Here is a 57,671-nt window from a genome sequence, read left to right as displayed (position 1 = left end):
CCGGAGCGTCACGTCCACGAACTGGCCTGGCCACAGCGTCGACTTGCTGTTCTCGAACTTGGCCTTGAGCAAAACGGTACCGGTAGTCGAGTCGACCGCGTTATCCACGAACGCGAGCGTGCCGTCCAGTGTCGATCCCGGCCCTTCGGACGCGAGCGCCTGGACGGCCAGCGGCTTGCCAGCTCCGAAGTACCGCTGAATATCAGGCAGATCGCCCTGCGGCACCGAGAATCGTACCAGGATCGGTTCGATCTGATTTATCACGACCATCGGAGTCGATGCGTTGGCCTTTACCAGGTTTCCCTGACGAACCAGGAGCGCGCCGGTGCGGCCCGAAATCGGTGCGCGGATGGTACAGTTCGACACGTCGACCTGTGCACGCTCGACAGCGGCGCGATCCGCGTCCACGGTCGCGGCGGCCGAAGCAGCAGTTGCAACGATCTGATCGGCCTGGGAACGGGTTACATAATCCTTCTGTACCAGCGCCGAATACCGCACCGAGTCGCGTGCCGCGCTCGCAGCTTGTGCCTGATCGCGGGCGAGCTGGCCCCGGGCCTGATCCAGGGCCGCGACGTAGGGGCGCGCATCGATCTGGAAGAGAACGTCGCCAGCCTTGACTACCTGACCTTCCTTGAACGCGACACGCGTCAGGATTCCGCCTACCTGTGCCTCGACGGCGGCGGTCTGAAGTGGCTCGACCACTCCGTTGGTTGTCAGTGTGTAGGGCACGGCGGTCCGTCGCGCTGTGGCAACGATCACCGGGACCTTTGGCTGCTTCTCCGGCGGGGCTTTCGAGCAGCCCGCTGCGAGCACGATCGATACGAATATTGTTAACGACGACTGCTGTCTATAACTCATGGATGCTGGACGGTCTGCGACGTTGGAGTCGTGTCGGTGCTCGACACGAAAGGGAATGGCGTTTCGCCACGTGTGCCGAGCACTCCGGCATCGTGCGCGAGTTGTGCCAGTGCTGTGTACCACTGCCAGCGCGACTGAACCTGCTGCGCGCGCGCGTTGGCCAGGGCGGACTGTGCCGTGAGAAGGTCGATGATGCTCCCGACTCCCTCACGGTATCGTCCCGCCGCGACCTGCTCGGACTGCTCTGCGCTCGCCAGCAGCGCATCCGCGGTTATCACTCTCTGCCCAGCTGTCTGGAGTCCGTAATATGACGTGAAGACCTGCGTCGTAACTTCCTGCCGCAGGATGTCAGCCTGAGCCGTTGCCGCGTCGGCACGCGCACGTGCAGCGACGATGTTGTACTGCTGCGAGAACCCGCTGAAGATGGGCACCGACACACCGAGACTAATTCCGTACGACCCGCCCCCGTACTTGCTCGGATCGGCGTAGGTCCTGCCGGCTGTACTTCCAAATGTGAGCGCCGGCAACGCCGAGGATTTGGCAACTCTGATCTCCGCCGATGCCGCTGCCGCCTGAGCACGAGCAGCGGCGAGGTCCGGTCGGCGCGCAAGCGCGTCGGCTATCAGACTATCCACCGTCACCGATACCGCGCGTACGGGAACAGCGCCGGACAGTGGCCCGAGATCGTACGACACGTTCGCGGGAATCCCCATCGCAGCCGCGAGATTGCCGCGCGCCGTTTGCAGACTGCCCTGGATGGATTCGAGATTGAGTTGTTCCTGTGCCAGCGCGGTCCGCGCCTGCAGAACGTCGGCGATGGTCGCGAGACCGACGCTGTCTCGCTGTTGCGCCGACGAGAGATTCGCCTGCGCTTCGGCGATCGCCGAACGCTCAGCGCGCAGCAACGCGCTGTTCGCCATGTAGGTGAAATACGCCGTCTCGACCTGCAGCACTACATTCTGGATCGTCGCGTTGTGCGTGAGATCGGCGGCGAAGAGATTCTGTCGTGCTTCGTCGATCGTGCCGCTGCGGCCACCGAAGTCGAGCAACAGATAACTCAGCGTGAGCGCGGGATTGACCTGCGTGCGCTCGATCGACTCCCCACCGTTCACGGGAACGGATTTGGTCCTGGACACAGTCGCGGATCCGTTAATTGCCGGGAGAAACGAACCACGCGTCGATCCGTACTCCGCGGCGGCCGCTCGTGCCTGCGCCCACGACACGCGCGTCACGGGATTGTTACGCAACGCGACGTCGATCACATCGCCGAGGGTCAGCTGGCTGGCGCGCTCGAGAACGTCGGGAGGAAGTGCAGAAACCGTCTGCGGTGGTTCAGAAGGAATGCCGTGGCTGGGGCGCGTCCAGGTCGTACTTGGCGAGGCTGGCGCTCCAGGAACGCCGTTGACACTCGGCGGCCCATATGTGCACGCTGCGAGACAGAGAGTTGCGATGGAAAGAGCGGAGGTACGCAATCGGTTTGAAAGAGGCATCGAATCGGTACGTTTGAACAGCGTCACTCGCTGTGGCCGAAGCACGACAAATTCGGCAAGAAGGCGTACACCGATCGTTCGCAAACGTCGCCGTTGCAGCGCACACGCCAGTGAGCCGGCATTCGTCGATCGCCGATGCTAAGAATTCATCAACATTTGTTATGATCGACTTCCGGGGGGCGAAAGCGCGCGGAAGACAGGCGCGCTAGGCGGAAGGATGCTTGATGGATGCAACGATCGCAGCAGCGATGTCGTCCGTCACCTTGAACAGATCGCGGCCGTCGCGATCGTACACATCGGCCCAGCGCATCACGCCATCCGACGCGTTGCTGAGCCGTGCAGTGACCCGCAGCTTGGAACCTTCACGCTGCACGGTGCCCTCGAGCAGCAGCTTGGGAGGCGTCTTGCTGACCGAAGTCGTACCGGCTCGTATGCCGCGGACGAGCGCAGCGGACGCAGTCGGTGAGATCACCTTGAGATGCGCGGACTTCGTGAGGTTGTCGGCAACGGCATTGGTTATCCCAATTGCCACGCTCGAATCAGCCGCATCCGAGCCAAGGTCCACGAACGGGACGACGGCAATCTCACCCAGCGGCGTCACCATTGCCGCCGTGCGCACGCTCGCACTGCCGTAAGCATGGCTGCGGCTGCTCGCAACGCCTGCACCGACAATGGCGACGAGCGCGAGGCCCGCCGCAATTCCCGCCAGTCCGCGCCGGCGCATTCTGGGGTGCGCGGCCCTGAGAAACTCTCCGCTGACCACGCCCGGCTGCTCAAGCGCATCGACCAGGTCCTGCGCACTCGCTGGCCGATCGGCCGGATCGGTCGCGAGACACTGCATGATGAGATCGTTCAGCTCAGCCGGAACGTCGGAGCGAACCGTGGAGATCGCCGGCGGGAGCGTGCTCATCCGCGCTGCCAGCATCGCTCGCGCCGAGAGACCGGCGAATGGTGGCGAGCCAGTCAACATCTCGTAAGCAGTGACGCCGAGCGCGTAGATGTCAGCCCGTCCGTCTATGTCCGGATCGGCGGCGGCCTGCTCTGGCGCCATGTAGAGGAGCGTCCCGATCGACGCGCCGTCGGTCGTCAGGCCACGCCCTGCGGCGTCCGGGCCGGTGCGGCGCGCCGACGACAGCGCCTTGGCGACGCCAAAGTCCGTGACCATCGCCGAGCCACCCGCGAGAAGGATGTTTCCCGGCTTGATGTCGCGATGCACCACGCCGCGCTCGTGGGCGAATGCAAGCGCGCGAGCCACATCCTTGAGAATCGCAACGGCGTCGCGCACGGGCATGGGCCCCGATGCGATGCGTCTGGCCAGGGATTCGCCGTCGACGTACGGCATGATGAAATACGGCAAGCCGGCCGCAGTGCCCGTGCGAAGAACCCCGACTATGTGCGGGTGCTGGAGCCCCGCAACCGTGAGGATTTCGCGCCTGAACCGTTCGACCGAAACAGACGCGGCGAGATGCGGGTGCAGAACCTTGATGACGACGCGGCGAGCCAGCTCACGGTCCTCGGCGACAAAGACGCATGACATTCCTCCGTCGAGCTCTCGCTCGATGACATACGCGTCGCCAAGCTCGGCGCGCATGATTTCGGGTATGGAGGAGGTCACTGGTTGCTGTCTTTGATCGAGGTGGTTTCCGATTAGACGACGCCGAAACGAAAATGGTTGCGCAGGTTGTCGAACTCTGAGACGAATACCCCGGACCCGCGTTAACGGCTCAGTTGTGACCGATCTCCGCCGATACCTGAACAAATGGCTCGACGATGCCTTGCGCTTCTGTATCCTGTATCCAGCGTGCGCTCAGGGCACGCCACATCCCGGAGAGCCGGCATGCACTCGACGACATCGTGCCGCATCACGCCACTGGACCGGGTGGAACGGCCTGCGCCGGTGGCGGGGTGGGTGCATGACTCGACGCGTGCGCGCTGGTCGGCAGGAGATTCATTCCCTTGCGCTCCAGTTTGCCCCACCCCACGACGTGTCCACGCAGCGCCGCCGCAATCGACTTTACCACGACCCAATACATCGTCTGCCGGAAAACGAAGCGTTGAATCAGCACCAGCCAGGTGAGCGCCTTTTCCTCACCAGGCTCCATGAGGAACGCAACGACGGCCGCAAGCCAGTCAACCACGAGAAATATGACGTACAACTTCAGCACGTCTTCGAGATTGCTCAACGCGTACCGGTCACCGTGCTGGTAACGCGCAATCAGAACCGAGAAGAGACTCCACGCGAACAGGATGTCGGCGAGTGGTGATATCGCGGTGTAGAACAGCTGAAAGATCCAGACGTTCGGCATCGCGATCATCCCGAGGGCGCCGTACTTTGGCCGGAAGGTGATCTTCTTGTGTTTCCAGACCGACTGAAGCGTTCCGAATGACCATCTGAACCGCTGGCGAATCAGCGTGCTGAGAGTGTCCGGCGCTTCCGTGTACGCAATGGCGTCATCGGCGTACGTGACTCGCACCCCTTCCTCGCCCAGCGCCCAGGTCAGATCCTGGTCCTCCGCGAGCGTGTCATCGCTGAATCCGCCGACCGCCTGCACGTAGGACTTGCGCCACGCGCCGACAGCACCGGGAACTATGGTTATTGCATTCAGCACGGCAAATGCGCGCCGCTCAAGATTCTGGCTGGTCACGTACTCCAGCGCCTGCCAACGCGTGACGATGTTGTGGCGATTACCGACCTTCGCATTTCCGGCAACTGCTCCGACCTTCTGATCGCTCATCGGTGCGACGAGCCGCTCGACCGTGGTCGGCGTGAACTGCGTGTCGGCGTCGAGGCATACTATGATCTCGCCGCGAGCGCGCGCGATTCCGAAGTTCAGCGCACTGGCCTTGCCCCCATTTTCCTTGCGCAGCACGGTAACGCGTGGATCGTCGCCGAATTCGCGCTGCGCAACGTTGAACGTCTCGTCCGGCGATCCATCATCGACGATCAGAATGTTGAGCTCGCCGCGATACTCCTGGTTCAACAGGCTCCTCACGGTCGATACTATGACGCGCTCTTCATTGTACGAGGGTACGATGATCGTCACCGACGGTGTGTAATCCGGCGTAGGCTTGCGCGAGTGATATCGCTGGTATGTCGCAAGTATGATGATGACGACCAGTCGTATCGCGCCAACCACCACTGCAATGAAAAACAGCCAGTAGAGTGTCCATTCGAGCCCACTGACGAATGAGAACGTGGCGAGCTCGATCCCGCGTGTCACCGCGCTACGAGGCGGAAGTCCCGGGATCGCCTCCTGCTCGGAGATTCCCGCCAGCTGGGAGAGCGGAACGACCGTATCCCCGTGCGCGCGCAGCGAGTCGATGATCGGACCGAGCGCCTTCACCGTCTGAGCGCGATTGCCGCCGCCGTCGTGCAGCAGTATCACGTTGCCACCCGAGCGCAGTCCGCCAGCAGTCACGACGCCGCCGTAGTAGCGCTGATCCATGACGTTCTTGACGATCTGATTCGCCGATATCGGCTGCCAGTCTTCGGCGTCGATATGCAGACCAACCGTCACGTAGCCGCGCTTGCTCGCAATGTCGACTGGGACCAGTTCGTCTGTAGTCGTGGGCTCGGCATCGCCGAAATACGGCGGCCGGAAGAAGAACGAGCGACGATCCAGAATCGCTTCGAGCAATCGCTGGTTCGCGTCGATCTCGAGCTTGGTGACGAAATCGGACGTCAGCGCGAGATTGGGATGCGTGAATGTGTGATTGCCGAACAGATGCCCTTCGCGCACTATCCGTCGCATCAACGGTATGTGCGCCTCGACGTTGCGCCCGATCACGAAGAACGTTCCGATCACGTGTCTGGACTCGAGCGTGTCGAGAATCTGCGGTGTCCATGTCCCATCGGGACCGTCGTCGAAAGTCAGCGTGACCTCGTGCTCCGACTTGCCGTACTTCCGGACGATGTAGGGCGACGGGTAGTCGACGATCCGCTCGTTGGTGATCACCCCGCGTGAGGTGTCTGGTGTGACGACGCGTCGTCCAGTGCGCGGCGATGCAACGATCTGAAGTATCTCGCCGTCGCCGATGAACTCGGTCTCGTAGCCAGCCGGAATGTCCGACAGCACGCTCGCAGCGTCTGCAACGCGATCTTCAGCGACCGCCTTCCACAGCGCCGGGTCTTCCGCGCCGAGCCGCCAGACAGCATAGCCCGCTCCGCCCAGCGCGCGCTCTGCGCGCACCTGATTGTATGCGCTCGCCCCGTCGAGATACCATACGAGATGGTCGGTGGAATCCGGGTCGGTCCAGGTCATGTAAGGGTTGAGCGCTTCCCGGTCGAAGCCCATGTGAGAGCTGCCCGGATTATCGCGCCCCTTGGCAAGCACTTCCTGAAACGTGTACGACTCGCCCGAATTCGCCGGCCCCGCGTCGTTCCAATCGTAGCCGTAGGCACCAAGTGCGAAGATCGCCTTCTTCGCCGGCACGCTTCGCAACATCTCGCGCGCACGATCGACGTACCACTGCTGGCTCGCGACCGGCCCGGGGTCGCCCTTTCCATAGTGCTCGTCGTAGAGCATCAGAAAGAGATAGTCGTTGACCGCGGAGAACTCCTTCAGGTCGCGCGGGGCGGTGTTGACTCCTACCGTCTGCGTCAGCATCAACTTGTGCGCATGCAGCATCGCGCCAAGCTCGCGCTGGAACAGCACCAGATTGGCGGTGGAGCTCTCCGGCACGTTCTCGAAGTCGATCGTCACACCGGCGAACTTGTAGTGCAGAACTGCGCCGACGATCTGATTCTCCACCTTGCTCCGCGCGACGGGCGTCGCAAGCATCGCCGTAACCCCCGCCGAGCTGAACAACTGCGTCTTGCGATCTATGTTGTTGACGAGGAGCAGCACCTTCGGCGGCGACGGAATCGAGTCGTACATGCCGAAAAAGCTGGTGTCCTTCTGAATCATGCTTAGATCGACGCTGTCGCCAGCAGCCGACAGGTACCCCCACTCCGATACTATCCAGTCGAGATCGTCATAGTTGCGCTGGAACGACGCAAACGAGTTGTCGGCCCACCACACGTAGAAACCGGCGCGTATCTGACGCGCACTCGGCACTCCGGTCAACTCACGCTCGATCGCGGCGGCGGCCTTGCGAATGGAACGGGCAGTCTTCTGCACCTGGAGCGCGGCATACAGCTCGCTGCGTTTGGTCCGGCGGCGTCTGTTTTCGCGCGCACCGACGAACCGCGGCGTGACGGTTGTCTGAGCAGGATGAAACGCGGGCAGCGCAGGCGGCGCGAGAACCATGATACCTGCAAGTGACAGCAACAGCAGCGTGGTCACCACGCCAATCACTGTCGCCAAACGACGCACGCGCGGCCAGCGGCGCCCGGTTCTATCCAGAAATACGGGGCCGGACGGTTCCTCGTCGTCCAGATAGTCGTCGGTCACGCGTGACGCAGGATGTCGAGTGCAACAGTCCGGACACCCTCGATGATGAACTGCACACCAATTACCATGATAAGGAGACCCATCAACCGCGTCATCACGTTCATTCCGGTACGGCCGACGCGTTGAACGATGAATGGCGCCACGGCCAACACCATCCACGACAGAACCATCACCGCAACGATCGCGCCGTACAGACCCACCAGCTCCATACGCGTGTCCGCTTGTGCAGTGAGCGTGATCACAGTGGTAATGGAGCCCGGCCCGGCGAGTGTCGGTATTCCAAGAGGAATGATCCCGACCTCCGCCTTCTGCTCGGCGGCCTCCTGTTCACCGCGGCTGGTTCGATCGCGCGATCGTCGCGCCTTGAGCATGTCGCTGCCGATTCCAAGGAAGATGATTCCGCCGGCAATGCGGAACGCGTACGTAGTTATTCCGAAGAAACGCAGTATGTACGTGCCCGCGAGTCCAAATGCGACCAGCGCGATTATTCCGGTTGCAACGGCGAGCCGGAGCGTGGACGCACGTTGCTTGTCGTCGAGATCGGAAGTCGCTGTAACGTAAAGTGGAACTGCGCTCAATGGATTCACGATCGCGAGAAGCGATGTGAACGCGAGCGTCGTGAACGCGACGGTCGACTGATTGATCAAGGGCGCAGCCGCCTAGACGATACGCGGAATCGCACGCAGCGACGCGACGTGCCGCTGCAGATCTTCGCGAGTCCGCGATCTGATGGTGACATGTCCAAGCTTGCGCCCGCTCCGCTCGCTCTTTCCGTACAGGTGAAGATGCGTATCGGGAATGGCCAGCACGCTTGCCGTATCCGGATGCTCTGCGATCAGATTGAACATCGCGGAATACCCGACAGGAGCGCACTCGCCAAGCGGGAAATTGCACACTGCGCGCACGTGATTCTCGAACTGACTCGTCTCCGCACCCTCGATCGTCCAGTGGCCGGAATTGTGCACCCGCGGGGCCATCTCGTTCGCTACCAGGCCGGACGCCGTATCGAACATCTCGATCGCGAAGACACCGACATATCCGAACGCAGCCAGCAACGCGCGCGCATAGCTCTCCGCCTGATGACGCTTGGCGTCGCTCAGCCTGTCGGCCGGCGCGAACGACGTCCGCAAAATCCCGTCCCGATGATGGTTCTCGGCGACCGGATAGCACAGCGTCTTTCCATCGGCGGATCGCACTGCGATCACAGACAGCTCCCGCTCGAACTGTACCAGCCCTTCATATATCAGCGGAACGGGGCCCAGTGCGTTCCATGCGGACTCGGCGTCACTGCGCGCCGTGATCCTCACCTGTCCCTTTCCATCGTATCCGAAGCGGCGCGTCTTGAGGATGCCCGGCACCCCCACATCGCGGACGGCACTTTCCAGATCGGCGAGCGAGTCGATCAGCCGGTACGGCGCAATCGGAATTCCGAGTCGCGCGAATTCCTGCTTCTCGAGCCCGCGGTCCTGCGACGTCACGAGTGCAGAACGCGGGGGCCATACAGGACACATCTGCTCGATTTCTGCGACGGCGTCCGACGATACATTCTCGAACTCGTACGTGACAACGTCGACATTGCGCGCAAACTCCCGCAGCGCCGCGATATCATCGTACTCGCCGATGATCACGTTGCCGACAGCCGCGGCGGACGCGCTAGGCGTTGGCGAGAAAAAGTCGAAGCGCATCCCCAGCGGGATTCCGGCCAGCGCAAGCATCTGTCCCAACTGGCCAGCACCGAGAATTCCGACCCGCATGGTTGTGCCATCGCGTTGCGACGGTCCGGTCACGGAATGAGCCAGCCGACCAACCAGCGCAGGAGCCGCCGCACCATCCAGTACATCAAGCGGCCCCTCGCGGTTCAGGGGAATCAAGCACCTTCCGCGTCTGTTCCGCCCGGAACCGACTCAGCGCATCGCGAAACTCGGGATGTCTGTTCGCGACGATTGCAGACGCGAGCAACGCAGCGTTTATCGCTCCCGCGCGCCCGATCGCAAGCGCGCCGACTGGAACTCCAGCCGGCATCTGCACTATCGACAAAAGTGAATCCATCCCGTGCAACGCCTTGGACTCGACGGGAACGCCGAGCACCGGCAACAACGTTTTCGACGCGCACATGCCGGGAAGATGCGCCGCGCCGCCAGCGCCAGCGATGATCACTTCTAGTCCTCTCTCTGCCGCAGTCGATGCGTACTCGAACAGCAAGTCCGGCGTTCGATGAGCGCTCACGACACGCGTCTCGAACGGAACGCCGAGCTGCTCCAGGGTGGTCGCGGCGTGGGACATCGTCTCCCAGTCCGACTGCGACCCCATGATGACGCCTATTACCGGAGTTGAAACTGACACTGTGCGACTGGACCGAAGCTCTTGCGATGATGGACGGTCGGTCCCGCGGAGTTGAGAGCCGACAGATGCGCGCTGGTGCTGTAACCAACGTTGTGCTCCCAAAGATACGCTGGATATCGTCGCGCGAGGGAGACCATCAATCTGTCGCGGGTGACCTTGGCGACGATCGATGCGCACGCGATGCTGTAGCAGGTCGCGTCTCCACCCACGATCGCTCGATGCTCCACCTCGAGCGCGCGAATGGGGTTGCCGTCGATCAGCACGTGATTCGGGACGATGCGAAGCTTCCCGATCGCCCGCCGGATCGCGAGCGTGCTCGCGTGGTAGATGTTTAAGCTGTCGATCTCACGAACCGACGCAGCCCCCAATCCGACACAGATCGCACGATCCAGGATCTTCACCGCCAGCTCGCGGCGCGCGGCGGCACCCACGGTCTTGGAGTCGGCGACGCCATTTATGGTGGCGGCGTCGGGGTCCATGACGACGGCACATGCGACAACGGGGCCCGCAAGGGGGCCCCGTCCGACTTCGTCGACTCCAGCCAGAAGGAGCCCACCGGCGGAGCGCAGTTCACGCTCCACAGGGCCCCACCGCATCAGGCGTTGGCGGCCTGTGCCGTCGCTGGCTTGGCCTTGCGCTCCTTGATGCGCGTGGCCTTGCCCGTTAGTGCCCGGAGATAGAACAGCTTGGCGCGGCGGACACGGCCGCGGCGGACGACTGCGATGTCGGCAAGCATGGGCGAATGGAGCGGGAAAATGCGCTCGACGCCAATGCCGTTCGAGATCTTCCGAACCGTGAAGCTGGCCGAGACGCCAGCGCCGCGGCGGGCGATGCAGACGCCCTCGAAAGCCTGAACGCGCTCCTTGTCACCCTCTTTGACCCGGACGTTCACGCGCACCGTATCGCCGGCCCGGAAGGGGGGAACATCGGTACGGAGCCACTCTTTCTGGGTTTCGCTAAAGGCGTGCATGGGATCTTCTCGGCGTTTTCGGGGACAGTCTCAAAACATAGCCGGGAGATGGGGCTGGTGGAAGGGGGCCATCCCTACTGGCGTCGCGACGCCGGCTGTCGAGCTACCCGCCGGCCGATAGACCCTGATCGCCGAGCGCGCCCGCGAATAACCCCTTCAGGTCGATCGTCAGCGCCGGCACCTCGTGGTCAGCCTGCCACGCAAGCGTTTCCGATATGATCTCCGGCCGATCGTCCTCCGGCTTCCAACGCTCCACCACCCGCGCATCACCGTCAACGATCCAATACTCTGGTACGCCACCGCGCTGATACTTGTGCCGCTTCACCGTCCGGTCGGCTCGCGCCGTGCTGGGCGAAAGAATCTCGATCACAAGCAGCAGCCGACCAGCTTCTTCCCAGGACCGGGCCCTTCTTCCATCGACGAGAGGAACCACGAACAGATCGGGCTCAACCACCGTGTCGTCGGAAAAGTGAATGTCCACCGGGGCGAAGTAGACATTCCCGACATGCCGATCGCGAAGATACGCATGCAGGCGTGCGAAGAACTCCGCGGCGATGCCCTGGTGACCCATGGACGGAGACGGCGTCACGAACAGCTCACCGTCAATGATCTCGTACCGATTCCGGTCGTCTGGAATCTCACGCAGATCAGCCGCGGTCCAATGCTTGTGATTGGTGTCGATAACGACTGCCATAGACATACAATAGGCTCCTCGGCGCCGAGTGGGCAAGTAGGCATACGCCAATGTTGCGACGCCGTCCGGGATGTGGCTCCAGCATCTCTCGTCGCCGATCATCATACGCACGCAACGGGATTCTTCGCGACGCACAACCCATCCATCAACAACTGCCACAGGTCGTCGTACGCGACGTCGATGTTCGGATCTCCCCACTCTGCAGCCTGCGCCTACCGCTCCTGCTCCTTCTTCCACCTGGCGATCTTCGCATGATCGCCGGACAACAGAATTTCCGGGACCGCGTGACCTCTGAACTCGGGCGGCCGCGTGTAGCTCGGTGCGGAAATTCCGCGGCCGTCGTAGAACGAATCGCCGTAGGCGCTCTCGAGGTCCGACATGGCCCCGGGCAAGAGGCGCGCGGTCGCGTCGATGATCGCGAGTGCGGCGACTTCCCCGCCGCTCACGACGAAGTCACCGAGTGACAGCTCCTCCGTGGCGAGATGATCGGCGACGCGCTGATCGACGTCCTTGTAGTGACCGCACAGTAGCGTGAGATCGGTGCCGCTTGCAAATCGTACCGCATCCGACTGGTCGAAGCGGCGCCCGCGCGGCGACAGCAGTACAATCGGAGCGCTCGCACCAAGTGCATCGACCGCTTCGAAGAATGGGTCCGGTTTCATCACCATTCCGGGGCCGCCGCCGTAGGGATAATCATCCACCGTGCGGTGACGATCGTGCGTGAAATCGCGCAGGTCGACGACATTGTACTTCACGGAACCAGCCGCAGCAGCGCGTGACGGAATGCTGAGCGCGAGCGGCGTCGTGAAGAAATCGGGGAATATCGTTACGACGTTTATCGTCAGCATGTTGATCGCATTGCGGTCACGCGCGACGTGAGTGTGACGTCACTCGAACAATCCGGACGACATCTCGACGAGCACCACACGCGCATCGAGATCGACTTCACGTACGACCGATGGACGATACGGGACGAGGACGTCCCCGCCCTCGCGCTTAACATCGAGCGTGAGTCCCTGCGGCAATTCGTACAGTCCAGTCACTTCACCGATCTCGGTTCCATCATCGCCGCGTACGTGCATTCCGATGAGATCGTGCATGAATACCTCGTCGCCGCTCGGCGGGGTCAGTTCATCCGCAGGCACGAGCAGATACCGCTGACGCCACATCTCGGCGGCAGTGCGATCCGGTATCGCGTCGAACTTCACGACGAGACCGCCCTTGTACGGTGAGGCGTCCTCCACACGCAGCTCCTCCCGGCTCAGCGGGTTCCTGCGATCGGATGGATGCTGTGCGATATCGCCCGTTATCGTTCCTGCGAAGACGCGACTTCCAGGCGCGAAGAAACGCGCAGGCTCGTCGGTGAGCAGCTCGACGGTCACGTCGCCGCGAATACCCTGCGGCTTCCGGATTCGACCGACGATGGCGAATGCGTTATCTGGCATCAATGAAAAAAAGTAAGGCCGGCCACGGGGCCGGCCTTGCAATTTATGCGCGCTGAAGCATCACGCTTCGGCGGCCGGCTCTTCGTTGATCGGAATGACGTTGGACAGATCGGGCTGCTCTTCGACCGGAGCGGCCTTGGAGGTTACGACGCGTCCGGTGCGCAGCTCGTGACGGCGCTTGAGAATACCAGCGCGACGCAGCAACGACCGAACCGTGTCGCTCGGCTGAGCGCCGACGTTCATCCAGTAGTTGGCGCGATCCTCATTGACGTTCAACCCGCCCTCGGTCTGGCGAGGAGCATACTGACCGATGATCTCGATGAACTTGCCATCGCGCGGGCTCTGCGAGTCTGCGACGACGATACGATACACCGGTGCCTTTTTGCGGCCGATGCGGCGGAGACGGATACGAACCATGTGATACTCCCTTTATGAGGTAGCGGGTCGAACGCCGGACTCATCGCGTCCGCGGAGTTTCCGCGGCGCATCCGGTACAGCCTGATGAAATTAACGCATCCCGAACATGCCCGGCAGTGCCGGCATCCGGCCACCGGGCTTGGTGCCCATTTTCTTCATCATCTTCTGCATGTCACGGAACTGCTCCAGGAGCCGGTTCACTTCCTGGATGGTTCGGCCCGAGCCGCGGGCTACCCGGGCTCTCCTGGATCCGTTCAGCAGACTGGGATCCCGTCGCTCAGCAGGGGTCATCGACAGAATCATCGCCTCGACGTGCTTGAGCCGCTTGGGCTCCGTCTTCATCTGCTTGAGGGCCTTGGTATTGACGCCAGGCAGCATCTTGAGGATTCCTTCCAGCGGGCCGAGCTTCTCGATCTGCTTCATCGCTGTGAGGAAATCGGCCAGGTCCATTCCTTCCTTGCGGACCTTCTTCTCCAGCTTCTTGGCCTCTGCGGCATCGAACGCGCCCTGGGCCTTCTCGACCAGCGTGAGCACGTCGCCCTGCTGCAGAATGCGTCCGGCCATTCGGTCGGGATAGAAATCCTCGAGCGCATCGGACTTCTCGCCGACACCGATGTACTTGATCGGCTTCTTGGTGACGCCGTAGATCGAGAGCGCGGCACCGCCGCGCGCGTCGCCGTCCATCTTGGTGAGGATGACGCCTGTGACGTTGAGCGCCTTGTCGAATCCCTCGGCGATGCGCACTGCATCCTGACCGGTCATGCCATCGGCGACGAGCAGGATTTCGGTCGGCTGGATTTCCTTCTTCAGGCGCTGCAGCTCCTGCATCATCGACTCGTCGATCTGCAGGCGGCCGGCGGTATCGACGATGACGACACGGTCGCGCTCGCGCTTCGCTTCCTCGATTCCGGCCTTCGCGATGCGCACGACGTCCTGCGTCGAGCGATCGGCGTACACGGGAACGTCGAGCTGCTTGCCGAGCGTTTCGAGCTGATCGATAGCCGCGGGGCGATAGACGTCGGCAGCGACGAGACGCGTAGCGCGGCCTTCCTTTTTCAACTTGAGAGCGAGCTTGCCTGCGGTGGTCGTCTTGCCCGATCCCTGGAGGCCGACGAGCATCACCACGGTCGGCGGAATGGACGACAGCTTGAGCCCTTCGCGACGCTCGCCGAGCATCGCGGTGAGCTCTTCGTAGACGACCTTGATGAGCTGCTGCGCCGGCGAGACGCTCTTGAGCTGCGTGATGCCGACAGCCTTGGCCTCGACGCGCTCGAGAAACTCGCGCGTGAGCGTGAACGACACGTCCGCTTCGAGCAGAACGCGGCGCACCTCGCGGAGGCCTTCCTTGATATCGGCTTCGGTGAGAACGCCACGCCCACGCAGCTTGGCGAAGGTGTTTTCGAGTTTATCGGATAGTTCTTCGAACATCCCTGAAAGATAAGGGGGCGGACCGCTCCGACGGGATCAGCGCCAGAGGTGCCCCTGGTGCCAGACGCTTCCAATCGGAATCACGTCTGGCAATCTTGCTGTATATTTCAGGCATCACTGCGTGGGGCGTAAATGACGGCAGCGGCAATAGCAGCATGGCTGGGCGGGGCGCGGGGACCACAGGCGGCGCATTTCACGGACGCCGATCTTCTAGTCGCCGTGGAGCGCGGGTTGCCCGTCAGCGCACTCGAGAGTGTGATTCGAGCAGGACGACTGACCGCGGACGAAGCCGATCGCATCGTCCTGCCCCGCCGGACCCTTGCATACCGCCGCAAGCATCGCCAGCGGCTGTCGCTCGACGAATCCGATCGGCTTGCACGCGTGGCGCGCATCGCCGCGCGCGCCGAGGAGACGTTCGGATCCCCGGAGCGGGCAGCGACGTGGCTGCGTGGGCCGAACAGGGCGCTCGACAGGCGAGCGCCGCTCGATCTCCTGATGACGGGCGAGGGGGCACTGATCGTCGAGAGTGTCCTCGTCCGCATCGACGACGGCGTGTACGAATAGCGAGTGCGCGTCTGGCGCATTGCGCGGCCGGTATGGCCGCCCCTCGCGGGCGAGGGCGCGCGCCGGCGCGGCGGACGATGGAATTCCCCCGGCAATCCCGTCGTGTATGCATCCGAGCGGCTGTCGCTTGCAGTGCTGGAGGTGCTGGTACATGTTGAGCCGGACACAGTGCCACCAGATCTCATGAGTTACGAGATGGAGATCCCCGACAACTTGCGCACAACGACCATTCCGAATGACGTGCTTCCGCCGGAATGGCAGGACAAGCCATCGCACCCCGCGTCGCGTGCGTTGGGCGACGCCTGGCTCGCGCGTGGCGACACTGTCGCCCTGCTGGTGCCGTCCGCAATCGTGCCGGGAGAAACCAATGTGTTGATAAATCCGCGCCACCAAGATGCAGGTGCAATCACAGTGGTACGCATGCTTCCGTTCCGGTTCGACCTCAGATTGGTGCGGGAATGATTGCAGGATTATCGATCCGCGTGATACATAGGACCAAACCCGCCAGAGGGGATTGAGCTGGAACGAGATTCGTACGCGCGCGAGATTACGCGAAGCGTGCGCGTTCGGCTGGGAGAAGATTTCCCCTGCAATCTTCGGCGCGTTGTCCCGGTGCCACCGGCAAAGATGCCATGCGAATGTGGGGTGCGGATGCATCCGCACCTGTCTCTCTGGATGCAAGCGAGACCCGATCGATACGGGACCGTTGCAAACCGCCATGGCATGGTCAAAAATGGATCCCCGCTTCCGCGGGGATGACGGTTGGATGGATCTCCGATTTCGCGCGTATGACGGTCAAGAGGGTTCCCGCTTTCGCGGGTGCAACGAAAGGCGGGGACATATCCGCGTCCCTGGCGCTTAACTATGCCGGTCTAGCGACCTAGATTCTCATACATGCCCAAGCCACAACGCAAGGAAGAGATCCTCCGTTCGGAACTGCCGCCGACGCTTCCGCTGATGGCACTCCGATCCACCATCGTCTATCCACTCGGCACCATCGCGGTGCAGATGGGCGCGCCGGAGAATCTGGCACTGCTCAAGGCGCACGAGGAACCGGGACTGATCGTGGCACTCGTGGTGGCGACCGGCGATCACGATCAGGACGCCGACCTTGCGCGCTTCGTCGGCAGGGTTGGCGTCGCCGCACGCATTCACGAGCGCATCAATCTCCCGGGTGACACGGTGCAGATCACGATGCAGGGGCTGCGCCGGATCGTGATCGGCGACATCGTTCAGACGGAGCCTTATCCCGAAGCGAACATCAAGCCGGCGCGCGAGGTTGCGCCGGATGCTCTCGAAGTCGATGACCTCGTGACGCGCGTTGCATCCGCGTCCGAAACACTTGCCGAGCTGATCGACAGGATCCCGGACGAGGTTCCCGCGATTCTGAAGATGAACATCTCCGATCCTGGGCGCTTCGCCGATCTCGCCGCGACGAACATGAACTTCCGCATTGCGGACAAGGACGAGGTTCTCCAGCGCCTCGACATCGGTCAGCGGCTTCGCTTCATCCTTACGCGGCTCGAGCGCGAGGTCGCGCGCGCGCGCGTCGTCGAGGACGTCAAGCGACAGACGGAAATCAAGATCGAGCAACATCAGCGCGAGTTCTATCTTCGCCAACAGTTGCGCGCGATCCAGGCGGAACTCGGTGAGGCGGATCCCGGCGAAAAGGATTCGGTGCAGCTGCTGCGTCGCGTGGAAGAGGCGAATCTCCCGGAGCGCGCACTGGCGGAAGCGAAACGCGAGACCGAACGGTTGCGCATGCTGTCGCCGGCGTCGAGCGAGTACCAGGTGATTCGCACGTATCTCGACTGGATTCTGTCGCTGCCGTGGCACGCGCGCACCGGCGCAGATCAGATCGAGCTCAAGGCCGTGGAAGAGGCGCTGGACTCGCGACATTACGGATTGAGCGACGCCAAGGAACGCATCATCGAATATCTCGCAGTGCGCAAGCTGCGCGGCGGCGAGCAGCACGGTCCCATTCTCTGCTTCGTCGGGCCGCCGGGCACGGGCAAGACCTCACTCGGCGAAGCGATCGCCACCTCGATCGGGCGACAATTCTATCGCATCTCGGTCGGCGGTGTGCGCGACGAGGCCGAGATTCGCGGACACCGCCGCACGTACGTTGGCGCGATGCCGGGACTCATCATCCAGGCGCTCCGACGCGTCGCTGTGCGCGACCCGGTGATGATGATCGACGAGATCGACAAGATGACGCAGGGCGGGCCCTCTGGTGATCCGACTGCAGCGATGCTCGAAGTGCTCGATCCATCGCAGAACAAGACTTTCGTCGATCACTACCTCAATCTGCCGTTCGACCTTTCGTCGATCCTGTTCATATGCACCGCGAACAATCTCTTCGACATTCCGCCCGCATTGCGCGACAGAATGGAGATAATTCGCATCTCCGGCTACACTGTCGAGGAAAAGGTCGAGATCGCGTGGCGCTATCTGCTGCCGCGTCTGCTGGAGGACCACGGTATCAGCGACAAGGACATCCAGTTCACTGATGAGACACTCGCTTTCATCGCCAATCGTTATTCGCGCGAAGCAGGTTTGCGCAATTTCGAGCGCAATCTTGCCGCGATCATGCGAAAGCGCGCGAGGCGCAAGGCGGAGGGCGAGGAAGGCGCGTGGATAGTCGACATCCCGATGGTGAACGAAGTACTCGGCGTCCCGCGCTACAACGTGGAAGAAGCCGAGATGGAGCCCGAGATCGGAGCGGTGACCGGGCTGGCGTGGACGGCGACCGGGGGCGACCTGATGCAGATCGAAGCGCTGCGCATGCCCGGCACCGGACGACTCATCGTCACGGGTCAGCTCGGCGACGTGATGCGCGAATCGGTGGACGCGGCGTATTCGTACGTCCGCGCGCGCGGCAAGGAGCTGGGTATCCCGGCCGATGATTTCAAGGAGACCGACGTTCACATCCACTTCCCCGCCGGCGCGATTCCGAAGGACGGTCCGAGTGCGGGCGCGGCTGTGACACTCGCGATCGCGAGCGTGCTGAGCCGGCGTCCCGTGCGACGCGATCTCGCGATGACAGGCGAGGTAACGCTGCGCGGCAAGGTGCTCGAGATCGGTGGCGTGAAGGAGAAAGTGCTGGCCGCGTATCGCGCCGGCCTGAGAGAGGTGATGATGCCCGCCTCGAACGAGAAGGATCTGCGCGAAATTCCCGACGAGGTGCGGCAGGCAATGAAATTCACCTTCGCTGCGGACATGGATGACGTTCTGCGCGTTGCGCTGCTACCGCAGCGGGAGCCGCCGCTGGTCGATGCCGCTACAGAGCCGGATGCGCCGACGCAACTCGCGGACTTCGCTCCCCCCCCCGCCATGGCGGACGCCGAAGTGCGTGCGTAACTGCGCCGATCATGCGTTCACTCTCACGCGCGCCGCTACAGTGCGCGCGTGAGAGCATACAGCAGCAGGCCGACCATTCCACCCACGATGGTGCCATTGATTCGCACGAACTGAAGATCCCGCCCGATCTGAAGCTCGATGCGCCGTGATGTTTCCTGCGGGTCCCACGCGCTCACCGTTCCGGAGATGAGCTGCGCGATCTCCGCGCGTGACACGTCGACAGCCGCGAGCACAGCCTGATCGATCCAGTTATTCAGTTTCTCCGACAGCACGGGATCTTCCAGCGCGTTATGGGCAAGCGACGCAATCGCTCCCTCCAACTTGCCACCAGAAAACTCCGCGTCTTCCGTGAGCAGCGCGTAATCCCTGAGTTTGCGCTTGACGTCGGACCAGACGGTGCCGATGAATTCGCGCGTCGCTGCATCCGCGAGCAGCTCCTCCTTCAACGCTTCCGCCCGCGCGATGGTTTCGGGCGACGACTGCAGACGCTCGATGAAATTGCGGACTGCGTGGTCGAACTTGAGCCGCAGCGGATGATCCGGATCGGCGCTTACCTCCGCCAACGTTCGGCCAATTCCACTCACCACGCGATCCGAGATGCGCCTGTCCACGATGGTGGGTATCCACCAGGGCGTCTGCTCCTGGACCTTCTCGCGAATGAGCGTGTCGTTCGCTTCAGTCGCACGTGCAGCGAGGCGAAGCGCTTCATCCAGCAGCTCCTGATGGCGGCCATCCGCCGTGAGCAACCGCAAGGCGCGACCGAGTAACGGTGCAACCTGAACGCTACGCAGACGGTCGCCGGCGGTACGCTCCAGAAAGGACTGCACATCCTCATCGCGCAGGACGTTAGCAGCAGAAGTGAGCGCGTGCGCGGTGGCGCGCGTTACGGTGCGCGCGTTCGCAGGCTCCGACAGCCACTGCGCCGTGCGGTCGCCCAGCCGGAGGGCGGCGAGCTTGCGCGCGACCACTTCCCTGTCCAGAAAATTCTGCTGGACGAAATTTCCGAGCGCGCGCCCGATCCGATCCTTGCGTGCCGGTACGATGGCGGTGTGCGGAATTGGAATACCGAGCGGATGCCGAAACAGGGCCGTCACGGCAAACCAGTCCGCCACGCCACCGACGACGGACGCCTCGGCGGCTGCTCGTACGTAGCCGAGCCAGATCCACCCGTAATGCCGCTCCATTATGAGAGCGATGACGAAAACGATGCCCGAGGCAAGGAGCAGCAGCAGGGCGAAACGCTTCATGCGGACCAGACGGTCGCGTTTGAGCGCTTCATCGGCGATCGGCGGCGCTGCGATGATCAGTCGGGGCTCCGGTTCTCGGATCGTTGGCGAGTCGTGCATCGTCACCGCTGAATGTTAACGTGGCACCCAGTCGATTCGGGGGCCGCGGGGCATCACAATTATTGGATCCTGGATACGATTCTCTCGAAAGCAGATGTTTCCGGTCCGCTGGGCGGCCTGGACTTCCTGTCGGCAGAATGACAGATCGTCGCGATCACGCATGGCCAGCTGCTTGCATTACGCCGCGGGAAAATCGACGATGCTTCCGGTACTACAACGGTACCGGCGACTCGTCGCCGCCCTCGATGCCATGTCGGACGTACTGGTTCAATTCGACGAACCTCAGCTGAGCGCAGACGGCAGGATGTTTACCGCGGAAGTTCGGGGAAATCGACTTCCGACAGGACTGTGGGAAGCTTGGATCGAGTTTCAGCCGCGAATTGGCGGCGACCCCGTGCGTACGCCGCGCGAGACCGAACAACTATCTCGAGGCGACCTTCGTTTCTGGGCCGCTGGCATTACGAGAGATCAGTTGAGAGACGCACTCGCCAGGGCACTGGCCCCTCACGAAGCGCAGCACGCCGACGCAAGCGCGCGGCTTCCGGACGTTGGCGACGATGCTGAGGGTGAGCCGGTCCTCGAGGCAACCCAGACCGTAAGCGACGAGCCGGTGCTGGACCCGTTTGCGGTTTACAGGCATTCCGGCGAGTACACACTGCGGCAGGAACTGCGCGGGCTGGATGCTCAGCAGCTGGCCGACATCATCGGCAAATATCGGATTGCCGACATCGACGTCATCGATCTCGCGCGGACGTATGAAGATGCACTCGCGGAGAGAATTGTTGCAGACGTGCAACACAATGTGGACACAAATCGGACACCCTCGTCCGAGCCGGAGAGTCGCGCGGAGAAGTAAAAGCTCGCACCACGCGATGTCGGCGCGGGATCACAAACGCATGGTTTTCCACATTCGCGGCGCGTGCGAGCTACCGAGCCTTCCCTAAACGCACGTCTCGCACGCTGATCGGAGGCGCGATTCCGGCCGGTGTATCGACCAGTAGCACTACCGGTCGGCCGTCGACCATGCCTGTGGTGACCTTTTCTGCCCGTCCGTGCTTCGCAGGCTCTCTCGCGGTGGCGACTTGTTGCATCAACTCATAGAAGTCCGCGGCGCGTGCTGGCGTCAGCCACACGGTCGCCCACGCGATGGCCGGCCCGCTCGGTGTGTTCCAGGTGACGTAGCGGTCACCGTTCCAACCTGATGCACCGCGCGCGGCTTCATCCACGTCGTTCAGATACTGATAGAGATACAGTCGAGTCTCGAACTCGCCGAGATTGTTGCTGTAGGTCGGAACGACAACTGAAACGGGGGCGAACGAGACCGGAGTTGGTGCCACGCGCTTGTCGAAGAATTCGTTCTGATGCAGGATCTGGGACGTCGATACGGGCAAGTCCCGGAACGGCACCTTGCCAGGCTCGCGTGCGCGGAAGTTCCTCACGAATTCCGCACCACTCAGATATGGAAACACCAGCGCTTCCTGAATCACCATCGGCGCGCTGGCGTAGACCGGCATCGCCGCCTGATTGTCGCGAATGGTCTGCCGCACGCGGTCCCATCCACCGGGCATCGCGACGGCAATGTTGCCCGGTCCCAGCATCGCGTGTATCTGCTCGTACACCGCCTCGCCCTCGAACACTGCCTGTTGCGCGGATTGACGATCGTTGTCGCTCGTGAGCTTCTGGATCGAATCGAGATTCACGTACTGATCCTGCAACGCGTGCACCAACTCATGCGTCACGATCACCTGCGCCGATTCCTTGGGTGATCCCTGGACGATGTAAAGCACCTTCGTCTCCGGATCATAAAATCCCACGATCTGCTCTTCGAGCAGGCGGGTCATCAGCTTGGGGAGATCGAGCGTGTCGGGGATCATGCCGAGCAGCTTGTAGGCAGCGGACTGTCCCGCGATCGCTCGCATGGTTGCGGTATCTGCAAGCTGCTTGAGCACGTAGTCGCGCACCTGCTCCTTGCTGCGCACTTCGATTCTGGGCGGCGTCTTGAACTGGAGACCGACCGCTTTCTCGACGGCGGGAACCGCCTGCGCGACGATGTCGCCATAAGGCCCGCCCGCACTCTCGGGACGGCTGCGGCACGACGCACTCGCAATGACGAGGAGTGACACTGCTACCGTCCGCACCACACGCCGGACATTGTCAGAAATGCGCTGCATCATTGACCGATGAAATGAGTGAAGTACCACTGGATCAGCGCATTGCCATAGAAGAGCGAGACAATGGCGGCAGGCGCGAGAAATACGCCAAACGGCACCAGCGGAAGCGTCGCGACTTCCGTGCCGTCGCCCGTGGCGGCGGTGTTATCCGAACGCGGACGCAAGCGCGTAACCGGAAGCACAACCCCGACAAAGACGACCACGCCCATTGCCGCTCCGATGAAGATCGTGAGCAGTGCGCGTTGCGGACCGAGCGCCGCACCGACGACCGCCATCAGAGTGACGTCGCCGAATCCCATCGCCTCGCGCTTGAGCGCAGCCTCGCCAAGCCAGCCCGCGATCGCGATCGCACCAGCGCCGGCGAGTGCACCCATCATTGCATCATAGGGCGTTGCAAAGGCTGATTGTGAGTGCATGAACACGGCAGCGAACGCGGTGACGAGCAGCCATATCAGGCCGAAGATCGTGAAGCCGTCAGGGATTACATAGTGCTTCGCATCGGTGATCGCGATGCCGGTCATGAGTGTCACGAACACGGCGACGCGCAGTGCGAGCAGCGTCGGACCGAACAGGAGGACGGCGCCGAGCCAGACGAGTGCGACGAGCAGCTCGACCAGTGGGTACTGCGCAGATATCGCCGACTTGCAACCAGCGCAGCGCCCACGCAACGCGATCCACCCGAAGATGGGCACGTTCTCGTAGGCGCGAATCGGACGCTCGCAAGCCGGGCAGCGCGACGGCGGCGTTACTATCGACATTCCGGCTGGCCAGCGCGCAATGCAGACATTGAGAAACGAGCCGATGCACGCGCCGATCAGAAACGCGAAGACCGCGCCGAGCAGCACGTCACTCATACTCTTGTAACGGCATAGAGGAGAATCCCTGTCGCGACTGCAACGTTGAGTGATTCCACGGCGCGAATCGGGATCGCGACGGTGCGACTCGCAGCGTCGACGAGTTCGCTCGACACTCCGCTTCCTTCGTTTCCAACGACGATTGCAACATCACTGTCGCCACCCGGCGCATGGACCGGCTCGCCGGTGACGCTCGTGGCCCAGATCGGGATCGCCCTGTCCCTGAGAAACTCCAATGTACCGCTTACCGTTGCGTGAAAGGCGACGTGCGAGAAGAGCGCCCCCATCGCGGAGCGCACGACTTTCGGATTGAAAAGGTCCACCGTTCCGGGCAATGCAATCGTTGCGGAGACGCCGAAGGCCTGAGCGGTCCGGAGAATCGTCCCGACATTGCCAGGATCCTGGATTCCGTCCAGAACGAGGATCAAATGGGGCCTTTCGATGTTTTCGAACGAGCGTTCGGGCTGTTCGGCGATCACGATGACGCCCTGTGGTGTATCTGTACCCGACGCAGCAGCCAACTCGGCGTCAGTCGTTTCGTCGACGTCGAATCCGTGACTGGCGGCCGCCGAGCGCAGGGCTGCTTCGAGCGCGGCGCCGCGATCGGTTTCGCGGAGGCCAGGGGCAACGAGTGCAGAACGGATGCGCAGCGGAGACGCCAGCAATTCCTCCACGCAACGAACGCCTTCGGCGGTGAACAGGCTCGTGCGCTCACGCGCGCGCCGGCGTTGCAGATCGCGGGCGACGGTGAGCGACTTCACGAGTGCGGGCTTGGGGGTTGTTGGTGTGTATGCATGGAATAGCTTTTGCCAGTGGCAGCGGAAATCTACAGTGAGATCCTGAATGAAACGAATAGTGACTTTGATCGCGGCCGTCACGCTGTGCGGGTGTGCCGTCAGTCAACAGCAGGAAGTCCAGATGGGCCAGCAGTATTCCGCGCAGATAGCGCAGCAACTGCCGCTCATAAATGATCCCGAGATAGTGCGCTACATCAACGTGCTGGGCGATTCTATCGCGCACGTGACGAGTCGCCGCGATCTCGACTGGCATTTCTTTGTCGTCAACAGCTCGGAGGTCAATGCGTTCGCCGTGCCGGGCGGATACGTGTACGTGAACCGTGGCCTGATCGAGCGCGCCAGGACCATGGATGAACTGGCGGGTGTGGTGGGCCACGAGATCGGACACGTGGTGAAGCGTCACACGGTGAAGCAGATGCAACAGGAGCAGGGCGCGAACATCGGCATCACGCTCGCGTGCGTGCTAACCGGTGTCTGCAACAACCAGGCGACGGGAACGGCGATAAACGTCGGCGCGACTGCGCTGTTCGCGAAATTCAGCCGCGGCGACGAGGCAGAGGCGGACGAGGAAGGATTCAGGAACGTGGTCCGGGCCGGAATATCACCGGAAGGACTGGTGACGATGTTCCAGACGTTGATCGATGAACGGCAGAGGAGCCCGGGCACGGTTGACGCATGGTTCGCGACGCATCCACTCGAAGAAGATCGCATCGCAGACGTCCAGAAGCTGATCAATACGCTCACGCCGCAGCAACTGGCGTCGCTCACCAAGGACTCGAAGAACTTTCACACCTTCAAGGACCGCCTGGCCGCGCTGCCAGCCGCGCCGATCTCCAAGTAGCGACGGTCGTGCATGACAGCGCGGGCGCTGTGCGCCCGCGCGAAGTCAGAGCGTATGCACGAAGGCGCGCACGAGCGCCTGAAATTGCGCTGCCACGCGTGCGGTCGTCTCGAGAACTTCGGCGTGAGCCAGCGGAGCCTGCTCGATGCCGGCCGCAGCATTCGTGATGCAGCTCACGCCTGCCACGCGCAGGCCCAGCGTACGCGCCATCGTGACTTCCGGCACAGTGGACATGCCCACCGCATCGGCGCCGAGCGTGCGAAGCATCCGTACTTCCGCCGGCGTTTCGTACGCGGGGCCCGGCAGCATCGCATAGACACCGTCGCGCAGCTCCATCCCGAGATGCGATCCTGCAGCATGCAATTGCGCACGCAGGGCCGGATCATACGCATTCGACATGTCGGGGAATCGAGTCTCACCCGGCTCCGCAGATCCTGTAAGTGGTGACGTGAAGGTGAGGTTGAGATGGTCTTCGATGACCATCAGATCGCCCGCGGCGAAGCTCTTGTTGACGCCGCCGGCCGCGTTCGAGACAAATAGTGTCCGCACACCGAGCGCGTGAGCGATGCGAACCGGGAAGGCCGTGAGCTGTGGCGGATGGCCCTCGTAGGCGTGAAATCGGCCCGCAAACACCGCTACTTTTCTGCCTTCGATGTCGCCGATCACGAGCTTGCCGGCATGTCCTTCCACGCCCACCCCAGGCAATCCGGGTATCTCTCCATACGGTATCGTGACGTGATCGCGAACATCGTCGACGAGACCGCCCAGCCCGGAGCCAAGTATTATCGCAACGGTTGGGGCAAGGTCTCCGATGAGTGGCAGGATGCTCGTTGCCGCCTCGCGGGCCGCCTCGCCGCCGTATGGTCTCACGATTGATATCCCCAGTCGCGCGCGAGATCCGTCCGCACCGACGCAATTAGCTGCGCGCGTTCGGCGAACGGCAGAAATGATGCCTCGCACGCGTTGAGGACGCAGCGGCAGAGATCGGCGATCGTCATGCCAAGCTCGTTCACCGCTCTGGCGTATTCGTCGCTGAGCGTGACGTCGCTTATCAGACGGCTGTCGGTGTTGATCGTGACTCGCACTCCGGAATCGAGATAGCGCTTGATCGGATGCTGCCTGTAGCTCGGAACCGCGTGCGTCTGCTCGTTGCTCGTGGGACACATCTCGAGTGTGATGCCCCGATCCCTGATATAGTCCAGCAACGCAGGGTCTTCACCTGCGCGTACGCCGTGTCCCAGACGCGACACATTGCAGTCGAAGAGCGCACTCTCGATCGAGGCCGGACCGGCAGCCTCACCCGCGTGGCACGTTACCTGGAGAAAGTGCCTGCGTGCATAGGCAAATGCCGCAGCATGATCGGCCGCGGAGAACTCCGCTTCAGCGCCGGCGAGATCGAAACCAACGACGCCGGATCTCATGTGCCGCACAGCAGCCTGCGCGGCTTCGAGCGAGCGAGCGGGATCCCAGTGACGCAGAGAACAGGTGATGAAACGCGCGATGGTTCCGAAATCGCGCTCACCGCGTCGCAGCCCGCGCAGAGTCGCTTCGATTACTTCATCGACCGTGAGGCCGGCGCCAATGTTCAGATGCGGTGCGTTCCGTATCTCGATGTAGCGCAGACCATCCTTGCTTGCATCTTCCACCAGTTCGTATGCAACGCGCTCCAGTGCCGGCGCAGTCTGGAGAATCGAGATCGTGGTATCGAAGCGATGAAGGTAGTCGCCCAGGTCGGTGACATTGTCGGCGCACATGTATCTGCGCAACGCTGCAGCGTCATCTCTGGGAAGTGTGATACCGTGATCACGCGCGAGATCCAGCATCGTCCCGGGCCGAAGCGAGCCGTCCAGGTGGCAGTGGAGCTCGGCTTTGGGCATGCGACGCAGGTCGTCTGCTGTGACTGTGTCCGCGAAATGCTGGTTGCGGTCTACCCCCGTCACTCTGGCGCGACCTCATCCGGCACACCGGACTGCCGACCGCTTACGACCCGAAAGATTGCACCAGCGTACGCGGGCAAGCCGGGATCGGCGGGAAGGCCGCGGCTATCGGCAAGATTGCGCGTATTTCCGAGCAATCCTGCCACCTCCGGATTCCATGCGGTAATGGCGTCGAGCGTGGTCTGGCCTGGGATGGCGGAGACAGGTGTGCCGTCCACGAAGATAAGGAAGGGAGAAGTCAATGTGTCGTTCCGGGTTTCACGAATGACCAGTTGTGTTCGTTGTAATCTGACTCATGAAGCGTGTGCTTGCGTCGCACTTCATCGATGAGCAGTTGACGGATGTCCTGCTGTCTGTCATAGACGACTGGCGCACCCCGAAGCATCGAGTAGCCTCCGCCGCCGGTCTGGCGATAATTGCTCAATGCAAGGGTGAACGAGTCGGTCGCAGCAACTGGATTCCCACGGAAAGTGAGCACCGTGACGCGCTCGCCGATCGGGCGACTGACGTCGATCGCGTAATTCACGCCACTGACGACGTCGAAGTTGTAACCAGCGACGGACGTGTCGACAACCAGGGACCGGGTTGCGTCGGTCCGGTAGTAGCGACTGCTGAACTCGATGTACTGTTTCAACTGTGCACCGCTTATGCGGATGGCGCGGAGTGTGTTGTCGTATGGATACAACTGCGCCAGCTGCGCGACCGTGATGCGTCCCGGGCCGAGCCTCGAGTGAAGGTCGAACGCAGCGGTGGACGCGATGTCGGCGTTGGTGGCGCGGCGCTCCACATCCAGAATGAAGCCCGTGATGCCGGTCGAGACTATCCGGGCGGAATCAGCGCGCCACGCGTCCGGCGTCGAGCCAATCGCGGAGTTCACATACCGCACAGTTGCCCGATGCGCCTGTCGTACCGCGGCGACGACGCGTGCGTCCTCGGGATGATCCTTGCTCTGAATCACAGCGCCAGTTGCGGGAGCGCTCGTCCACGTGCGACCCGCGCTGCACGTCATCGGCAGAGTCACCACCGCGACGCTCGTGGCCCAGTTCCTGGGTTGAATCACGAGCGTGTTTCTGATCATCCGACCGGGATTCTCACGGTGCGAGTGTCCGTAGACCACTGCGGCAATTCCCGGTATTTCAGCGGCAACGCGTGCAGCGACGTTCTCGCTCGCTACACCGGTGCTCACGGTGTCGTAGCTGGACGGCTCGTCGAGTCCGGAATGCAGCACGACGACGATGACGTCCGCGCCCGCCTTGCGCGCTTCCGCAATTGCAGCGCGAATCGCCGGCACAATATCGCCGACGTGCATCTTCGCTCTTGCGAGGTTGCTCGAATCCCACAGATTGGATCCCGGCGTCGTCGCACCCACGATTCCGACTCGCACGCCCGCCCGCTCAACGATGGTGAACGATCTGTACGCGTGCGGCTGCCCCGCGCGACTCACGTTCGCCGCAAGCATCGGAAACCGTGCATGAGCAACCGCGCTGTCGAGATACGGAACTCCGTAGTTGAACTCATGATTCCCGATAGCCGCGGCGTCGTAGCGCATCGAATTCATTGCCGCGACGATTGGATTGTGCCCCGTCGTCGACATCCTTGCAGCGACATATGCGAGCGGCGTGCCCTGGAGCATGTCTCCGGCGTCGACGAGGATGACCCTGCTCCGGTTGGCGCCCCGTACGGAATCGACTATGGTCGCGGCCCGGGCGAGTCCCCTCTGTGGATCTGCCCGGTTCTCGTAGTAGTCCCAGCCGCGAATGTGCCCATGGACATCCGTTGTCGCGGCAATGCGCAGACTAACCTCGGCACCGGCGCGGCAGCCGGTATCAGCCGGCCGGCCGCCCAGCAGGGCGACTGGCGCCAGTAGTGCGCTGGCAGCGCAAAGCAGCAAGCCTCGACAGGCAGGTCCGAACATCAGGATAAGTTATCGGGGACGGCGATGGCCCGAAACCGCAGGTCAGCCGGGGTTGATACACCTTCGTGACAGATCCACGCTCCCATCGATGCCTCCGGGAAGCGAACTTTCGTGACGATCATGATGTCTGGAAACGACGACAACGGCGCAGTTACGGAGCGAATACTGGTTGTCGATGACGAACCGGATATAGTCGCTCTTGTCGCTTACCATCTCGCCCGAGCGGGCTATGGTGTCTCGACAGCCAGCACGGGACCGGAGGCACTGGCGAAGGCCGGCGCCGAGTCGCCTGCGCTCATGGTGCTCGACCTCATGCTTCCCGGGATGTCGGGATTCGAGGTCATCGAGAAACTGCGCGCGGATCCGGCCACTGCGAACATCGCGGTTCTGATGCTTACCGCGCGACGCGACGAACCCGATCGGGTGCGCGGCCTGGTCCTCGGTGCCGACGATTATCTCACCAAGCCATTCTCACCGCAGGAACTCACGCTCCGCGTTGGCGCGATCCTCAGGCGGCTTCGTGCACCAGCCACGGTACAGAACGACGTCGTCAGGGTGGGAGCCGTGCGGATCGACCGCGCTGCTCACGAGGTGCGAGTCGATGGCGATCTGATCGATCTCACTCCCACCGAATACAAGCTCCTGCTGACACTGGCGGAGCGTCGTGGCCGCGTGCTTGCGCGCACGTTGCTGCTGGAAACAGTGTGGGAGGCTGCTCCAGACATACAGACACGCACCGTCGACATGCACGTACAGCGACTTCGCACCAAGCTCGGCGCCTCCGGTGACATGATCGAAACCGTACGCGGTTTTGGCTATCGAATCAATGCGGCGCCGCCGAGGAGCTTGTGAGACTCGCCAATCGCATACTGCTTTCGTCACTCGCAATAATCATCGCGCTGACGTTGACGGTCGCGTTCATCATGGATGGGCAGCTGCACCGGCGTCTCACTGCGGAGCGTACCGATGAGCTCGCGCGCGAGGCTCAGTTCGTGGCGTCGCAATGGACACCCGGCGTCAACGCACCCGATCTGGCTCACGATGCTGGAAGAACGCTGGGCCATCGAGTCACGTTGATCCGTCGCGATGGAGTCGTGCTCGGAGATTCGCAGTTCGACTCGGCGGGTGTCGCGGGGTTGCAGAACCACTCTGGAAGACCGGAGGTGATCGCCGCCTTCGCGGGCCGGGTCGGCACATCGCGCCGGCTCAGTCCGTCGGAAGGAGACGACGAGGTGTACGTCGCGGTACCTGCGCAGCTCGGTGCAGCACGCGTCTCACAGAGCACTGCGTCGTTCGACACCATATTCAACACTGCGCTGGGCGATGTAGCATTTGCCGGTGCGGCTGCTGCGGCCATCGCGCTGTTGCTCGCAATCGTTTTCGCCCGAACGGTGTCGCGTCCCGTAGTGGAACTGCGCGATGTCGCACGCGCAATCGCCGACGGCGACCTGTCGCGCCGGCCATCGCTGTCGGCTCCGGGCGAGGTTGGCGATCTGGCGCGCGCACTGTACAGCCTGTCGGAGCAGCTGGGTGCGCGTCTCAAGGCGTTGCAGGATGACGAGGCTCTGGTGTCGGCGGTCGTGGAGTCGCTCAGTGAAGGAGTACTCGCGGTCAGCGCTCGCCGTTCCGTGTTACGCATCAATACGGCCGCGCGCGGAATGCTCGGCATTCATGAGCAGGTACCATTCTCTGCGGATCACATACCACGTGAGCGAGAGCTGCATGCAGCACTCGAGAGCGCACTGAACGGCGTACCGTCCGACGCTGAACCCATGGAGGTCTCGGGACGGATGGTGGCCGTGGCGGCACGCCCGCTACCGGATGGTGGCGCGGTACTCGCCCTTACGGACCTTACCAGGACGCGGCGACTGGAAGCGATGCGGCGGGATTTCGTCGCAAATGTATCGCACGAGCTGCGCACGCCTCTCACCGTAATCGGCGGATTCGCCGAAACGCTCAGCGAGCCCGGTGTGGAAGAGGGTGATCGCATCAGATTCGCATCGTTGATACAATCCAACACTGCGCGCATGCAACGCATCGTCGACGAGCTGCTGGATCTGTCGCGCATCGAGTCGGGCGGTTGGGTACCGCGGCCGGTGAACGTGGACGTCGCTGCCGTCGCTGCGGAAGCGATCGCCTCCAGCGCCGAAGTTGCCGCGGCCAATGACGTCATAACGGAAGCACAGGTATCGAACGATGCACGCTGGGTGTATGCAGATCGCACGGCCCTGCGTCAGGTAATCTCCAACCTGGTGGAGAATGCCGTCCGCCATACATCACATGGAACAGTCACGGTATTCGCTCATCGCGACGGAGGCGGATACACTGTAGTCGGCGTGAGAGACTCCGGAGTCGGGATTGCGCCCGCGCATCTGCCGCGCATCTTCGAGCGGTTCTACCGCGCCGACCAGGCCCGTTCGCGCGACAAGGGCGGGACCGGGCTCGGTCTGGCGATCGTGAAGCATCTCGTGGAGGCGCACGGAGGAACGGTGCAAGCCGAGAGTGTGCTCGGACGGGGGACAACGGTGAGCGCCTCCTTTCCGGCAGCCGTGTCGACGCCGCGCGAGACATGATGGATCAGCCGTGACATAGCCGTTACGGAACCGCGGTGAATTCCGTGATGTGCGAGAGTGACTATTAGACGTTGTTCAAACCCTCTCACGGAGTACCCTGTGATTCGACCTGTTCGTATTGCGGCACTGACTGCGGTGATGTCAGGCGCATGCATCTCGATAGCGTGCGCGCAAGCAACCAACCTCACTGGCGCCGGATCGAGCTTCGCGTACCCGATCTACTCCAAGTGGGCCGCCATGTACGCGGCGAAGACTGGAGTGAAGATCAACTACCAGTCGATCGGCTCGAGCGGTGGCATCCGTCAGCTGTCCGACGAGATCGTCGATTTCGGCGCAACCGACGGGCCGATGACCGACGAGCAGCTCGCGAAGGCGAAAGGTGGCGCGATCCTGCACTTCCCGACGGTTCTGGGTGGTGTCGCGGTAACCTACAATCTTCCGGGCGTGACGCAGCCGCTCAAGCTCACCGGACCGGTGCTGGCCGATATCTTCATGGGCGGCATCACCAAGTGGAACGACTCCCGCGTCGCGGCGCTCAACCCCGGTGTGAAGCTTCCATCGACTGACGTGATCGTGGTACACCGCGCCGATGGCAGCGGCACGACGTTCATCTTCAGCGACTATCTCGCAACGGTCAGCACGCCATGGGCGGGCAAGGTGGGTCGAGGACAGAGCCTCAACTGGCCCGTGGGACTGGGCGGCAAGGGCAGCGAAGGCGTTACGGGCCAGATCAAACAGCTTCCCGGCGCAGTCGGTTACGTCGAGCTGTCGTACGCGAAGCAGAACAAGCTTCCCGTTGCGCTGATCAGAAATGCGGCTGGTGAGTGGGTTGCCCCGACGCTGCAATCGGTTACCGCAGCCGCTGCTGGAGCGGCGGCAAAGATTCCCGCGAATACCGATTACCGCATCTCGATCGTGAATGCGCCGGGCAAGGGTGCGTATCCGATCTCTTCGTTCACATGGATACTCGTTTACCAGCATCCCAAGGATGCCGCAAAGGGAAAGGCACTCGCCAAATTCCTGCGTTGGGCATACACGGACGGCGAGGCGGTTGCAGGATCGCTCGACTATGCACCACTACCGGCAACGATGATCCGTCGGCTTGACGCGCGTCTCACCGCGCTCGGAGCGGGCAAGTAAACATGCGGATATCCGCCTCGCTACTCGCAGTCGCCGTGTTGCTCCCGCCGACGCTCATGGCCCAGGACACGACCCGGACCGATACCACCAAAACCGTTACGAAGGTAACAATTCCGATCGACTTCTCCGGCGTCGTATTCGGAAACTACCAGTATCAGGCCGCTGCCGGCGCGAACAAGAACCAGAACAAGTTCGACGTCGAGCGCGCCTATCTCACGTTCAAGATGCCGGCCGGTGATCGCGCGAGCATCCGCGTAACCGGCGATCTGTACCAGCAGACCGCCTCCGGCAGCGATTCATACTACAAGGGCTGGGTACTGCGCGCCAAGTACGCGTACCTGCAGTACGATTTTCTCAAGCCGAAGAAGAGCGGAGACTGGGGATTCATCAGCAGGATCGGTCTCCTGCACACGATGTTCATCGACCACGAGGAAAACTTCTGGCCGCGCTGGTTGTCGCTGACTCCGGTCGAGCGCGCTGGCTACTTCTCGTCCGCAGACGCGGGAATCGCCGGAATCGTTACGCTACCGAACAAGTTGGGCGAAGCATATCTCGCCGTGACCAACGGATCCGGATACGCGTCGCGCGAGACTGACAGGTTCAAGGACTATCAGGCGCGCCTCACGATCACACCTCTCGGCAACAGCGACATGTCGTATCTCCGCACACTCGCGATCGACGGATGGGTGTATCGCGGCGATCTCGCCAGCAAGTTCGTGAATGGCGGGAGTGGTCAGCTCGGTCCGATCGGTACCGGACTGGAACGCAACCGCTACGGCGCCTTCGTCGGAATTCGCGATCCGCGTCTGGTGCTCGGTGTCGACTACGCGCAACGGCAGGACGGAATGGATACGGGTGCGAACACGGTTGCCTCGCCCGCCGGGATCGCCGATAGCACCGGACGTCTCGTCGCGGGCTACGTCGTCGCCAAGCCATTCAGGATGCTCGACTCGAAGTCGACGATCCCGCTCGGCATCGTGCTGAGATACGACCAGGTGACTCCAAACACCTCGACCAGTCCGAAAATCAACACGTTCATCGGCGGACTGAGCTGGGATCTGACATCCAAGACTTCGATATCACTCGACTACCAGGAAGCGACACCAGCCAATGGCGCGCCGGTCGCGCCTACAAAGACTTACTACATGCACTGGGTTGCGAATTTCTGACGACTAACGTCATGACGCGCCGTTCCTTACGCTCCTTACGCTCCTTGTGATGAATTGACAGACCGAACCATACCGGCGGCGCACCATCGCGCTGCCGGTATTTTTTTACCGTGCGCCAGCGGCGGAGTTGTTCGAGCTACCCGCGAGCCGGGAGCAGCGCATCGATCAGCTGGTCGCCGAAGGGCACGGCGGCGCTGTCCAATGTCGTTCTCGCCCAAGCGGTGGTATGATTCGTGACTCCAACCATCCACACGCATGCGCCCAACCAGCTCAACCAGCAGAGTGCTCGGCATCTGCCTCGCGGTCCTGTCAGCCGCCGGCGTGCTCAACGCGCAGGAACCGCGGGTGCGCGCGCGAGCGCTTGGCGTCGCGCCCGGCATCTTCACGCCGGGAAAGCAGAACGCAATTACCGACGTCGCTGGTGTGCTTGTCGGGCAGTCGACCGTGATCGCTGGCGATTCGGTACACACAGGCGTGACCGCGATTCTTCCGCACAGCGGCAACATGTTTTTCGATCGCGTCCCGGCAGCCGTGTTCGTGGGGAACGCATTCGGCAAGCTGGTCGGCGCAACGCAGCTCAAGGAGCTGGGTGAGCTGGAGACGCCAATCCTGCTGACGTGCACGCTGTGTGTGTGGCGCGCGGCAGATGCACTCACGGCGGAACTGTTGAGCATGCCCGGAATGGAGAAGGTAAGATCGATCAATCCTGTCGTCGGCGAGACGAACGACGGAACGTTGAACGCCATCCGATCGCGCCCGATCTCCCCGGCAGACGTTCACCATGCGCTTGCATCCGCGAGCAGCGGACCTGTCGCTGAAGGGAGCGTGGGCGCGGGTGCGGGGACTATCGTATTCCAGTGGAAGGGTGGTATCGGCACGTCGTCACGCGTACTTCCGGCGCCGCTCGGCGGCTGGACCGTGGGCGTGCTGGTTCAGACCAACTTCGGCGGAGTGCTCCAGGTAATGGGAGCGCCGGTTGGCCGGGAGCTCGGGAAATACGCGTACAGGAACGACGTCGAGCACCAGCGCGGCGATGGTTCCGTGATGATCGTTGTCGCAACCGACGCACCGCTTTCGGACCGCAACCTCGAGCGCCTCGCGGCGCGCGCAATGATGGGAATCGCGCGCACGGGGTCGAGCGCCTCGAACGGATCCGGCGACTACGTGATCGCCTTCTCCACCGCCGAAGGAGTGCGTCGCCGGATCACCGCGTCGAGCGGAAGCTTACAGGATCCGAAGCCCGTGTTGCGAAGCACCCAGGACGTATCGAACGACGACATGTCGCCACTGTTCGAAGCGGTGATAGAATCGACGGAAGAAGCGGTTTACAACTCGCTGTTCATGGCGACATCGGTGACAAGCGAAGGCCGAACCGTCGACGCGATACCGCTGGATCGCGTGCGCGCGATACTGGCGAAATACAACGTCGGAAAGAGATAGCACGCTGCGCCGCGGTTAACTTTGCGTATGGTCTTTGGCTTTGGCACCAAGCGGCGGCGGGAGCGCCTTCGCAAGCAGCCGTTCCCGCAAGCATGGCGCGCCATCGTAGAGCGAAATCTTCCTGTATTCCGCCGGCTTCCTGCCGCGGATCAGACCGAGCTGCTCGGCCACGTGCAGGTATTTCTCGCCGAGAAGCACTTCGAAGCGAGCGGCGGACTCGAGATGACGGACGAGATCCGCGTGACGATCGCGGCGCAGGCGTGCATGCTGCTGCTGCATCGTGAGACCGACTACTATCCCGAGCTCACCTCCATAATCGTGTATCCATCGGGATACACCGCGTACGAGCAACGCCCAATCGGTGGCTGGATCTGGGAGGAAGGCGGGCAGGAACGACTGGGGCACACCGCGCGGGAGCTGCGCGCGATGGTGCTGGCATGGGACGCCGCGAAACAGGGCGCGGCCGATCCAGGCGATGGGAGGAACCTCGTCCTCCATGAATTCGCGCATCAGCTGGATTTCGAGAATCTCGTCGCCGATGGAACTCCGGAACTGCAGACGAAAGGGGCGTACGTCGCGTGGGCGCGCGTGATGAGCGCTGAACTCCGGGCGTTGCGCGATGCCGACGACGCCGGCCTTCCGACCGTTCTGGACACGTACGGGGCAGCGAATCCGGCCGAATTCTTCGCTGTCGCCACGGAAGCGTTCTTCGAGCTGCCGCTGGCATTGCAGGAGCGGCACCCCGAGCTGTTCCGGGCGCTTCGCGAATTCTATCGTCAGGATCCGACGACGTACTCCACGGAGACGCAGCCCGGCTGAGCTCGTGCGACCGCACGCGGGGAGGGAGAACCGCGCCGCGGAGGCTGTCAGAGGGGCCGCAATTCCGGCGCACGGCGGGCCAGCCTCGCCGACCGGGGGGATGGCGCAGAAACCCGCGTCTGGCGCATCCTTGTGTTTTGCGTCATGTTGGAGGATTCCCCCCGAGCGAAAGACGGGCCCGTGTCAGCGTTGATAGAAAGAGTTCGGTCCTCCATCAGCGACCGGTACGTTGTCGAGCGAGAAGTTGGCCAGGGAGGCATGGCCACCGTGTATCTCGCCCGCGACGTCGAGCACGACCGTCCGGTAGCGGTAAAAGTGCTCAGTACCGACGTGTCGATCGTCCTCGGCGCCGAACGCTTCAGACGCGAGATCGAGGTTACGACCGCGCTTGTGCACCCCCACATTCTTCCGATACTCGACTCTGGCCAGGCCGGCAATTCACTCTACTATGTGATGCCGTATGTGGAGGGAGAGTCACTGCGCGCGCGGCTGGATCGCGAGCGCAGTCTTTCCATCGACGATGCGATCCGCATCACGTGCGAGATTGGCGACGCACTCGAGTACGCGCATCAACATGGGATCGTGCATCGCGACATCAAGCCGGAGAACATTCTGCTCGACGGCGATCGCGCGGTGCTCGCCGATTTCGGAATCGCACACGCGATGGCGCAGGTCGGCGAACAACGTCTCACGCAGACGGGCATCTCGCTTGGCACGCCGACATACATGAGTCCGGAGCAGGCATCCGCGGAGCGAGCGCTGGATGGCCGGAGCGACCTGTACAGTCTTGCGTGCGTTGCGTACGAGATGATCGGTGGCCAGCCGCCGTTCACCGGACCTACCGCGCAGGCCGTAATCGCGCGACACATGCTGGACTCCGTGCCGTCGCTGACGATCATACGAAGCACCGTACCGCCGCAGATAGAACGGATCCTGATGAAGGCGCTGTCGAAGGTCCCGGCGGACCGGTACCCGACGGCGGGAGAGTTCATCTCGGCATTGCGGCATCCCGAGACGCAGACATTTCGGGCCGTGCAACCGGCGCAGTTCGAGTCGCGAGCGATGCCGCTCTGGAAACGCGTCGCGATCGGGATTGCCGCGGTTGCAGTTGTGGCCGCCGGCGGCTACGGCGTGTGGCGAAGTACGCACAGGACAGCCGGCGTTGGCGCCGCGGGCGGACCGGACCCACGACGAATCGCCGTTCTTTACTTCGGTGATGAGAGCGACGGGCACAAGCTGGGCTACCTCGCGAGTGGTCTGACGGAAGGGCTGATCGACCGGCTCTCGGCGATTCCCGAGTTGCAGGTGACGTCGAAGAACGGTTCCGCGCTGTTCGCGAACAAGGATGTCCCGCGAGACAGCATCGCGCGCGCATTGGGTGTCGGCACGCTCGTCGACGGCAGCGTCGAGCAACACGGCGACAGAATCAGTGTGAGTGTGAGACTCAAGGACGCGACCGGTACTGACTTTCAGCGCGCGACGTTCGAAGCTGCCGCGTCGAATCCGCTGGCGCTGCGTGATACGCTCGCGGAACGTGTTACGAGCTTCCTGCGCCAGCGCCTCGGCCAGGAGATCAATCTGAGAGAGGAGCGTGCTGGCACCAGCAATCCGCAGGCGTGGTCGCTGCTGCAGCAGGCCAAGCTCGAGATGCGGAGCGGCGACAGTTCGGCAACCTTGAACGACACGGCTGGCATACTGCGCGACTATGCACGAGCGGACTCGACGCTGATGCGAGCGGCAGCCATCGATCCGGACTGGGCACAGCTTCCGACACTGCGCGGACGAATCGATTATCGCGCGTCGCGTTTCTTCGGCAGCGATCAGCTCCGTGCAAATCAATGGATCGACAAGGGTCTCGCGCAGGTGGCGCAGGCGATCCAGATCGCACCCAAGGATCCAGACGCGCTCGAGCTGCGCGGGACACTTCACTACTGGCGTTGGCTTCTCGCGATCGAGCCGGATCCGGTGAAGGCGAAGGCGCTCCTCGATGATTCGCGCAAGGATCTCGAGAGCGCGACCGAACTCTCGCCCAATCGGCCCACTGCGTGGTCGGTGCTCAGTCATCTCTACTATCAATACAATGATGTAGTGAACGCGAAACTTGCCGCACGCCGTGCGTACGAAGAGGATGCGTACCTCAGTGACGCCGACCGCATCGTGTGGAGGCTCTTCATTTCATCGTTCGACCTGGAACAATTCCCGGACGCGATTCACTGGTGCGAAGTGGGAACCGCCCGGTTTCCCACAAATGCGCTGCTCGCCCAGTGCAACCTCCTCATGATGGGGACCACCGCCGTCAAGCCCGACATTCCGCGCGCCTGGCGCCTCGCCGACTCTCTCGTCAGGGTGTCGAAGGCCCCCGACCGGCCGCTCGCCAGACTCAATGGGCAGGCCCTCGTGGCGGCGGCGCTCGCTCGTGCTGGACTCGCCGACAGCGCGGAGCACGTCCTTGCGAAGCTGGAAGATCCTTCCGACATTGATCCCACCAAGGACGTTACGGAGACCGAAGCATTTGTCTGGACTCTGCTCGGTAAGAAGGACAAGGCAATAAGCGCTCTCGCTCTGTACCTTAGCGCCAACCCGGCGCGTGCCATCGACTTCGACGGCGAGCGCAACTGGCAATGGCGCAGTATCCACGACGATCCGCGCTTTCAAGCGGTCGTCGTTAAGCCGAAAAAGTAAAACTTCTATCTTCGGGAAGTCCGGAAAACCGGACGATCCCGACCGGAGTATCCAATGCGTCGCAGCTCCCCGCTTTCCGCGCTCCTTGGCGTCTTCATCCCAGGAGTGTTATTGCTCGCCGCCTGTTCAACCGATCGCCAAACCGCGCCCGCGAGTACCGCCGCATCGGCAAGTGCAAGCCGCGGCGTACAGTCCGCTGGCCCGACATGTCAGGTCGCAACACACTCGCAGATAGTCGATCTCTTCGGGCCCGGGGATATCGGCAAGGCAACGGTCGGCTTCGTACGGATCGAGAACGATCTTCGGCAGCACCGCAATAGCGATGCGATCAACGACATGTATGCGGAGTGGAAATTCACGCTCGACAAGTACTACGCCGGTGATCTCCGCGGCGGCACGTCGACACTGACACAGACAAAGACCCTCGCATTCGGGAGCGCGCTCTATTGCCTCGTCGGTCTCGACGGGTCTGCCCTGACACTCGGCTCGACCCTGCTCGACGCTGACAACGTCGTCGCCGTCGTGATGCCCTCATCGAGCGATCAGACGATCGTCACGGGCTCGAAACACGCAGGATTGCTGATCCCTGGCGGGACGCTGTCGCAACCAGTGACGATTTCCATCTCGATTCTCCCCGCGACATACACTTTCCCCGCGGGTCCGCTCAATACCAAACTGGATCAGTACGGTCCATTCTTCGATTTCAAGGTCATCCCACAGCAAACGTTCACCACGCCGGTTGTTGCCGCGGCATGTCTCCAGACGCCAGCTGGCGATCAACCGCCATCGAGCGTCGATCTCGCGCACAACGTTGGGACGGGGATCCAGATTCTTCCGCAGGTACCGGTGCCATTTCTGGTTTGTGGCGCAACTGCGCTCGCCCCGCAGCCAAGCGTGTTCGATCTCGCCCGCAATGGAGAGTACGGGCGCGCGGCGAAGCGGCTCGGCTCGGACGCGCTCGGCTTGTTTTCTCCGACGCCGGCCTACGCACTCGTATCGAGTGGTGTGGGTGGAAAGACCACCTCATTCAGCCCGTTCGGCGGCGTCGACACCGCTGTAGTTGTGAAGATGCCCGCAAACTTCCCGGCTCAACCGCAAACCGCACCCGCAGGCTCGTCAGTCGCCTCGGCGCCGTCCGCATTGGTGCAAACGGTGAACGGGCACACACCGCTCGGCGGTGCTTCCGTAACGTTCGACGTTGCTTCCGGTGGCGGAAGCCTCGGACCCGCATCGAGCTCGACACGGACCACTTCCCTCGCGCTCACCACCGACGCCAACGGACTCGCAACCGTCCAGAACTGGACGCTCGGTGTCGGACCCGCGAACTCCGTCACCGCGAACGCGAGCTTCACGCTGCCAACGAGCATCTCGGGATTCCCGACTTCGGGTCTTGGCGCCGGCGCCGCGGTGGTCGTATCGGGTAACCCGCTCACGTTCACCGCAACGAGCACCGACGTAATTCCATACGAGGCGAGCGGCTACATGTACCTCTCCGGCGCCGATGGCATCGCGCCGGGCTTCGAGCAACCCAACTTCGCTGCGACGCCGCAGAACGGGTGGAGCACGGGCGGCGCTGCGTTCGCAAGCTCCAATCTTGCGGCGTCCTGCTCGGCGTTGACTGCAAGCGTCGGTACGATATGGACGAACAATCCGTCCGGGCCGACGGACATGCTGCTGCGCAAGACATTCACGCTCCCCGCGTGGTGGACCGCCGGACTCACGGTCGGCATTGCGATCGACAACGACTTCAAGGCCTACGTCGATGGTGTGAATGTCACACCGACAGGCGCCGCTGGATATGACCCCGGCAGCGGCTTCGTCATGCACGACAACTGCGCCACACGAGACAGCTACACGTTCCCGATTCCATCGCTCGGCGGGTCGCACGTTCTGGCCATCAGAGCACGGGATCGCGGTACCGCCGCGTACGTCGATACCAGGATTCGCGTCACGCCATAATCTGCGGAGTAGGTGCGTGCCATCAGGTACGCACCTACTCGGAATCCGGGCGTCTCGGTAAGATGCTGTGCGCGAATTGTATCATTTGAAATGATCGATCACCTGCTTGCCGGCGCCGTAATCACCATCCACGCGGCGTTCGTTCTCTTCGTCGTCGCCGGTGGATTCCTCGCGCTCCGCTGGCATCGTCTCGTATGGGTGCACGTTCCGGCTGCCGTGTGGGGTGTGTTGATCGAATATGGCGGCTGGATCTGTCCGCTCACACCGCTCGAGAACACGTTGCGCGCGCGGGCCGGCGTTGCGGGTTACTCCGGCGGATTCATCGAGCACTACATTCTGCGAACGTTGTACCCATCCGGCCTCGACTCGCACGCACGCCTTGCGCTCGGCAGTTTCGCCCTGCTCGTGAACGTCGCCGCATACACGCTGATCGTTCGCCTGCACACCCGATCAAAGCGACCCGTTACGCCCGCCTGATGCGCCACCGTGGCGACGATGACTGTCTCGCGCTATTCTCCTCTGATGCGGCTCCTGGCGCAATCCCATCCACCGCGCGCCTGACATAAGGAGACACTCATGCCGTTTTCTTTCGACAGATGGCGCAGACGCTTGTTCCTGCTCGGATCCACTGGCTACTGGGCCATTCTCGCAGTGGTCCTCCTGGGCCCGCCAATCATCGCCGGATGGCGCGTTACACGCCCCGACGCCGGACACGGCGTAATCAACGCATCGCTGGACGGGACCATGATCCACGTCACTATGAGCAGCGCGCACACGGCACCATGGAGCGGCTCGATCGGCCTCGGTGCTCTGGCGCTATGGATATTCGGGCCGCCGCTGGTGTTGTGGTTTGCGCTGCGTGGACTGCAGCAGTCCAGTCCTGCAACGCCAATCCGCTCCTCGACCCGATAACCGGAGGCTGGCTTCAGTACGTACCCGGCGCGGGGTATGAACGGCCCGCAGCGCTTGTGACAATGCCGTTACATGGTATTGCCCACCAGCGCCGCGGGCCGTTCTAGCTTTCAGTATCAACATGGACGGCATCGAAAGAATTCGCGGAATGAGCGGCGCTGAGCGCGAAACGACCGCACGCGTGTCGATCGTCGGCTCCGATCTGGGTGACCGCGTCTACTCTGTGATGACGACGGCGTTTGCGGTCTGCATCCCGCTGCTGCTCATCGCCATTGCGATCGAGATCGGACGCGCGGCATGGCCTGCCCTGCACCAGTTCGGATTCGGATTCCTGACGTCGAGCGAATGGGACGTTCCGGCGGGCAAGTACGGTGCTGCGCCTGCCATTTTCGGCACGATCGTCTCCTCGTTCATCGCGCTGCTCATCGCGACTCCGCTCGCACTGGGTGTCGCGATCTTCCTGTCCGAGTTCGCCCCGCGCTGGCTGCAACAACCAGTGGCATTTCTGGTGGATCTGCTCGCCGCCATTCCCAGCGTGGTTTACGGCCTGTGGGGAATCTTTGTCATGATTCCGCTGCTGCGCGAAGACGTCGTGCCATTTCTGCGTGACACCCTCCATCTCGGCGCAACGCCGTTCTTTGCGGGGCCCGCGTACGGTCCAAGCATGCTGGCGGCTGGAATCATTCTCGCCATCATGGCGCTTCCCTACATCTCAGCGGTGTCACGCGAGGTTCTCCGCGCCGTTCCGCGCTCGCAGCGCGAGGCGGCTCTGGCACTTGGTGCAACACGCTGGGAAGTAATACGCGATGCCGTGATCCCGAATGCACGCTCGGGCATAATCGGCGGCGTAATACTCGGCCTCGGCCGCGCCCTCGGTGAGACCATGGCGGTCACCATGGTGATCGGAAATCGTGCAGAGATATCGTCATCGCTGCTGGCGCCCGGCTACACAATGGCGTCGCTCATCGCGAACGAATTCAGTGAAGCGACCAGCGACATGCATCTCTCGGCGCTCATGGCCGTCGGCGCGGTGCTGTTCGTCATCACCATCATCGTCAACGCGATCGCGCGCTGGCTGGTGTGGAGTGTATCCGTGAGGAACGAAGCATGACCACCGGCGTGATACCGCGCTCGACGCGCTTGAACCGGGCCAAGCGCCGCGGTGTGAGCGGAGTGATGGTCGCGCTGACATACCTCGCGGCGGCGCTTGCGACACTGCCGCTGCTCTTCATCGTCATACATATCGTCAAGCTGGGGGCCGGCGCGATCAGCGTCGATCTATTTACGAAGATGCCCCAACCTGTCGGCGAGGCAGGTGGCGGAATGGCGAATGCTATTTCGGGAACCCTGATTCTTATCGGCATCGCCGCGGCGGTCGGGGTGCCCATCGGCATCGGTGCGGGATTGTATCTCGCCGAGCACAAGCGAACGCCGCTCGCGAATACGGTGCGGTTTCTGTCAGACGTGCTGAATGGCATTCCGTCGATAGTGATGGGTATCTTCGCATGGCAGCTCCTCGTCCGACCCGTCGGCCATTTCTCGGCTCTCTCCGGCGGTGTCGCGCTCGGCGCGATGATCATTCCGCTGGTGACGCGGACCACGGAGGAGATGATCCGCATCGTTCCCAATTCGCTTCGCGAAGCGGCGCTCGCACTCGGGTATCAGCGCTGGCGCACATCGCTCAGCGTGATCCTGCGCACCGCGATGCCCGGAATCGTAACGGGGGCGCTGGTCGCGATCGCGCGAATCGCCGGCGAGACGGCTCCGCTGCTCTTCACCGCGTTCGGCAATCAGTTCTGGTCTACGTCACTGCGGCAACCGATCGCTGCGCTGCCGTTGCAGATCTTCACGTACGCGATCAGCCCATACGACGAATGGCATTCTCTCGCCTGGGCGGGAGCGCTGGTCCTGATCGGCATAGTGCTGATCATTAGCATCGCCGCGCGGTTCGCCACGCGGTCGCGATTCGGAGCCGCCGTTGACTGAACCAGGAATTGTCGCAGTGACCGCTGACGCAGAATTCGATGATCGATTGCTGGCGACCGAGCCGGGCTCGACCAGGCATCTGGAGGCACCGGTCGCCAGGCACGTGTTCCCCAATGCGGACCGCCCGATCGCAGCCGCCGGCACGGACGGATCCGTCGCACGTCTCGAAGCCACAGGGTTGAATGCGTACTTCGGACAGCGGCACGCAGTGAAGGATGTGACACTCACACTCGACCCGCGCAGCGTCACCGCGATCATAGGCCCGTCCGGCTGTGGCAAGTCCACACTGTTACGCTGCCTGAATCGGATGCATGAAACCGTGCCCGGTGCGCGCACGAGCGGCAGTGTGACACTGGACGGCGAGCAGCTCTACGGCGGTGGGACAAGCGCCATTGCGGTCAGGCGACATGTCGGCATGGTATTTCAGCGGCCGACGCCATTCCCCACCATGTCGATCCGCGACAACGTGGCCGCTGGACTGAGAACGCACGGCAGTGTGCCGTCGCGCTCGCACATCGACGACATAGTCGAGGACGCACTCCGCCGCGCCGCCCTCTGGCAGGAAGTCAAGGATCGCCTCGGCACCGGCGCCATCGCACTTTCCGGCGGACAACAACAACGCCTCTGCATCGCGCGTGCACTGGCTACCAAACCGCGTGTGCTGTTACTGGATGAGCCGACGGCGTCGCTCGATCCTTCCAGTACCCAGAAGATCGAGGAGCTCGTGTATGAGCTTCGCTCCACTGTTACGGTTGGAATCGTTACGCACAACATGCAGCAGGCAGCGCGTGTCTCGGATCGCACCGCGTTCATGCTAGACGGCGCATTGATCGAAGCCGCGTCGACCAACACGCTGTTTACCGCGCCGAGTGATCCGCGCACCGAAGCATATATTACAGGGAGGTTCGGATGAGTGCACTGGCAGTCGAGCCCGACACGAGTTCCGTCGCAACAGGGACGATCGAGGCTGTCGACTTCTCCTTCTTCTATGGAAAGAAGCAGGCATTGTTCAACGTGTCGCTTGCGATCGAGCCACACAGCGTCACCGCGCTCATTGGCCCGTCAGGCTGCGGTAAATCGACATTCCTCCGGTCGATCAACCGGATGAACGACACGATTCCCGGCACGCGCCAGGAAGGCTCGATACTCCTGGATGGAACAGACGTATATGCGCGTGGCACGGATGTTGTCTCACTCCGGCAGCGCGTTGGCATGGTTTTTCAACGCTGGAATCCGTTTCCGGCATCGATCTATGACAACGTTACGTACGGTCCACGCATCAACGGCGTGACGTCACGCGCCCAGCTCGACGAGTTCGCGGAGGATGCTTTGCGTCGCGCAGCACTCTGGGATGAGGTGAAGGACCGCCTGCGCAGGAGCGCGCTTGGGCTCTCCGGTGGACAGCAACAGCGCCTGTGCATCGCGCGCGCACTCGCAAATCGGCCCGAGGTTCTCCTGTTGGATGAGCCGGCTAGCGCGCTCGATCCGATTGCGACGCGCAAGATCGAGCAGTTGCTTCACGAGCTCAAGTCGGAGCTAACGATCGTGATCGTTACCCACAACCTGCAACAAGCGGCACGCATCTCGACGCGCACCGCGTTCTTCTTCCTCGGCGAGCTGGTCGAGGCTGACAGCACGGATAGAATGTTCACGCGACCGCGCGAGGACCGCACCGAGGCATACATCACAGGGAGATTCGGATGACCGCCCTTCAGGACGCGCCGAACGGCTTTCGTCACTTTCACGATCAGATGGACGAGCTCAAGGCTCGGCTGCTCGCCATGTCCACACGCGCAGAGGAGATGATCGAGCACGCAGTCGATGCACTGCTCCACAACGATCAGGGGATCGCCGAAATGGTGATATCCAGCGACGCCGAGCTCAACGCGCTGGAAGTGGAGATCGAGCAGCGCGCGGTGGCACTGCTTGCATTGCAGCAGCCCATGGCGCGCGACCTTCGCTTCATCGTTGGCGCGATCCGGGTGTCCAGCGACCTCGAGCGAATCGGGGATCACGCGGTGAACATCGCGCAGTCATCGCAGCGCCTGATCGAGCAGCGCGCAACGCTCGTCCCCGATCCGGAGATCGAGGACATGGCGCGCCGCGCGCGACTGATGCTGAGCGATTCGCTGGATGCGTTTCTTCGCAGCGACGGGGCGCTCGGTAGAAGAGTCTGCCAGGCTGACGATGCAGTCGACGCGCTGCACGATTCCATCTTCCGCATCCTGCTCACACACATGATGGGCGACGCCCGCACCATCACGCCGTCCCTGGAGCTCCTTCTGGTAAGCCGAAACCTCGAGCGCGTTGCGGACCTCGCAACCAACATCGGCGAGGACGCGGTATATCTCGCAGAAGGAAAGCAGATCAAGCATCACTTTGAAGACTGACCGCGAGGACTGACCGGGCAACCGGGCAACCCGCGTTAGATTTCCTGTCATGCTCTGGCAGGAAATGTGAATGCCGAACGAAGCTGAGGGGACGCACGCGGGCGCGCAATCGCAACGCCCAGCGCCACGTGCGGATGACGTTCGCATCGCGGCCATAGGCATCGGCTCCAATTCCATTCGCCAGATCGTTGCCGACGTATCTCCCGACGGAGAGATCCGCGTCATCGATGAGATGAAGGCCGCTCCGCGACTTGGCGAGGGCGTAGGCCAGACCGGGCGTATCGGGGAAGCCGCAATCCGCAACGCGCTCGACGCGCTGCTCCGCATGGCCACCCTCACGCGGCAGATGGGTGCTGTTCGCACCGAAGCTGTAGCCACCAGCGCCGTGCGAGACGCGGCGAACGGTGCCGAGTTCATCGCCGCCGTTCGCGACACGACCGGGCTGACGGTTCGCATTCTGGACGGCGATCAGGAAGCTCTGCTGTCTTACAGAAGTGCGCTGGCGCACTTCGACCTGGCGACGGGCCGGGCAGTAGTGATGGACATCGGCGGCGGCTCGCTCGAGCTGGCACTGAGCGCCGACGGTCTGCTCGACGGACTGATGTCGTTCCCCATGGGCGCCATCACGATGACTGAGCAGTTCTTTCGCAAGAGTCGCGGCCGCAGAGAACTTGCGGAGCTGCGTCGGTTCGCGCGCAAGGAGTTGCGCGCCGCAGTGTCCCGTCGCGACTGGCACGGCGCTCGTTTGATCGGTTCCGGCGGGACGTTCACCAATCTTGCCGGAATGATCCTGTCGCGGCAAGGCATGGGGCGCGCGTCGGGTGTTCACGGAACGATAGTTACACGCGCGGAGATCGAGCACCTGCTCGATCTGTTGCAGGGGATGTCACCGTCGGAACGGCAGACGGTGCCAGGGCTGTCGCCTGCGCGCGCGGACATCATAGTGGCGGGGCTCGCTGTTGCCGCAGAAGTGATGGCGCGCATCGAGGCGCGGGATCTGGTGGTGTCGGCGTATGGAATTCGCGAAGGGCTGCTGCTCGAAGCCGCGAGCATTACGCCTGCCGTCGCGGATCCGGGCGAGGCGCGCAGCCGCTCCGTGATGCAGCTCGCCGAGCGTTCGCATTACGAAGCACCGCACGCACAGCAGGTTCGGCGAATCGCGCTCGAGATCTTCGATGCACTTGCCGCGAAACTGGAGTTGGGCCCCAGCGACCGAGCGGTTCTCGCGGACGCCGCGCTGCTGCACGACATCGGGTATCACATAAACTTCGAAGCGCATCACAAGCATTCGTATCATCTGATCCTGCACGCCGAGCTGCTCGGCATGACACCGGCCGAGCGCGTGATGGTCGCGAATGTTGCACGATACCATCGTGGCGCGGCGCCGACCGCCCAGCATCGCGCGTATGCCGGCCTGGATCGCCAGCTCAGGCGCCGCATCAAGCGACTGGCCGCGATCCTGCGGGTTGCGGACGGGCTGGATCGCGGCCATGCCAGCGCCGTGAAGGACGTCGACACCGAACTCACGCGAACTGAATTCGTCATTCGGGCGATTCCAGCGTCGAGCTCCTATGATCTACGGCTCGAGCTGTGGGGCGCGACGCGGAAGTGCGAGCTGCTGGAGGAAGCGCTCGGGGTTCCCGTGCGGATCGAGGCTGCGTAGGGACCGCGCCCGGCCAGCCCACCGAGCTGCCCCCTCGCCGCCATCCTATATTTCAGCTGTGACCAAGCATTCAATCGCGGATAATTTCGGCGCCGTGGACCGGGTCGGGATCGAGGAGCGGGTGGCCAAGTTCACCACGCGCAGCATCAAGAGGCGTTCCAAGCTCTGGGGCCTCCATACTGCCGTCTCGATGGTCGATCTCACGACCCTCGAAGGCAAGGATACACCGGGCAAGGTCGCGTCGCTGTGCCAGAAGGCCCGACAGCCAAGCGACGACGCCACGATTCCGCCCGTCGCCGCCGTCTGCATCTATCCATCGCTCATCAAGGAAGCGCGCAAGCACCTCGCCGATTCCCCCATCAAGATCGCCTCAGTCGCGACGGCTTTCCCGTCCGGCCAGAGCTCGCTCAAGGTCAGGCTGCAGGAAGTGAAGTACGCTGTGAATGCAGGCGCAGACGAGATCGACATGGTGATCAATCGCGGACTGTTTCTCTCGGGCGAGTACGATGCGGTGCAGGATGAGATCGCGGCAGTCGTCGAAGCCTGCGGAGACGCAACGCTCAAGGTGATCCTCGAAGTCTCCGAGCTGGAGACTTACGACAACATCCGCGCTGCCTCGTTCATCGCGATGCAGGTGTTACGCGCCGGTGACTTCATCAAGACCAGCACCGGAAAGGCCGGCGGTAGCGCGACCCTCGCCAACACGCAGGTAATGCTGGAAGCGATCCGCGATTTCTATCTCGATACTGGAACTCCGATCGGAATGAAGCCAGCCGGCGGAATCAGGACCGCAAAACAGGCGCTGCACTATCTCGTAGCCGTCAAGGAAACGCTCGGTGATGCGTGGCTCAACTCGTCGCGCTATCGTTTCGGAGCAAGCTCGTTGTTGAACGACCTGCTCCGCCAGATTCACAAGGAGAAGCACGGCGCGTACCAGGCACCGTACTATTTCTCCGAAGCCGCTGAGAGCTACTGAAAATGGCAACCACACTTGATCCGTCCGAGAGCGAGTCCGCACCGAAGGATTCAAAGAAGAAACACGGACGCAGGCAGGGGATGCCGGAACTGATCTTCGGCGACCTGTGGGAGTACGACCCCGCGCCGGAAACCGCGGATCCGCGCATCCGTCAACGGTATGATCTGTTCATCGGTGGACGTTTCATCGCGCCGCAATCGGGCGAGTACTTCACGTCGATCAATCCGGCCACGGAGCAGCCCGTCACCGAAATTGCACTCGCCAACTCGGCAGATGTCGATTCTGCGTACATGGCTGCACAGCTTGCGTACGAGACAGTCTGGCGCGACATGCCGGGACGCGAGCGCGGAAAGTACATCTACCGCATCGCGCGGTTGCTGCAGGATCGTGCGCGCGAATTTGCGGTCGCAGAGTCGATCGACGGCGGCAAGCCGATTCGCGAGTCGCGCGACTTCGACGTTCCCATGGCGGCGGCGCACTTCTTCTACCATGCAGGATGGGCCGACAAGCTGGCGTACGTCGCACCCGGCCGCACGGTCGAACCGATCGGTGTGGTCGGCCAGGTAATCCCCTGGAACTTCCCGCTGATGATGCTCGCATGGAAGATCGCGCCGGCGCTGGCCGCAGGTAATTGCGTGGTGCTCAAGCCCGCGGAGACGACCTCCGCGACGGCGATGAAATTCGCGGAGCTGCTACAGGAAGCGGAACTCCCCGATGGCGTCGTGAACATTGTAACGGGAGCGGGAGAAACCGGCGCTGCGCTCACGGGCCATCCTGCCGCCCGCAAGATCGCTTTCACGGGCTCGACCGAAGTCGGCAAGCTCATCATGCGACAACTCGCCGAGCGTGGCACGCGCATGACGATGGAGCTGGGCGGCAAGGCAGCGAATGTAGTCTTCGAGGATTCACCGATCGATCAGGCCGTCGAGGGCGTCGTCAACGGCATCTTCTTCAATCAGGGCCACGTCTGCTGCGCAGGCAGTCGTCTCCTGATTCAGGAATCGATAGCGGATTCGTTCGTGCACAAGCTGCAACAGCGCATGGCCAGTCTCCGCGTCGGGGATCCGCTGGACAAGAACACCGACATCGGTGCCATCAATTCGCGCGAACAGCTGGACAGAATCTGCGACCTGGTGGAAAGCGGTGTCGCCGAAGGCGCAAAGCTGTACCAACCCGCGTGCTCGCTTCCGTCGCGTGGATTCTTCTTCCGCCCGACGCTGTTCACCGAAGTCACGCAGAGCCATCGCATCGCGCGCGAAGAGATCTTCGGACCAGTGCTCAGCATCCTCACGTTCCGTACTATGGATGAAGCGATCGAGAAGGCCAACAATACGATGTACGGACTGTCGGCCGGCGTCTGGACCGACAAGGGGTCGCGCATTCTTCGCATGGCTGCGGAATTGAAGGCTGGCGTGGTATGGGCCAATACGTTCAACAAGTTCGATCCATCGTCGCCGTTCGGCGGTTACAAGGAATCGGGCTTCGGACGCGAGGGCGGTCGCCAGGGCCTGCTCGATTACCTGGAGCTGTCATGACCGCGCGCATCCCGGTAGTGAAGACGCCCAAAGTGTACGTCGGCGGCGCGTTCATCCGCTCGGAGAGCGGCCGCACCTTTCCCGTGTACGATAGCGGCGGACAGTTCGTCGCCAACGTTCCGCAATGCACGCGCAAGGATCTGCGCAACGCGGTCGAGGCCGCGGCGAAAGCGGGGCCTGGATGGTCTGCGCGCACGCCGTACAATCGCGGTCAGATCATTTATCGGCTCGCAGAAATGCTCGAGGCGCGCGCGGACGAGGTGACGAGCGTGCTACGCCAGTTCTCTCCGGAATGGACGACGGCCGCTGAGCGCGAGGTCGCCGAATCCGTCGATCGGCTGGTCCACTATGCTGGCTGGGCGGACAAGTACGAACAGGTACTGGGCAGCGCGAACCCCGTTGCCGCACCGTTCTTCAATTTCACAATTACCGAGCCCGTCGGCGTGATCGGAATCATCGCGTCGGACGCATCGCCGTTGCTCGGTCTCATCACGCAGATCGCGGCGACGATCGTGAGCGGCAACACCATCGTCGCGCTCGCCTCCGAATCGACCCCCTACCCTGCTATCACCCTTGGTGAGATGCTGGCGACGTCCGATCTACCCGGCGGTGTGGTCAACATCATCACGGGCTACAAAAAGGAATTGATTCCGACCTTCGCGACGCACACACACATCCGTGGAATCGATGCAGTCGCAACCGGTGATGATGCGACGTCGCTGCGGCGCGGCGCGGCAGACAGCGTCAAGCGAGTGAAGGTGCGCCAGCCGGACATCGACTGGTCGTCCGACCGCGCGGAAGGCGTTTACGAGATTCGGCACTTCGTGGAATTCAAGACGGTCTGGCACCCCATAGGAGCGTGAGCCTGGATCAGCTCCTGCGCGCTATGTGCACGGCGCGGGTGTCTTCCGACCGCGCATCCGGCGGCGCGCCGCCCCACGGATCGCGCAGGAATATGTCCTGCGTCGCGCGCACCGGCGCATCTCCGGGCTGTCGCTGCGTGTAGCTTCCATCCGGCGCAAGATCCCACGCCTCGCGGTTGTCGGTCAGCGAAGTGGTAAGAATCGAGTGAAGCTTTTCATGCAACAGCACGTCGTCGACCGGAACGATCGCCTCCACCCGGCGATCGAAGTTGCGCGTCATCCAGTCTGCTGACCCGATGTAGTACTCCGGCTCGCTGTCGTTCGCAAAGTAGAACAGCCGGGAGTGCTCCAGAAATCGCCCGATCACGCTCATCACCCGAATGTTGTCGCTGGCACCGGGAATGCCGGGGCGCAGGCAGCAGATGCCGCGGACGATGAGATCGATCTGGACACCGGCGCGCGACGCATCGTACAGAGCCTCGATGATCTGCTCGTCGACGATCGAGTTCATCTTCGCGATTATGCGTCCCTTCTTCCCCACGCTCGCAAGCGCGGTCTCCCGCTGGATCATCTCCATCAGCCGGTCGCGCATGTTCGCGGGTGCGACGAGGATCTTGCGATACAACCGCTGTCTGGAAAACCCGGTCAGTGCGTTGAACAGATCCGTGATGTCGGCGCCGATCGATCGGCTTACCGTGAACAGGCCCAGATCCGTGTACAACCGCGCGGTCTTTGAATTGTAGTTGCCCGTACCGACATGGACGTATCTTCGGATGCCGTCTGGCTCGCGCCGCACGACGAGTGTGGTCTTGGCGTGAGTCTTGAGTCCCGGCAATCCGTAAGCGACGTGCACCCCATAATCTTCCAGCGTGCGCGCCCACGTGATGTTGTTCGCCTCGTCGAACCGCGCTTGAAGCTCGACCAGCACAGCGACCTGCTTCCCCCGCTCGGCCGCATCGGTCAACGCGCGCACGATCGGCGTGTCACCTGACGTCCGGTACAGCGTCATCTTGATCGCGAGCACATCGGGATCGACCGCTGCCGCCTGTACGAACTGCTCCACGCTCGCCGTGAACGACTCGTACGGATGATGCACGAGCAGGTCGCGCTCCTTGATCACGTCGAAGATCGAGCGCGTGGTATCGCGCAGGCGTACCGGTGTCACCGGAGCGAACGGCGGATCGCGCAGCTCAGGAACGTCCAGCGTCGCCAGCGTCATCAGATCGCCCAGCTCGAGCAGAGCCCCGCCATCCACCACATCCTCCGGCGTGAGCGCGAACTCCGGTGTCTGTTCTTCGCGCAGCTCGTCCACCAGAATCGCACGGATCTCATCCGGCACCCCCGTCTGCACTTCGACGCGCACGACTTCCGTGAATCTGCGCTGGAATACCTGCTCCTCGATCGCGGTCAGCAAGTCCTCGGTCTCGTCCGACGCCTTCACTTCCAGATCCGAGTAGCGCGTCACGCGAAAGGCCCAGCTTCCGAGAATCTCCATGCCCGGAAACAGCGCGCCGAGGTTCGCGCTTATCACCTGCTCCACCGGGACGAAATGATTTGCGCGCCCGATCCCGACCCAGCGCGGCAGACTCTTGGGAATCTTGACGCGCGCGAAACGCTCGACCTTGTTGTCGGGATCGTACAGCTGCACCGCGAGCGACAACGAGAGGTTCGAGATATACGGAAACGGATGCGTCGGATCGACACCAAGCGGCGTAAGAACCGGAAAGATGTCGGACTCGAAGAAATCATCCACAGTCTGCCACTCGCCGGCGCTGAGCTCGCTCATCGTCACGAGCCGCACGCCGTGCGTTTCAAGCGCCGGAAGCAGGATGTCGTGAAGGCAGTGCTGCTGCATTCCCACCAGCTCGAGAATGCGCGCGCGAATGGCACTCACCAGCTCCGCTGGAACTATTCCATCGGGCCCCGTTGCTGCCGTCACGCCGGCGAGAAGCTGGCGCCGCAAGCCGGCAACGCGAACCATGTAGAATTCGTCCAGGTTCGTGCTGAAGATCGAGAGAAACTTGAGCCGCTCGAGCAATGGATTTCGCGCGTCGAACGCCTCGTTGAGCACACGAGCGTCGAACGCGAGCCAGCTAAGCTCACGGTTGATGTACAGCCCGGGATTGATTGCCATCTAGAGTTTGACGATCGACGCCAGTATCCAGTAAGCGATTGCAGCCATGATGCCAGCGGCCGGAATTGTGACGATCCAGGCCCAGACGATTCTTCTCGCGATTCCCCAGCGCACGGCCGACAGCCGAGTTGTGGCACCCACCCCCACGATCGCACCGGTGATGGTGTGGGTCGTGCTCACCGGAATTCCGAGCGACGTGGCTCCCAGAATCGCGATTGCGCCGGCCGTCTCTGCCGCGAACCCGCCCACTGGCCGAAGCTTCGTAATGCGGCGCCCCATCGTCGCCACAATCCGCCACCCGCCAAACAGCGTCCCCAGGGACATGGACGTGTACGCCGCCACCTCGACCCAGAACGGGACACCGTTGGCGTTGTCGACGTAGAGATGACCCAGGATTCCGGTCTGATGCACCGTCAGTGCCCGCACCGACACCAGCAGCCCGACGATGATTCCCATCGTCTTCTGCGCGTCGTTGCCACCGTGCGCGACGGACAGGAGCGCCGAGCTCCCGAGCTGCATTACACGAAAGAGTCTGTCAACCTTGCCCGGATAGACGCGCCGGAAAATCCAGTAGATCGCCGTCATCAAGGCCAGCCCCACGACGAGGCCAACGATCGGGGAGATGACGATGAAGGACAGTGTCTCGATCCACTTGCGCCCCCACACGATCGCCGCCCAACCTGATTTCGCAATAGCAGCGCCGGCATAGCCGCCTATCAGCGCATGCGATGAACTCGACGGAATCCCATAGGCCCACGTTATGAGATTCCACGTGATCGCGCCCAGCAGTGCGGCGAGTATCACGTTCGGATTGACGATCGCGACATCGATCATCCCGCTTCCGACTGTCTTCGCGACCGCGGTGCCGACGGTGAACAGCGCGAGAAAATTGAACGACGCAGCCCACACCACCGCCGCAACCGGACTCAGTACACGCGTTCCGACAATCGTCGCAATCGAATTGGCGGAATCGTGAAAGCCGTTACTGAAGTCGAAGACGAACGCGATGATGATTATCGCGACGACGTAACCGATCACACGCTATCCGTTCTTGAGTGCGATCGACTGCAGGACGTTCGCGACATCTTCCGCCTGGTCCAGTGCATCCTCGACCTTGTCGTACAGCTCCTTCCACTTGATCACTTCGATCGCGTCGAGCGCGCCGTCGAACAGCGCACCCATCGACTCGTGGTAGATGGCGTCGCCTTCTTCCTCCAGCTTCTTGAGCTCCTGCGCCTTGAGACCAACGACTTTCGGGTCCTTCATCCCGCGTACCGCGGCCTCGACCTGTACCGCTGCACGAACCATCACATCTGACAACGTGACCGCAGCCTGATGAACGGTGGTGATCCTGAATATCTCGACCCGTCGCGCGGCTCCGTCCAGCAGATCGACCACTTCATCCAGCGCCGACGCGAGCTGATGGATGTCCTCGCGGTCGAACGGCGTGATGAAAGTTCTGTCAAGCCGGTCGATTATCTCGCGCGTGATCTCGTCCGCTTCATGCTCGGCGGACTTGATGGCCTGAACGTGCTCGGCCCGCCGCTCCGGCTCCCGGAAAAGCTGGTTCAACAGCCGCGCCGCAAGCGACAGACGTTCGGCGAGCTGCGTGAATAATTCGTAAAACTGCTCGTCGCGGGGTATCAGCCGCACACTTCTCTCCGAATCGATTAGCACTGGGGAATCGTCGCGATGCTGCAAGCGCGACAGTGTACGAAGTTAGCCTCTCCGGAACGGTGCAGCCACCGCCCCGCGCGAAGTGAAGAACTTGATCAGCAGAAGACCGGTCACAAATCCACCAACGTGGGCCCATACCGCCACCCCGCTCGAGAATTCCGACCCCATCTGACCCGACATCGCTATCCCCTCGAACAATTGCAACAGGAACCAGTAGATCAACACGATCCACGCCCGCACGTCCGCCAGAATGATGAAGAAGAACATCTTCACGCGAACATTTGGATATAGCAGCAGGAAGGCGCCCATCACCCCCGAAATCGCACCCGATGCGCCCACCGTCGGCACCGGGGAGCCCGGGCTCGAGGCGATCTGAGCCAGACATGCGACGATCCCGCAGATGAGGTAGAACGCCAGATATCGGACCGGCCCCATCGTGTCCTCGATCCCGCGGCCGAATACCCACAAAAAGAGCATGTTGCCCAGCAGATGGGCCCAGCTCCCGTGCAGGAAGATCGAGAACAGCGGCGTCAGGATGTTTATCGGATCGTTGTCCACCACGCACGCCAGCCCGCGCCCGAGCGGAACGGCGAGCCCGATCGGCGCGACGTGCGTTATCTCGCCCGGAACCATCCCGAAGTTGCAGATCGTCGCGGCGAGCCTCATCGGATCAACACCGGCACCTTCGACCTGAATCCACACAGCTATCGTGACCAGGATGATGAGGTAGTTCATCCAGGCGATGCGCCGAGTCGGCAGGCTGGTTCCGACTGGAATCATGCGTTTATCCGCGACTGTGCCATTCTGGCAGGAAAGTTCGGCATTTGCGTTGCTCTAGTAGTGGTCGCAGATAGCACCGTGCACGAGACAGCGACGGCGCCCACATGCTCGGGGCTTGCAGTACTGCTCTCCAGCGTCGTTTTCACCCGAACCAGATAATACAGTCATGGCAGAAAAAGTCATCGGCATCGACCTCGGCACCACCAACTCCGTCGTTTCCGTCATGGAAGGCGGAGACCCGGTCGTCATCCCGAATGCGGAAGGCGGACGGACAACGCCGTCGGTCGTTGCATTCGCGAAAGATGGCGAGCGCCTCGTAGGTCAGATCGCCAAGCGTCAGGCAGTCACCAACCCCGCCAATACCGTCTTCTCGATCAAGCGCTTCATGGGTCGCAAGCTGAACGAGATCAGCGAGGAAAAGACCCGCGTTCCCTACAAGGTCGAAGCAGGGGCGAACGAAATGGTTGTCGTCGAAGTCCAGGGCAAGAAGTTCTCCCCGCCCGAGATATCCGCGATGATTCTTCAGAAGATGAAGCAGACCGCTGAAGATTACCTCGGAACCAAGGTCACCAAGGCTGTCATCACCGTCCCTGCCTATTTCAACGATTCGCAGCGCCAGGCAACCAAGGATGCCGGCAAGATCGCCGGCCTCGACGTGCTCCGCATCATAAACGAGCCGACCGCAGCTGCACTCGCGTACGGTCTCGATAAAAAGAAGGACGAGAAGGTCGCGGTGTTCGACTTGGGCGGCGGTACGTACGACATCTCCGTGCTCGAGCTCTACGACGTCGAAGGCTCGCGCCAGTTCGAGGTCAAGTCCACCAATGGTGACACACACCTCGGCGGCGACGACTTCGATCAACGCGTGATCGACTGGCTCGTCACCGAATTCAAGCGCGATCAGGCCATCGATCTCTCCAAGGATCCGATGGCGCTGCAGCGTCTGAAGGAAGCGGCCGAGAAGGCCAAGATGGAGCTGTCCACCACGCAGTCGACCGACATCAATCTTCCGTTCATCACCGCGGACCAGACTGGCCCCAAGCACCTCAACTATTCGCTCACGCGCGCCAAGTTCGAGCAGCTCGTCGATGACCTCATCAAGCGCGTGATTCCGCCGATGCAGCAGGCGTTGAAGGATGCCGGAATTCAGCCGAACGAAATCGACGAGGTCCTTCTCGTCGGTGGATCGACGCGTATTCCGAAGATTCAGGACGAGGTCAAGAAGTTCTTCGGCAAGGAGCCCAACAAGGGCGTCAATCCCGATGAAGTGGTCGCGATCGGCGCGGCGGTTCAGGGCGCCGTTCTCACCGGCGAGCAGAAGGATGTATTGCTGCTCGACGTGACACCGCTGTCGCTCGGAATCGAGACGCTCGGCGGCGTGATGACGGTTCTCATCCCACGCAACACAACCATTCCGACCAAGAAGTCGGAAACGTTCTCGACTGCTGATGACAATCAGTCGACGGTGGAGATTCACGTGTTGCAGGGTGAGCGCGAGCTTGCCACGTACAACAAGACGATCGGCAAATTCCAGCTCACCGGAATTCCACCCGCACCGCGCGGCGTGCCGCAGGTCGAGGTCACGTTCGACATCGACGCGAACGGAATCCTCAACGTCACCGCCAAGGACAAGGCGACGAACAAGGAGCAGAAGATCCGCATCGAAGCATCCAGCGGATTGTCCGATGCCGAGATCGATCGCATGGTCAAGGACGCCGAGAAGAACGCAACCGAAGACAAGACGCGTCGCGAGCAGATCGATGCACGCAACCGTCTGGACTCGCTTGCCTACGAAGTCGAGAAGAACTCCAAGGAATGGGGCGACAAGCTCGGCGACGACATGCGGAAGCGTCTTGAAGAGGGTGTCGAGAAGGCACGTACCGCTCTGCGGGGCGACGACGTAGCGGCCATAAATGCCGCCGCGGAGGAGCTGAGCAAGCTGTACAGCGAGGCTGGGCAGGCCTTCTACCAGGCCCAGAACCAGACCGCGCAGCCCGGCGAGCCTGCAGCCGCGCCAGAGGCCGAGAAGCCCGCGGACGATAACGTAGTCGAAGCCGACTACGAGATCGTCGACGAAGACAAGAAGTAGCCGTAAGGGCAGGCCCCCGTGCCTGCCCCGACGACGCTCTCACGCGGTACCAGCTAGCTAA

Annotated in this window: 51 protein-coding genes (1 of these 51 running past the window's edge); 25 read left to right on the top strand and 26 right to left on the bottom strand. The window is 62.4% G+C overall.

Annotated elements, in window-relative coordinates:
- The 14 genes from V4529_00255 to ffh form a co-directional block, all read right to left on the bottom strand.
- Positions 1-858, bottom strand: partial view of an efflux RND transporter periplasmic adaptor subunit gene (locus V4529_00255; protein ID MES2356758.1) — the 5' portion only. The gene continues 390 nt to the left of window position 1, outside the view; only the first 858 of its 1,248 coding nucleotides appear in the window; it begins with the start codon at positions 856-858; its stop codon lies beyond the left edge, outside the window.
- Positions 855-2,330: a TolC family protein gene (locus tag V4529_00250; GenBank protein ID MES2356757.1), complete on the bottom strand. Its 1,476-nt coding sequence runs from the start codon at positions 2,328-2,330 to the stop codon at positions 855-857. The genes V4529_00255 and V4529_00250 overlap by 4 nt, the downstream gene beginning before the upstream one ends.
- Before the next feature lie 223 nt (positions 2,331-2,553).
- Positions 2,554-3,963: a serine/threonine-protein kinase gene (locus tag V4529_00245; GenBank protein MES2356756.1), complete on the bottom strand. Its 1,410-nt coding sequence runs from the start codon at positions 3,961-3,963 to the stop codon at positions 2,554-2,556.
- A 247-nt stretch (positions 3,964-4,210) separates the two neighbouring features.
- Entirely contained in the window at positions 4,211-7,741 is a 3,531-nt protein-coding gene (locus V4529_00240; GenBank protein ID MES2356755.1) for a glycosyltransferase, read from the bottom strand.
- Positions 7,738-8,388, bottom strand: a complete 651-nt coding sequence (locus tag V4529_00235; protein ID MES2356754.1) for a MarC family protein — start codon at positions 8,386-8,388, stop codon at positions 7,738-7,740. Before V4529_00235 ends, V4529_00240 begins: the two co-directional genes overlap by 4 nt.
- A gap of 12 nt (positions 8,389-8,400) precedes the next feature.
- Positions 8,401-9,612, bottom strand: coding sequence for a 5-(carboxyamino)imidazole ribonucleotide synthase (locus V4529_00230; GenBank protein MES2356753.1), 1,212 nt, complete (start codon positions 9,610-9,612; stop codon positions 8,401-8,403).
- Positions 9,581-10,051 carry a 5-(carboxyamino)imidazole ribonucleotide mutase gene (gene purE, locus V4529_00225; protein ID MES2356752.1) on the bottom strand — a complete coding sequence of 157 codons (471 nt, stop codon included), beginning with the start codon at positions 10,049-10,051 and terminating at the stop codon, positions 9,581-9,583. The genes V4529_00230 and purE overlap by 32 nt, the downstream gene beginning before the upstream one ends.
- Positions 10,052-10,062: 11 nt before the next feature.
- Positions 10,063-10,680 (bottom strand): ribonuclease HII, encoded by a 618-nt coding sequence (locus tag V4529_00220; protein MES2356751.1) that lies wholly within the window; start codon positions 10,678-10,680, stop codon positions 10,063-10,065.
- Positions 10,680-11,054: a 50S ribosomal protein L19 gene (rplS, locus tag V4529_00215; GenBank protein ID MES2356750.1), complete on the bottom strand. Its 375-nt coding sequence runs from the start codon at positions 11,052-11,054 to the stop codon at positions 10,680-10,682. Before rplS ends, V4529_00220 begins: the two co-directional genes overlap by 1 nt.
- A 103-nt stretch (positions 11,055-11,157) precedes the next feature.
- Positions 11,158-11,754, bottom strand: coding sequence for a Uma2 family endonuclease (locus V4529_00210; protein ID MES2356749.1), 597 nt, complete (start codon positions 11,752-11,754; stop codon positions 11,158-11,160).
- 206 nt (positions 11,755-11,960) lie between these two features.
- Positions 11,961-12,596 (bottom strand): tRNA (guanosine(37)-N1)-methyltransferase TrmD, encoded by a 636-nt coding sequence (gene trmD, locus V4529_00205; protein MES2356748.1) that lies wholly within the window; start codon positions 12,594-12,596, stop codon positions 11,961-11,963.
- A 39-nt stretch (positions 12,597-12,635) separates the two neighbouring features.
- The gene (rimM, locus tag V4529_00200) at positions 12,636-13,193 is read right to left on the bottom strand and encodes a ribosome maturation factor RimM (GenBank protein ID MES2356747.1); all 558 of its coding nucleotides are present in this window, start codon (positions 13,191-13,193) and stop codon (positions 12,636-12,638) included.
- A gap of 60 nt (positions 13,194-13,253) precedes the next feature.
- On the bottom strand, positions 13,254-13,610 hold the full coding sequence (rpsP, locus tag V4529_00195; GenBank protein MES2356746.1) for a 30S ribosomal protein S16: 357 nt from the start codon (positions 13,608-13,610) through the stop codon (positions 13,254-13,256).
- Between the two features lie 90 nt (positions 13,611-13,700).
- A complete protein-coding gene (gene ffh / locus V4529_00190) occupies positions 13,701-15,038 on the bottom strand; it encodes a signal recognition particle protein (protein MES2356745.1) in 1,338 nt (445 codons plus the stop codon).
- Between the two features lie 132 nt (positions 15,039-15,170).
- Here ffh and V4529_00185 point away from each other — a divergent pair, with 132 nt between their 5' ends.
- From V4529_00185 to lon, 3 genes are all read left to right on the top strand, one after another.
- On the top strand, positions 15,171-15,602 hold the full coding sequence (locus tag V4529_00185; protein MES2356744.1) for an antitoxin Xre/MbcA/ParS toxin-binding domain-containing protein: 432 nt from the start codon (positions 15,171-15,173) through the stop codon (positions 15,600-15,602).
- A 3-nt stretch (positions 15,603-15,605) separates the two neighbouring features.
- Positions 15,606-16,064 carry an RES family NAD+ phosphorylase gene (locus tag V4529_00180; GenBank protein ID MES2356743.1) on the top strand — a complete coding sequence of 153 codons (459 nt, stop codon included), beginning with the start codon at positions 15,606-15,608 and terminating at the stop codon, positions 16,062-16,064.
- 432 nt (positions 16,065-16,496) lie between these two features.
- Entirely contained in the window at positions 16,497-18,962 is a 2,466-nt protein-coding gene (gene lon, locus V4529_00175) for an endopeptidase La (protein MES2356742.1), read from the top strand.
- A 35-nt stretch (positions 18,963-18,997) separates the two neighbouring features.
- Here lon and V4529_00170 read toward each other — a convergent pair whose 3' ends face one another.
- On the bottom strand, positions 18,998-20,308 hold the full coding sequence (locus V4529_00170) for a DUF445 domain-containing protein (GenBank protein ID MES2356741.1): 1,311 nt from the start codon (positions 20,306-20,308) through the stop codon (positions 18,998-19,000).
- A gap of 199 nt (positions 20,309-20,507) precedes the next feature.
- On the opposite strand from V4529_00170, the gene V4529_00165 reads away from it, so the two are divergent.
- Complete coding sequence (locus V4529_00165; protein MES2356740.1) at positions 20,508-21,164, top strand: hypothetical protein; 657 nt, start codon at positions 20,508-20,510, stop codon at positions 21,162-21,164.
- A gap of 70 nt (positions 21,165-21,234) precedes the next feature.
- Here V4529_00165 and V4529_00160 read toward each other — a convergent pair whose 3' ends face one another.
- Genes V4529_00160 through V4529_00150 form a run of 3 tightly spaced genes read right to left on the bottom strand, consistent with a single transcriptional unit; the run spans position 21,235 to position 24,094 of the window.
- On the bottom strand, positions 21,235-22,479 hold the full coding sequence (locus tag V4529_00160) for a hypothetical protein (protein ID MES2356739.1): 1,245 nt from the start codon (positions 22,477-22,479) through the stop codon (positions 21,235-21,237).
- Positions 22,479-23,333, bottom strand: coding sequence for a prepilin peptidase (locus tag V4529_00155; GenBank protein MES2356738.1), 855 nt, complete (start codon positions 23,331-23,333; stop codon positions 22,479-22,481). Before V4529_00155 ends, V4529_00160 begins: the two co-directional genes overlap by 1 nt.
- Positions 23,330-24,094: an RNA methyltransferase gene (locus V4529_00150; GenBank protein ID MES2356737.1), complete on the bottom strand. Its 765-nt coding sequence runs from the start codon at positions 24,092-24,094 to the stop codon at positions 23,330-23,332. The genes V4529_00155 and V4529_00150 overlap by 4 nt, the downstream gene beginning before the upstream one ends.
- An 82-nt stretch (positions 24,095-24,176) precedes the next feature.
- Here V4529_00150 and V4529_00145 point away from each other — a divergent pair, with 82 nt between their 5' ends.
- Complete coding sequence (locus V4529_00145) at positions 24,177-24,971, top strand: M48 family metallopeptidase (GenBank protein MES2356736.1); 795 nt, start codon at positions 24,177-24,179, stop codon at positions 24,969-24,971.
- 45 nt (positions 24,972-25,016) lie between these two features.
- On the opposite strand, the gene V4529_00140 is transcribed toward V4529_00145, so the two are convergent.
- From V4529_00140 to V4529_00125, 4 genes are read right to left on the bottom strand one after another with little or no spacing between them, the layout of a single operon-like run.
- Positions 25,017-25,841 (bottom strand): purine-nucleoside phosphorylase, encoded by an 825-nt coding sequence (locus V4529_00140; protein ID MES2356735.1) that lies wholly within the window; start codon positions 25,839-25,841, stop codon positions 25,017-25,019.
- Positions 25,838-26,848, bottom strand: a complete 1,011-nt coding sequence (gene add / locus V4529_00135) for an adenosine deaminase (GenBank protein ID MES2356734.1) — start codon at positions 26,846-26,848, stop codon at positions 25,838-25,840. The genes V4529_00140 and add overlap by 4 nt, the downstream gene beginning before the upstream one ends.
- A 59-nt stretch (positions 26,849-26,907) precedes the next feature.
- Complete coding sequence (locus V4529_00130) at positions 26,908-27,150, bottom strand: hypothetical protein (protein MES2356733.1); 243 nt, start codon at positions 27,148-27,150, stop codon at positions 26,908-26,910.
- Complete coding sequence (locus V4529_00125) at positions 27,147-28,823, bottom strand: 5'-nucleotidase C-terminal domain-containing protein (protein ID MES2356732.1); 1,677 nt, start codon at positions 28,821-28,823, stop codon at positions 27,147-27,149. Before V4529_00125 ends, V4529_00130 begins: the two co-directional genes overlap by 4 nt.
- A 120-nt stretch (positions 28,824-28,943) precedes the next feature.
- Between V4529_00125 and V4529_00120 the strand changes: the two genes are divergently transcribed.
- The 19 genes from V4529_00120 to V4529_00030 all read left to right on the top strand — a co-directional run bounded on the left by V4529_00120 (position 28,944) and on the right by V4529_00030 (position 50,930).
- Positions 28,944-29,675 carry a response regulator gene (locus V4529_00120; protein MES2356731.1) on the top strand — a complete coding sequence of 244 codons (732 nt, stop codon included), beginning with the start codon at positions 28,944-28,946 and terminating at the stop codon, positions 29,673-29,675.
- Positions 29,672-31,396, top strand: coding sequence for an ATP-binding protein (locus V4529_00115; GenBank protein ID MES2356730.1), 1,725 nt, complete (start codon positions 29,672-29,674; stop codon positions 31,394-31,396). The genes V4529_00120 and V4529_00115 overlap by 4 nt, the downstream gene beginning before the upstream one ends.
- Before the next feature lie 99 nt (positions 31,397-31,495).
- Positions 31,496-32,536: a phosphate ABC transporter substrate-binding protein PstS gene (gene pstS / locus V4529_00110; GenBank protein MES2356729.1), complete on the top strand. Its 1,041-nt coding sequence runs from the start codon at positions 31,496-31,498 to the stop codon at positions 32,534-32,536.
- A 2-nt stretch (positions 32,537-32,538) separates the two neighbouring features.
- Positions 32,539-33,705 (top strand): hypothetical protein, encoded by a 1,167-nt coding sequence (locus V4529_00105; protein MES2356728.1) that lies wholly within the window; start codon positions 32,539-32,541, stop codon positions 33,703-33,705.
- A gap of 255 nt (positions 33,706-33,960) precedes the next feature.
- Positions 33,961-35,145 carry a P1 family peptidase gene (locus V4529_00100; protein ID MES2356727.1) on the top strand — a complete coding sequence of 395 codons (1,185 nt, stop codon included), beginning with the start codon at positions 33,961-33,963 and terminating at the stop codon, positions 35,143-35,145.
- 27 nt (positions 35,146-35,172) lie between these two features.
- On the top strand, positions 35,173-35,964 hold the full coding sequence (locus V4529_00095; protein MES2356726.1) for a M90 family metallopeptidase: 792 nt from the start codon (positions 35,173-35,175) through the stop codon (positions 35,962-35,964).
- A gap of 189 nt (positions 35,965-36,153) precedes the next feature.
- A complete protein-coding gene (locus tag V4529_00090; GenBank protein MES2356725.1) occupies positions 36,154-38,646 on the top strand; it encodes a protein kinase in 2,493 nt (830 codons plus the stop codon).
- Positions 38,647-38,700: 54 nt separating this feature from the next.
- Entirely contained in the window at positions 38,701-40,605 is a 1,905-nt protein-coding gene (locus V4529_00085; protein ID MES2356724.1) for a hypothetical protein, read from the top strand.
- 90 nt (positions 40,606-40,695) lie between these two features.
- A complete protein-coding gene (locus V4529_00080; protein ID MES2356723.1) occupies positions 40,696-41,082 on the top strand; it encodes a DUF2784 domain-containing protein in 387 nt (128 codons plus the stop codon).
- A gap of 99 nt (positions 41,083-41,181) precedes the next feature.
- Positions 41,182-41,517 carry a hypothetical protein gene (locus tag V4529_00075; protein ID MES2356722.1) on the top strand — a complete coding sequence of 112 codons (336 nt, stop codon included), beginning with the start codon at positions 41,182-41,184 and terminating at the stop codon, positions 41,515-41,517.
- Positions 41,518-41,638: 121 nt separating this feature from the next.
- Entirely contained in the window at positions 41,639-42,628 is a 990-nt protein-coding gene (gene pstC, locus V4529_00070; GenBank protein ID MES2356721.1) for a phosphate ABC transporter permease subunit PstC, read from the top strand.
- Positions 42,625-43,503, top strand: coding sequence for a phosphate ABC transporter permease PstA (gene pstA, locus V4529_00065; protein ID MES2356720.1), 879 nt, complete (start codon positions 42,625-42,627; stop codon positions 43,501-43,503). Before pstC ends, pstA begins: the two co-directional genes overlap by 4 nt.
- A 127-nt stretch (positions 43,504-43,630) precedes the next feature.
- On the top strand, positions 43,631-44,416 hold the full coding sequence (gene pstB / locus V4529_00060; GenBank protein ID MES2356719.1) for a phosphate ABC transporter ATP-binding protein PstB: 786 nt from the start codon (positions 43,631-43,633) through the stop codon (positions 44,414-44,416).
- Positions 44,417-44,463: 47 nt separating this feature from the next.
- Complete coding sequence (gene pstB / locus V4529_00055) at positions 44,464-45,207, top strand: phosphate ABC transporter ATP-binding protein PstB (protein MES2356718.1); 744 nt, start codon at positions 44,464-44,466, stop codon at positions 45,205-45,207.
- Entirely contained in the window at positions 45,204-45,893 is a 690-nt protein-coding gene (gene phoU / locus V4529_00050) for a phosphate signaling complex protein PhoU (protein ID MES2356717.1), read from the top strand. The genes pstB (V4529_00055) and phoU overlap by 4 nt, the downstream gene beginning before the upstream one ends.
- Positions 45,894-45,963: 70 nt before the next feature.
- A complete protein-coding gene (locus V4529_00045; GenBank protein ID MES2356716.1) occupies positions 45,964-47,556 on the top strand; it encodes a Ppx/GppA phosphatase family protein in 1,593 nt (530 codons plus the stop codon).
- A gap of 58 nt (positions 47,557-47,614) precedes the next feature.
- Positions 47,615-48,532 (top strand): deoxyribose-phosphate aldolase, encoded by a 918-nt coding sequence (deoC, locus tag V4529_00040; GenBank protein MES2356715.1) that lies wholly within the window; start codon positions 47,615-47,617, stop codon positions 48,530-48,532.
- 104 nt (positions 48,533-48,636) lie between these two features.
- Entirely contained in the window at positions 48,637-50,067 is a 1,431-nt protein-coding gene (locus V4529_00035; GenBank protein MES2356714.1) for an aldehyde dehydrogenase family protein, read from the top strand.
- Positions 50,064-50,930 carry an aldehyde dehydrogenase family protein gene (locus V4529_00030; GenBank protein ID MES2356713.1) on the top strand — a complete coding sequence of 289 codons (867 nt, stop codon included), beginning with the start codon at positions 50,064-50,066 and terminating at the stop codon, positions 50,928-50,930. Before V4529_00035 ends, V4529_00030 begins: the two co-directional genes overlap by 4 nt.
- Positions 50,931-50,937: 7 nt before the next feature.
- On the opposite strand, the gene ppk1 is transcribed toward V4529_00030, so the two are convergent.
- From ppk1 to V4529_00010, 4 genes are all read right to left on the bottom strand, one after another.
- Positions 50,938-53,064, bottom strand: coding sequence for a polyphosphate kinase 1 (ppk1, locus tag V4529_00025; GenBank protein MES2356712.1), 2,127 nt, complete (start codon positions 53,062-53,064; stop codon positions 50,938-50,940).
- Positions 53,065-54,102 carry an inorganic phosphate transporter gene (locus V4529_00020; protein MES2356711.1) on the bottom strand — a complete coding sequence of 346 codons (1,038 nt, stop codon included), beginning with the start codon at positions 54,100-54,102 and terminating at the stop codon, positions 53,065-53,067. It lies immediately after the preceding gene.
- Positions 54,103-54,105: 3 nt separating this feature from the next.
- On the bottom strand, positions 54,106-54,717 hold the full coding sequence (locus V4529_00015; GenBank protein ID MES2356710.1) for a DUF47 family protein: 612 nt from the start codon (positions 54,715-54,717) through the stop codon (positions 54,106-54,108).
- Positions 54,718-54,783: 66 nt separating this feature from the next.
- Positions 54,784-55,521 carry a rhomboid family intramembrane serine protease gene (locus V4529_00010; GenBank protein ID MES2356709.1) on the bottom strand — a complete coding sequence of 246 codons (738 nt, stop codon included), beginning with the start codon at positions 55,519-55,521 and terminating at the stop codon, positions 54,784-54,786.
- A gap of 166 nt (positions 55,522-55,687) precedes the next feature.
- Between V4529_00010 and dnaK the strand changes: the two genes are divergently transcribed.
- Positions 55,688-57,610: a molecular chaperone DnaK gene (gene dnaK / locus V4529_00005; protein MES2356708.1), complete on the top strand. Its 1,923-nt coding sequence runs from the start codon at positions 55,688-55,690 to the stop codon at positions 57,608-57,610.
- Positions 57,611-57,671 lie beyond the last annotated feature (61 nt).

Source organism: Gemmatimonadota bacterium, assembly GCA_040388625.1.
In the GTDB taxonomy this organism is placed as follows: Bacteria; Gemmatimonadota; Gemmatimonadetes; order Gemmatimonadales; family Gemmatimonadaceae; genus Fen-1247.
This window is presented reverse-complemented; position numbering and strand designations above follow the sequence as displayed.

Bases quoted from the DNA above. Each gene is read 5' to 3' on its own strand.
- purE (MES2356752.1), bottom strand. From the start codon at position 10,051: ATGGGGTCGCAGTCGGACTGGGAGACGATGTCCCACGCCGCGACCACC.
- V4529_00220 (MES2356751.1), bottom strand. From the start codon at position 10,680: ATGCGGTGGGGCCCTGTGGAGCGTGAACTGCGCTCCGCCGGTGGGCTC.
- rplS (MES2356750.1), bottom strand. From the start codon at position 11,054: ATGCACGCCTTTAGCGAAACCCAGAAAGAGTGGCTCCGTACCGATGTT.
- V4529_00210 (MES2356749.1), bottom strand. From the start codon at position 11,754: ATGTCTATGGCAGTCGTTATCGACACCAATCACAAGCATTGGACCGCG.
- trmD (MES2356748.1), bottom strand. From the start codon at position 12,596: ATGCTGACGATAAACGTCGTAACGATATTCCCCGATTTCTTCACGACG.
- rimM (MES2356747.1), bottom strand. From the start codon at position 13,193: ATGCCAGATAACGCATTCGCCATCGTCGGTCGAATCCGGAAGCCGCAG.
- rpsP (MES2356746.1), bottom strand. From the start codon at position 13,610: ATGGTTCGTATCCGTCTCCGCCGCATCGGCCGCAAAAAGGCACCGGTG.
- ffh (MES2356745.1), bottom strand. From the start codon at position 15,038: ATGTTCGAAGAACTATCCGATAAACTCGAAAACACCTTCGCCAAGCTG.
- V4529_00185 (MES2356744.1), top strand. From the start codon at position 15,171: ATGACGGCAGCGGCAATAGCAGCATGGCTGGGCGGGGCGCGGGGACCA.
- lon (MES2356742.1), top strand. From the start codon at position 16,497: ATGCCCAAGCCACAACGCAAGGAAGAGATCCTCCGTTCGGAACTGCCG.
- V4529_00170 (MES2356741.1), bottom strand. From the start codon at position 20,308: ATGCACGACTCGCCAACGATCCGAGAACCGGAGCCCCGACTGATCATC.
- V4529_00165 (MES2356740.1), top strand. From the start codon at position 20,508: ATGCTTCCGGTACTACAACGGTACCGGCGACTCGTCGCCGCCCTCGAT.
- V4529_00160 (MES2356739.1), bottom strand. From the start codon at position 22,479: ATGCAGCGCATTTCTGACAATGTCCGGCGTGTGGTGCGGACGGTAGCA.
- V4529_00155 (MES2356738.1), bottom strand. From the start codon at position 23,333: ATGAGTGACGTGCTGCTCGGCGCGGTCTTCGCGTTTCTGATCGGCGCG.
- V4529_00145 (MES2356736.1), top strand. From the start codon at position 24,177: ATGAAACGAATAGTGACTTTGATCGCGGCCGTCACGCTGTGCGGGTGT.
- add (MES2356734.1), bottom strand. From the start codon at position 26,848: ATGCCCAAAGCCGAGCTCCACTGCCACCTGGACGGCTCGCTTCGGCCC.
- V4529_00125 (MES2356732.1), bottom strand. From the start codon at position 28,823: ATGTTCGGACCTGCCTGTCGAGGCTTGCTGCTTTGCGCTGCCAGCGCA.
- V4529_00120 (MES2356731.1), top strand. From the start codon at position 28,944: ATGATGTCTGGAAACGACGACAACGGCGCAGTTACGGAGCGAATACTG.
- V4529_00105 (MES2356728.1), top strand. From the start codon at position 32,539: ATGCGGATATCCGCCTCGCTACTCGCAGTCGCCGTGTTGCTCCCGCCG.
- V4529_00100 (MES2356727.1), top strand. From the start codon at position 33,961: ATGCGCCCAACCAGCTCAACCAGCAGAGTGCTCGGCATCTGCCTCGCG.
- V4529_00095 (MES2356726.1), top strand. From the start codon at position 35,173: ATGGTCTTTGGCTTTGGCACCAAGCGGCGGCGGGAGCGCCTTCGCAAG.
- V4529_00085 (MES2356724.1), top strand. From the start codon at position 38,701: ATGCGTCGCAGCTCCCCGCTTTCCGCGCTCCTTGGCGTCTTCATCCCA.
- V4529_00080 (MES2356723.1), top strand. From the start codon at position 40,696: ATGATCGATCACCTGCTTGCCGGCGCCGTAATCACCATCCACGCGGCG.
- V4529_00075 (MES2356722.1), top strand. From the start codon at position 41,182: ATGCCGTTTTCTTTCGACAGATGGCGCAGACGCTTGTTCCTGCTCGGA.
- pstC (MES2356721.1), top strand. From the start codon at position 41,639: ATGGACGGCATCGAAAGAATTCGCGGAATGAGCGGCGCTGAGCGCGAA.
- pstA (MES2356720.1), top strand. From the start codon at position 42,625: ATGACCACCGGCGTGATACCGCGCTCGACGCGCTTGAACCGGGCCAAG.
- phoU (MES2356717.1), top strand. From the start codon at position 45,204: ATGACCGCCCTTCAGGACGCGCCGAACGGCTTTCGTCACTTTCACGAT.
- V4529_00045 (MES2356716.1), top strand. From the start codon at position 45,964: ATGCCGAACGAAGCTGAGGGGACGCACGCGGGCGCGCAATCGCAACGC.
- V4529_00030 (MES2356713.1), top strand. From the start codon at position 50,064: ATGACCGCGCGCATCCCGGTAGTGAAGACGCCCAAAGTGTACGTCGGC.
- ppk1 (MES2356712.1), bottom strand. From the start codon at position 53,064: ATGGCAATCAATCCCGGGCTGTACATCAACCGTGAGCTTAGCTGGCTC.
- V4529_00010 (MES2356709.1), bottom strand. From the start codon at position 55,521: ATGATTCCAGTCGGAACCAGCCTGCCGACTCGGCGCATCGCCTGGATG.
- dnaK (MES2356708.1), top strand. From the start codon at position 55,688: ATGGCAGAAAAAGTCATCGGCATCGACCTCGGCACCACCAACTCCGTC.